Source organism: Pseudomonas sp. NPDC087185 (assembly GCF_044744955.1).
Classification (GTDB): Bacteria; Pseudomonadota; Gammaproteobacteria; order Pseudomonadales; family Pseudomonadaceae; genus Aquipseudomonas.
In genome coordinates this window covers 227,984-285,654 of record NZ_JBIUZK010000001.1, presented here as the reverse complement: position 1 = coordinate 285,654, position 57,671 = coordinate 227,984, and the positions used below count along the sequence as shown (strand labels likewise).

Here is a 57,671-nt window from a genome sequence, read left to right as displayed (position 1 = left end):
CCAGGCCGCCGAGGGTTTCGATCAGCAAGGCCTGGCGCACCGCGCCGAGGCTGAGGCTTTTTTGCACGGTGTCGCGCAGGCGTGCCTGGATGATCAGCGCAAAACCCACCGCCAGCGGGAAGGCGATCAGCGGGATCAGTACCAGCCAGCCACCGAGCAGGCCGATCACCAGCAGCATCAGGGCAACGAAGGGCAGGTCGATGATGCTGGTCAGGGTGACGGCGGTGAGAAATTCGCGCAGGCCCTGAAAGTCATGGATGCTTTGGGCGAAGCCGCCAATGCTGGCGGGCTTGGCCTTCATGGCCATGCCGGTGATGCGTTCGAACAAGGTGGCGGAGAGGATCAGGTCGGTCTTCTTGCCAGCCTGGTCCAACAGGTGCGCGCGGACCATGCGCAGCACCAGCTCGAAGGCGGTGCCGATGAACAGGCCGGCGACCAGCACCCACAAGGTCGACAGCGCCTGGTTGGGCACCACGCGGTCGTAGGTCTGCATGACGAACAGCGGCACCATCAGCCCCAGCAGGTTGATCAGCAGGCTGGCCAGCAGCGCGTCGCCGTACAACCAGCGGGAATGGCGCAGGGTGTCGCGGAACCAGGCTTCTACCCGTGGCAGCAGCGGTGAACGCACTTCTTCCAGGGTGTGCCGCGGCCGGGCGAACAGGGCGTGGCCGCTGTAGGCCTGTTGCAGCGCCTCGCGCTCGACCCACTGTTCGCCGCCTTGCGCTTCGCAGGGCAGGATCAGCGCTTGGCCATCGTCGCCCCAGCGCTGCAGCACGGCACTGCGCCCGTCATTGAGCAACAGCAGCACCGGCAGATTCAGGGGTGAAATGGCGTCCAGCTCACGCTGCAGTACGCGCCCCTGCAAACCGGCGCGCGCCGCGGCCCGTGGCAGCAGGTCCGGTCCCAGGCGCTGTTGCAGCAAGGGCAGGCCGCTGCTCAGGCTGGCACGGCTGGCCGGCCGGCCATGCAGGCGACAGAGGATCAGCAGGCCATCGAGCAGCGGGTCATCGACATCGGGGCGCGGTTGCGCGCTTTGCATACTGGTCACGATGGACTACTCCCGCCTCGGTGGATGGGGGTGATGCTTGGCGATCCGTGCCTGCTGCGGCTTTGAGCTAGCGCATGTCGGGCAGCTTCGCCTGGTTACGGACCTCACTTTGTGCAATGGCTTCCGGTGGCAGCGAGATGCGCTGCTTGCTCAGCAGCTCACCCATGGTCGCCAGCACCCGGTACATCGAGAACTCCTCGGTGTAGCGCACTTCGGTGTAGCGCCGGTTGGCGTTGTACAGCTCGTTTTCGCTGTCGAGCACGTCGAGCAGGGTGCGCTGGCCGAGGCCGAACTGGTCCTGGTAGGCGGCGCGCACGCGCTGGGTGGTTTCGGCGTATTCGCGGGCGGTCGGGGTTTGCTTGCGCGCGTTGTTCATGGCGTTCCAGGCCAGGCTGAGGTTCTCGGTCAGTTCGCGCAGCGCGTTGTTGCGGATGTCCATGGCCTGGTTGATCTTGTGCGCGTCGGACTGCAGGCGGGCCTTGTCGCTGCCGCCGCGGAACAGGTTGTAGCTGAGCTCGACGCCGGCCTGCCAGTCGTTGTTGCTGTGGCCTTTCTCGCCGCCGAGGTTGTTGTTGGCGCCGGTGGCCAGCACCGCGTCCAGGCGCGGGTAGAAGGGCGACTTGGCCACTTCGTACTGCTGCTCGGCGGCATTGACGTCGGCCTGGGCCGATTTCAGGTAAGGGTTGTTTTCCAGCATGCCCTGGCGCGCCAGGTCGAGGCCGGTGGGCACTTCGCCCTTGATCGTGACCGGGGTGTCGAGCTCGTCGGGCATGCGCCCGACCACGCTGTAGAAGTTGGCCTCGGCATCGGCCAGGTCGACCTCGGCAGTGTCCAGGTTGTTTTCCGCCAGCGCGCGACGGGCGCGGGACTGGTCGAGGTCGGCGGTGCTGCCCACGCCTCGCTCACTGCGCAGGCCGATCTGGTCGTTAACCCGCAGGTGGGCCTGCAGGTTGTTCTTGGCCAGCGATACCAGCTCACGGCGCTTGAGCACTTCGAGGTACACCTCGATGGCGCGCAGGGCCACGGTTTCGGCGGTGGCCTGGGTGTAGTAGGCGCGCGAATTGGCCACGGCCTGGGTACGGCCGACTTCGTTGGGGGTGTTGAAGCCGTCGAACAGCATCTGCCGCAGGCGCAGCTCCGACTGGGTGTAGTTGAGGGTTTCCTTGTTGTGGTTGGTGCTGCCGTCGGCATTCAGGCCACGGGTGTTGAGGTTGTCCGAGCGCTGGCGGCCGTAGCCGGCCACCAGGTCGACCGTCGGGTAGTACCCACCGCGCGCGAACTTCACATCCTCGTCGGCCGACAGCCGGCTGTTACGGCTGGCGCTGATCTCCGGATGTTGGTCCACGGCGTTCTGGACAGCCTCGTTGAGCGACATCGCCTGAACGTTGGCGCACGCCATGGCCAACAGAATTGCACTGGTGATGGGGTTGAAAACGCGCATGGGGTACTTCTCCCTGGTCTCAAAATGGTCTTGCTATTCGCCAATAAAATGACGATTTTTATAGTAGAAATCGTTTCATGTTTGTAACAACAGAGCTAAGAACATTTAACGCGCGAGCTAAGAAGATTTTTTCATAAGCCCTATGCGAAAAAAAACTTATGCGGTCTATCGAAAGCAAGACATTGTTTCATTCAGGCGATTTCGGAAGCCGCTTGAGCCTGCGAGTTTCCGGCGTCGTGAAGAGTTCCAGATTTTTTCCAGCTAAGGACGCAAGACGGTTAGGTGAAAGCGGAATTTGGCGACAAAAATTTGGCATCTTAGGATGGCAAACTTACATTACGACTATCGCCAAAGTAGTGATCCGAGAGAGCGATTCTCACCGTTGAGACACTCGAACTCGAAGCCGTTGACCCCACCCGCCATGTCGTTGGCTGAGTAGCCAATCGGTAAGGGGAGGCGTGCGCTCATGGCTAAATTGGTCGGTGTAGTCAGCAAGGTAGTGGGTCAGGTCTTCGCTGTTGGCAGCGACGGTAGCCGGCGCCCCTTGATCGAAGGCGACCGCCTGTATGCAGGCGAACAGTTGGAAACCGGCGCCGCGGGCGCCGTGGCCGTACACCTGCAAAATGGCGCACAGCTGACACTGGGGCGCGACAGCAGCCTGGCGATGACCACGGACCTGCTGGCCAACCTGGCCCCCCACGTGCAGGCGCACGACACCGCGCCGAGCGATGCACAGCTGAGCGATGTCGAGCGCATCCAACAGGCGATTGCCGCCGGTGACGACCCCAGCACCAGCACCGAAGCACCTGCCGCCGGTCCCAACAGCAGTGGTGCCCCAGGGGCATTGGGCGGCGGCCACAGTTTTGTCCTGCTGAGCGAAGTGGCCGACCGGGTCGACCCGCAGATAGGCTTCCCGACGGCAGGCTTCAATGGCATCCCTGAACTGGCCAACCGTTACGTGGGTGACCTGGACAACGGTCGTGGACGCGATGCCCTGGGAGCTGGCAACGGTGGCAATGGCGGCGGCGCAGAAGGTGGCAGCAATGGTGGCAGCAACGGTGGCTTGCCGCCCGGCCAGCCCAACCCACCCGAGCAGCCCAATCCGCCGCTCACGCCCATCGACGAAGACCACCCGGTCGAATTGCGTGGGCTGGATGTGACACCGGGCGAACTCATCCTCGACGAAGCCAACCTGCCCCTGGGCTCGGTCAACAACCCGCCCGCGTTGACCCAGCACGGCAGTTTCACCGTGGTGGCGCCGGACGGTGTGTTCAACCTCAGCGTGGGTGGCATCAATGTGGTCACCGCCGGTGTGGTGACCGGGGTCGGCCAGGCGATCACCACGGGCCTGGGCAACACGCTGACCATCACCGGCTACAACCCGCAAACGGGCGTGGTCAGCTACAGCTACACCCTGACCGGCGCCGAGCAGCATGCAAACGGCGCGGGCACTAATTCGCTGGGCGAGCATTTGCCGGTACTGGTCAGTGACAGCGACGGCGATGTCGCTCAAGGGTCGCTGGATGTGATCATCCGCGACGACGTGCCCAAGGCCGTGGACGACGGCAATGCGCTCACCGCCACCGAGCAGCACACCGAATTGACCGGCAATGTGCTGAGCAACGACGTGCAAGGCGCCGACCGCGTGCCGGGTGGCCCGGTAATCGCCGGTACCTTCACCGGCACCTACGGCACGCTGGTGCTGGCTGCAGACGGTTCCTACACCTACACACTCGACACCAGCGACCCGGACTTCAAGAACCTGGGCGGTGGCGGCCATGGTATGGAAACCTTCACCTACACGATCAAGGACGCCGACGGCGACACCAGCAGCGCGACGCTGACCCTGAACGTGACCAACCTCGATGACCCGGTGCAGCTCGACGGCCTCGCAGCGCAGGGCGGCGAGCTGACGGTCTACGAGAAAAACCTGCACGACGGCAGTGCGCCCGATGCAGGCGCCCTGACCCAGCAAGGCACCTTCAAAGTCAGCGCGCTGGATGGCCTGCAAAGCCTGACCGTGGGTGGCATCAGCGTGGTCAGTGGCGGTGTGGCGGCAGCCTTCCCGCAGTCGATCGTCACGCCCGAAGGCAACACCCTGACGATCATCGGCTACAACCCCGCTACCGGCGTGGTGAGTTACAGCTACACCCTGCTGGACAATGAGAGCCACCCCAGCGGCGACGGCAGCAACAGCCTCAGCGAACATTTCCAGGTGGTGGCCAAGGATGTCGACGGCAGTACCGCCACCGGCAGCCTGGACGTGAACATCGTCGACGATGTACCACAGGCGCATGAGGACTCCACCAGCGTGGCCAAGGGCGACGTGGTGCGTGGCAACGTAATGTACAACGACGTGGTGGGCGCCGACACCCGCGGCGACGGCCAATACGTGGTGGGCGTGCGCGCAGGCAGCGACACGTCCAGCTCGGCCATCGGCCAACTGAATACCCAGGTGCATGGCCAGTACGGTTACCTGATCATCGATGCGCAGGGGAATGCCGAGTATCACTCCGATCCGACCATCGCTTCGCCCAGGGATGCCCTGGAAACCTTCGTCTACACCCTCCGCGATGCCGATGGCGACGAGAGCACCACGACCCTTACCATCAACGTGCATAACGGCTTGATGGCCTGTGCTGACACTGACGTTACGGTTTACGAAAAAGCCCTGGATGTGCACAAGGATGGCAATGACTTGGCGCCCGGTACTGTCACCGGCAGTGACCCGGGGTCGACGCAGGAAACGGCTTCCGGCACGTTAGCCGGCGCTGCCAGCGGTGGTGTCGGGACGTTGACCTACACGCTGGTCGGCAACGCGGTAGGCCAATACGGCCAGATCCAGCTGAACGCGGACGGTACCTACACCTACACCCTGACCTCGCCGGCCAATTCGCCGACCCACGCCAACGACGGCCCGAACACGGTGACCGAAACCTTCACCTATCAGGTGCAGGATTCGCTGGGCAATTCGACCACCAGCACCCTCGTCATCACGATCGTCGATGACGTACCCACGGCCAACAGTGATTTCGTCAGTGTCTTCAAGGGCGACGTGGTGCGCGGCAATGTGATGTACAACGATGTGGTCGGAGCCGACACCCGTGGCGACGGCCAGTATGTGGTAGGCGTGCGCGCGGGCAGCGATACGTCCGGCTCGGCCATCGGGCAGCTGAACACCCAGGTCAACGGCCAGTATGGCTACTTGACCCTCGATGCCTATGGTAACGCCGAGTACCACGCCAACCCGAACATCGCCTCGCCACGCGATGCCATCGACACCTTCGTCTACACCCTTCGCGATGCTGATGGCGACGAAAGCACCACGACCATCACCATCAATGTGCACAACGGCTTGATCGTGTGCGCGGACCGTGACGTCACGGTCTATGAAAACGCGCTGGACCTGCACAAGGACGGTAACGACCTGGCGGCAGGTACGGTGACCGGCAGCAACCCAGGTTCCACGCACGAGACGGCCTCCGGCCTGCTGGTGGTCAGCGGCGTAGGGGCAGTGACCTTCACCTTGGTCGGCAGTGCTGTAGGCCAGTACGGCCAGATCCAGCTGAACGCAGATGGTTCCTACACCTACACCCTGACTTCGCCTGCTAATTCGCCCACTCATGCCAACGATGGTGCGAACACCGTGACCGAAACCTTCACCTACCAGGTGCAGGATTCGCTGGGCAATTCGGCGACCAATACCATCGTCATCACCATCGTTGACGATGTGCCAACCGCCAACAGCGATTTCGTCAGCGTGGCCAAAGGGGATGTGGTGAGCGGCAACGTGATGTACAACGACGTGGTCGGTGCCGATACTCGCGGCGACGGCCAGTATGTAGTCGGTGTGCGCGCTGGCAGCGATACGTCTACCTCGGCCATCGGTCAGCTCAACACCCAGGTCAACGGCCAATATGGTTACCTGACCCTCGATGCCTACGGCAACGCCGAGTACCACTCTAACCCGAACATCGCCTCGCCACGGGATGCCGTCGACACGTTCGTCTACACCCTTCGCGATGCCGACGGCGACGAAAGCACCACGACCCTCACCATCAACGTGCACAGTGCGTTGATGACATGTGAGGACCGTGACGTCACGGTCTACGAGAAGGGCCTGGACCTGCACAAGGATGGCAACGACCTGGCACCTGGCGCCGTGACCGGCAGCGACCCGGGCTCGACCCAGGAAACGGCCTCCGGCACGCTGGCCGGCTCCACCAGCGGTGGCGTAGGCGCACTGACCTATACCCTGGTCGGCAATGCTGTAGGCCAGTACGGCCAGATCCACCTGAACGCCGATGGCTCCTACACCTACACCCTGACATCTGCGGCCAACTCGCCGACCCACGCCAACGATGGTGCCAACAGCGTGACCGAAACCTTCACCTACCAGGTGCAGGACTCGGAAGGCCATTCGACCACCAGCACCATCGTCATCACCATCGTCGACGATGTACCGACCGCCAACAGCGACTTCGTCAGTGTCTACAAAGGCGACGTGGTGAGCGGCAACGTGATGCACAACGACGTGGTCGGTGCCGATACCCGCAGTGACGGGCAGTACGTGGTCGGTGTTCGGGCCGGCAGCGACACCTCAAGCTCCGCGGTGGGCCAGCTCGACAGCCACGTCTACGGCCAGTACGGCTACTTGACCCTCGACGCCCAGGGCAATGCCCAGTACCACTCCAACCCCGATGCGGTAGCGCCGCGCGATGCGCTGGACACCTTCGTCTACACCCTTCGCGATGCTGACGGTGACGAGAGCACCACGACCCTCACCATCAATGTGCACAACCCTGCGCTGCAGCCGTGTGGCGACGGTGGCGTCTGGGTCTACGAGCGCGCGCTGGACCTGCACAAGGACGGCAACGACCTGGCAGCCGGCACTGTCACCGGCAGTGACCCGACCTCGCCCCGCGAGACTGCGTCCGGCAGCCTGGTCGGGCAGGTCGCCGGTGGCGTGGGGGCGCTGACCTACACCCTGGTCGGCAATGCCGTCGGCCAGTTCGGCCAGTTGCACCTGAACGCTGACGGCTCGTATACCTACACCCTGATCTCGCCGGCGAATTCGCCGACCCATGCCAACGATGGCGCCAACACGGTTACCGAATCGTTCACCTACCGGGTGGAGGACACGGTGGGCAACTGGACCACCAGCACCGTCAAGATCACCGTCGTCGATGACGTCCCGCAGGCGCAGTGCGACTTCGTCAGCGTGGCCAAGGGTGACATCGTACGCGGCAACGTGATGTACAACGACGTGGTCGGCGCCGACACGCTGGGCGATGGTGCCTACGTGGTCGGCGTACGCGCCGGTCATGACACGTCCAGCTCGGCGGTTGGCCAGCTCGGCAGTAACGTCTACGGCCAGTACGGCTACCTGACCCTCGACGCCCAAGGCAACGCGGCGTATCACGCCAATCCCAACGCCGTGGCGCCGCGGGATGCGATCGACACGTTCGTCTACACCCTTCGCGATGGCGATGGTGACGAAAGCACCGCCACCGTGACCATCAACGTGCACGACCAGTCGCTGCACCCTTGTGGTGATGGCGGCGTCACAGTGTTCGAGAAAGCACTGGACCTGAACAAGGACGGCCACGACCTGGCGGCTGGCAGCGTCAACGGCAGTGCCCCTTGCTCGACCGCGGAAACCGCGTCCGGCAGCCTGGTCGGACAGGTTGGCGGTGGGGTCGGGGCATTGACCTACACCTTGATCGGCAACGCCGTTGGCCAGTACGGGCAGATCCACCTGAATGCAGACGGTTCCTACACCTATACGCTGACCTCGCCAGCGAATTCGCAACCACACGCCAACGACGGTGCCAATACCGTCAGCGAGGCCTTCACCTACAAGGTCGAGGACACCGTAGGCAACTGGACCACCAGCACTGTCCACATCACCATCGTCGATGACGTACCGCAAGCACACTGCGATTTTGTGAGTGTCAGCAAAGGTGACGAGGTGCGCGGCAACGTACTGTACAACGATGTGATCGGCGCCGATCTGCCAGCCGACTGTGGCTATGTGGTCGGCGTGCGCGCCGGCCATGACACCTCCACCTCGGCCATCGGCCAGCTCGGCAACCCTGTGGCGGGCCAGTTCGGTTACCTCACCCTGGATGCCCAAGGCAACGCCGTGTATCACTCCGACCCGAATGTGGCGGCGCCGCGCGATGCCACCGACACCTTCGTCTACACCATTCGCGATGGCGATGGCGATGAAAGCACAGCCGTCATCACCATCAACGTGCACGACAACACCATGTCCGAATGTGGTGACGGCTACGGCAGGGTGCAAGAGCAGCGGGTAGTCGACCGTGGCGCGTTCACCCTCGATGCCAGCAGTATGACCGCCGCGCTGGTGGTGCTCGGCTACCTGGGCGCCACCGGCACTGCGGCGGCCCAGGGCTCTGCCGACGAGGTGATCAACGTCAGCCTGCGCAAGGGTGAAACCCTGCAACTGAACCACGACACTCACGATGGCAACCTGGCGCTGCAATGGAAAGACGCCAGCGGCAGCTACCACGCCATTGCCGCAGGCGACAGCTTCACGGCCAGCCATGATGGGGTGTACAGCATCCATGTGAGTGACCCGACGGGTGCCGGCAAAAGCGGCGAAAGCTACAAGCTGAGCCTGGTGCTCGACTACGCCAACGCGCAGGCCCCGGCCCCGTACACGGGGGGAGGCAGCGACCATGCCACGGCCGGTCTTTCCAGCCCGATCGACATCGCCTCGTTGGAAGCGCATGCCTCCACCGGCGATGAGCACAACGGCCACACGGCCAACTATGCCTTGGCCAAAGAGGCGGTCACGATCGACCTGAGCCATGAAGGGCTGCAGGACACCGGTGGTGCAGGGGTGGAGACCCTGAGCGGCATCCACAACCTGGTGGGCTCTGACTATGGCGACACGCTGATCGGCAGCAGCGCCGACAATGTGCTCAATGGCGGCGCGGGCAACGATGTGCTCAAGGGCGGGGGCGGCAACGACATCCTGATTGGCGGGGCGGGCAACGACACGATGACCGGCGGCAACGGCAACGACACCTTCGTCTGGCAGAAGGGCGACACCGGCCACGACACCGTCACCGACTTCACCCCGGGCAGCGACAAGCTCGACCTGTCGCAACTGCTGCAGGGCGAGCATGCCACTGCAGCGTCACTGGATGACTACCTGCACTTCAAGGTCAGTGGCACCGGGGAAAACGTGGTTTCGACCATCGAGGTCAGCAGCGTGGCGGGGGCCGCGCCCATCCAGACCATCGACCTGACCGGCGTCGACCTGGCCCAGCATTACGGGGTGACGGCGGGGGCGGGTGGGGTGATATCGGCGGGGCATGACACGGCGACCATCATCAACGGGATGCTCGATGATCAGTCGTTGAAGGTGGATACGGTGTGAGGTGATCGGCCTGGCTTTTTCGGTGAAGCTGGTGGCCCTATCGCCAGCAAGCCGGCTCCCACAGGTTCATCCCCCCAGCTTGGGCATGGTGGTGTACCTGCAGGAGCCGGCTTGTCGGCGATGAGGTCAGTGCTGGCAACGACTAACTTCAAGTCTGATCATTCAAGCAGCCAGTCATCATCGCCCTCGATCAACACACCACCGTGATCAGTTTGATCGCCTTTGCGTGCGACCTTTTTGCTCTGGATCTGATAGCTCGCCGAGCCATTGGTGATCAGCGCACCACAACTGATCCGGTCGCCCACGCGGGCTACGGCCTTACCATTGAAGGTGTAGTCGGCGCTACCCGTCTCCACCACGCCAATACCGTGTAACGGGCAATCGTGGTGGTGACCTACAAGTACGACGGGTTTCATGGTTGGTCTCCCGGCGCGGGTGCGGTGCGGGATTCGAGGTCCATATCGGCTGGCCATTGGACTTTGGGCGCTAGACGAACGAAGGGGTTGAAGCAGTAGTTACTGTTCCGCTCAGTAGTCTCCGTCATAAGTTCGGGAAGTGCTTCGGGCCCTTTTTGCATGTAAAGTCTAGCTATTGCCCAGTGGTTTTTACCCTCTTCAATGTTGTCAGAAAGCAATAGACGGTCGATTACTTCGTCAGTGCCAGGTCTGCGCACTGCGAGTACTACTTTTTCAACGAGACCTCCGAACCCCATCGGAGCGTAAATGCTGTAGACCTCTGCGGTTAGGTCACGCCATTCATAGGCGACAGGTTTTATGCCCCAGTTTTTTCGACCCAATGGGTGGAGGCGGTCGTATCGATATTGATAAAAATAGACTTTTCGACGATGTCTATTAAATCGTATCGGTTCGTCGCAGGGGTGGCTGAAATCCATGCGGATATACGGTATGAAGATGAAATATAAAAAACAAAAAGAGGCTAGGATTACCAGTGTTGGCTTTATGCTCGGGGGGGAGGATCCGAATAGGGAACTGATTATATAAGCCGCAAGGAGAGTGGAGATTAATAATATTGCGCCGCCACCAATGATCCAGCCGCCTCTGAATTTTAAAGTGGATCGGGAGAGCTCGATGTGGTGGGTGCCTACTTGAAGTGAGGGGGCGTCTAAGCTATCTCTTGAAACGTCTGAGTTGGAAGGGGTGTCTGGCGCGGGAAGGTCATACTTCCATCCGAATTCGCGGTGAGGCAAGATCATGAGTTGGTCTCCTCAACTAAAATTTCGGCATACGAATCTGGTAAGCTGCGATCAGGCCAATAAGTGAGTGACAGCGAGGCGGCGACAATATTGCGCTGCCCTATGTCAGAGGTCAGTTCAATGCTGCCGGTAAAATCCTCAAAATAAACTAGGCGCTCACTGCGGCTTCGAATTTTGCGCGTATTTCTTGAAGTTTGCAGGCTGTTTGGCAGGTAGTCGGGAAGTCTAGGTCGTGTGGAGTGCGCCAATGTGGTTTGGGTAACGCTTCTGGTTGTCACGCTGGGTGCGAAGAATACTTCATTCATTACGACCTCACCGCCAGTGTAATTGGTTGCGCTTCCATCTCCCTGGCGATGGATGGCAAGTGTCCAATGATAGCTGGAGGATAACTCAGTGAAGCCGGGGAGGCTAAACTGAAAGCGTATCCTTCTTCTTGGTTCTAAACTTACAAGGCCACCAATTTTGGGGGCGATGCGCCCTATCATCAGTAAAAAACTCAAAGGAAAGCGTGCCGGACAAGCCCAATGTAGCGGCATTCAATTCTGCAAAGGCGATATCGGAAAATTCGGGGGTATTCCAATGGGTTTTAGGAGTTTCGTTGGCCTTGCCAAAATGGCAGCGTTTGATCCACCTTTCTAGAGGCGTTGATTCACTTTCTTCGGCGTACTTGCTTGAGTAATAAGCTATGAGTGTTAGTGAAATGGCTATTCCAATAGGTCCGAATAATAAAGGGTTGAATGCGCCCAAAATTGCTGCGACAGTGGCACCACCCGAGAGTGCGGCAGCGGTGTAGTAGAAATTTCGTGAGTCGATATCGCCTGATGTACCTGAGCGTTTGGCGGATATTATTGCCTGGAAAGTGTCAAACAGTCCGGCGGAAGCACCTAAGATGGCTCCGCTGCGAACTATTTTTGCGCCTAAATTCACTCGGTTTTGGCTTGCATTTTTTATAGTAAGCCCCAGAATCTCCACGCCTCCGCCCAAAATTCCCATGCTAGAACTCAATAATCCCAGTAAAGCCTCGGTCGACGTTGAAGTTATCTCTTTTTCCGCTATTTCCGCTTTTTTCAGGTTTTTGCCAAGACTGTCACTCAGTAAATACAACCCACCTAAAGCAAGAAGCAACTCCCAGCTTCCCGCCGCCCCTTTCAGACCGGAGAAACTGCTGCGCACCATCTGCGAAGCCTGCTTCGAGCTGATTCGTATCCCCTCAAGCATCTTCCGCGCACTGGGCTCCAATGTGCCCGCCGCCACTCTAATGTCCACCAGGCTCATCTGCGCCGCATGACAGAGCTGGTTTACATTCAGGCTGACTTCCTTGAGCAGGGCATCGAGCTTGCGCACGCGCATCACCATGCTGAACAAGGGCATCGCGGCGTCGACCATGGGGTTCTTGAAACCGCCGCGCATCTGGAATTGCGGGTCGGCGAGGTAAGCGGAACATTCGGATTGCCGAGCAGGACTCTTTCAGCAGGCCATTGGCCCTGTTCTCGGTTACGTCATATGCTGCGTTTGTTGTGCTTGTCGTTCCACTGTGCTGCCTCATTCTATCCGGCATTGGAAATCCTCGTGCACTTCAACTGGTCGGCATGTCATGCGAGCCAGTGGGTGGTTCTAGCGGACAGGTATTTTTAAGTTTGAGTCCTGAACAGTAACGGGGAATCAATTCGCAGTGGAGTTTCTGATGTCCTAAAAACTTGTAGGAAAATTCTTTGTTATATATTTCGCGTGTTTATTGAATTAATTAGAAGTGATGGTGAAACATAGCCTGACAAATACAGGGCGTCAGCCATTGAAAGATGCGATGGCAGTGCGCATTGACTTAGAGGTGGGATGGAGGGTGAGGGCCAGCAGCTCAACCCGGCTTGCGCAACGTCTTCTGCTTGAGAATGTACAGGCTCACCAGCACCGCACTGGTCAGCATGAAAGCCCGTGCCCAGAACAACGGCACCAGGTAGCAGGACAGGCTGATGCTCGCCCACATCAGGCCGATGGCGTACACCTTGCCCTTCAATGGAATACCTTCACCGCTCAGGTAGTCACGGATCCACGGCCCAAGCTTGGGGTGGTTGACCAGCCAGTGGTGAAAGCGCGGCGAGCTGCGCGCGAAGCAGGCAGCTGCCAGCAGCAGGAACGGGGTGGTGGGCAACACCGGGAGGAAGATCCCCAACACCCCCAACGCGACGCTGAGCCAGCCGATGGCCAGCAGCAGGTAGCGCACGGCCGACTCAGTGGTGGCGTGGCTTGAGCAGCGCCGGCTTCTCTTCAGGTGCGTGCAGCAGCAGGAACAGTGCGCTCAGCGCTTCCGGGATCTGCACGATCATGTCGTCCTGCAGGTTGGCGTTGCTGGCGATGTCGGCGAACTCAGGTTGTTCGTCGAACAGGCCGGAACCGACCATGATCGGCAGCAGCATCTCGCTGACTTCTTCTTCGGCGTTTTCGAACCAGGCTTCTTCGCGCAGGAACACGCCTTCCATGAAGCCGATGCACCAGCCGCGCAGGTCGGAATCGTCCGGTTCGTCGGTCAGGTCCAGCTCGCATGGCAGGTCGAATTCTTCGTCGCTGGCCAGTTGGCGGGCGATGTGGCCCTTGAGTGCCACCAAGGTCGCTTCGATTTCGGTGCGCTGGGCATCGCTGGCGTAATGGGGCTCTTCGGCGAACAACGCGTCGATCCATTCACGCTCGGGAACGTCTTCGGAGCAGATCGACAGCGCGGTCAGGTAGCCGTGGGCGGCGACGTAGTCCAGCGCTTCTTCGTGCAGCTCATCGGCGTCGAGGAAGGCTTGCAGGCGGGTCAGTTGCTCGGCGAAGGACATTACAGGGCTACCTTGGGGGAATAAACGATAGTGAATTCTAGCACCTTGCGCCGCTGGCGGGGCAAAGGGAACGTCTGTCAGCACGGCATCCTGCACAGGTCGGCACTGGGGTATACTTCGCGATTTTTCACCCAGAGGCGGGTTTCCCGGCCATCTGGCAAAAGCCGCTTACGCATTTGGCGTGTGCGGAGCGGGTTTTTCGTCCAGCCTGTGTCCAGGATGGTACGGCGATTTACGGAGTTGCACATGCTCGAACAGGCTCAGCGCGTTCTCAAGGACATCTTCGGTTACGACAGTTTCCGTGGGCGCCAGGCAGCGATCATCGAATGCGTGGCCAATGGCGGCGACGCCCTGGTGCTGATGCCCACCGGCGGCGGCAAGTCGCTGTGCTTCCAGGTGCCGGGGTTGCTGCGCCCGGGCCTGACCGTGGTGGTGTCGCCGCTGATCGCGCTGATGGACGACCAGGTCGCCACCCTCGATGAGCTCGGCGTCGCGGCCGCTGCGCTGAACTCTACTCTCAGTGCGGAGCAGCAGCGCGACCTCGCCGGGCGCCTGCGCCGCGGTGAAGTGAAGATGCTGTACCTGGCGCCGGAGCGCCTGGTGCAGCCGCGCATGCTGGACTTCCTGCGCGGGCTGGATGTGTCGCTGTTCGCCATCGACGAGGCGCACTGCGTCTCGCAATGGGGCCATGACTTCCGCCCGGAGTACCTGCAGCTGGGCCAGCTGGCCGAACTGTTCCCGCATGTGCCGCGCATCGCCCTGACCGCCACCGCCGACATGCGCACCCGCGAGGAGATCGTCCAGCGCCTGCACCTGCAGGGCGCCGAGCGCTTCCTGTCGAGCTTCGACCGGCCGAACATCTTCTACCGCATCGTGCCCAAGGAGTCGCCGCGCAAGCAGCTGATGGCGTTCCTTGGCGAGCGCCGTGGCAACGCCGGCATCGTCTATTGCCTGTCGCGCAAGAAGGTCGACGAGACCGCCGCCTACCTGTGCGAACAAGGCTTCCCGGCGCTCCCGTACCACGCCGGCCTGGCGGCGGAAACCCGTTCGGCCAACCAGCACCGCTTCCTCAACGAGGAAGGCCTGATCATGGTCGCCACCATCGCCTTCGGCATGGGCATCGACAAGCCCAACGTGCGCTTCGTCGCCCACCTCGACCTGCCCAAGTCGCTCGAGGCCTATTACCAGGAAACCGGCCGTGCCGGCCGTGATGGGCTGCCGTCCGATGCCTGGATGGCCTACGGCCTGCAGGACATGGTGATGCTCAAGCAGATGCTGCAAAACTCCGAAGGGGACGAGCGCCACAAGCGCGTCGAGCAGCACAAACTCGACGCCATGCTGGCGTTGTGCGAGGAAACACGCTGCCGTCGCCAGTCGCTGCTGGCCTACTTCGACGAAGTGCTCGAGCAGCCGTGCGGGCATTGCGACAACTGCGTCGACCAGGTGCAGACCTGGGATGCCACCGAGCCTGCGCGCCAAGCCCTCTCGGCGGTATTCCGTACCGGCCAGCGCTACGGTGTCGGCCACCTGATCGACGTGCTGCTGGGCAAGGACAACGAGAAGGTGCGCAATTTTGGCCATGAAAAGCTCGCGGTGTTCGGGGTGGGCAAGGCGATTGCCGAGGTTGAATGGCGCTCGCTGTTCCGTCAGCTGGTGGCGCGCGGCCTGGTGGACATCGACCTGGAGGGTTATGGCGGCCTGCGCCTGTCCGACAGCTGCCGGCCGTTGCTGCGTGGCGAGGTGACCTTGCAGTTGCGCCGCGACCTCAAGCCGCAGACCGTGGCCAAGTCTTCTTCCAGCGGCGGCAGCCCGGCCAGCCAGCTGGTACGTGCCGAGGAGCGCGAGCTGTGGGACGCGCTGCGAACGCTGCGGCGCAAGCTGGCCGAGGAGCACAGCGTGCCGCCTTACGTGATCTTCCCCGACTCCACGCTGCTGGAGATGCTGCGCAGCCAGCCGACCAGCCTCAGCGACATGGCCCAGGTCAGCGGCGTGGGTGCGCGCAAGCTGGAGCGCTACGGCCAGGCCTTCCTCGAAGTGCTCAATGGCGCCGGTGGCACCGAGGAGGCGCCCAAGGTGGTGCTCGACCTGCGCCATGAACTGGTCAGCCTGGCCCGTGCCGGCATGACCCCGGCGCAAATCGCCGGCCAGCTCAATTGCAGCGAAAAGAACGTCTACAGCCTGCTGGCCGAAGCCATTGGCCGCCAGGAACTGAGCCTGGACCAGGCGCTCGACCTGCCCGAAGACCTGATGATGGAGGTCCAGGACGCCTTCCTCGACGGCGAAGGGGAGCTGCCGCCGGTTTCAGCGATTGCGCCCTTGTTCGGCGCGCGGGTTCCCGAAGGCGTGCTCTACTGCATACGCGCAGCCCTGGCGGCGGAGTTCGAGCTCTGATCGGGGACATTTCGGACATCCGCTGATCGATGTCATCCTTTTTGACGATTATCGGACATTTCCGCGCCAAGCAGCCTTGCCTGATGTCCCGGGGCATGGTTAGCTGACTAATAATTAGTTCTAGTCAATGAGTTGTTTATGCCCCTGACCGACAATCAACACCGCTTCGGCATGCAGCTGGCGCAGATGTCCCGCGGCTGGCGTGCCGAGCTGGATCGCCGCCTGGCCGGGCTCAACCTGTCCCAGGCGCGCTGGTTGGTGTTGCTGCACCTTGCGCGTTTCGAAGAGGCGCCGACCCAGCGCGAACTGGCCCAGAGTGTCGGTGTTGAAGGCCCGACGCTTGCGCGCCTGCTCGACAGCCTGGAAGCCCAAGGGCTAGTGCGGCGCCAGGCGGTGCTGGAGGATCGGCGGGCGAAGAAAATCCAGTTGTGCCCACCGGCCAAGCCCTTGATCGAGCAGATCGAGACCATCGCCAATGCCTTGCGCCTGGAGCTGTTCACCGGCGTGGACGAGGCAGACCTTGAGGTGTGCATGCGGGTGCATGCAAAGATTCTGGCCAACCTCGAAAAGTCCTGAATATCTTGGGGCTGCCTTGCAGCCCAATCGCCGGCTTGCCGGCGATGACGATTTAGAAGGTATGCCCCAGGTTCAGGTACACCGCCTGCTCATGCGCACTGTTGGCCCCATACGTCAGGTTCAGCGGCCCCAACGGTGTATCCAGCCCCAGGAAAACGCTCGCTGCATTGATGTACCCACTGTCGAACTCATTGTCGTTGTTCCACGCCCGCCCACGCTCCAGCGAGCCACCGATGTACAGCGGGAAGTCCAGCGGCAGGTAGCTGCGCGGCGTCAGGCGGCGGTAATAGACGATGCGCAGCAGGCTCACGTTTTGCCCTGACACCGAGTCCTGGCGCAAGCCCGACAATTCGCGCGCACCGCCCATCACGAAGCTCGACGTCACCACTTCGGTGTTGTCCAGTGTGCGGCCGTAGCGCCCGCCGAACACCCAGGTGTTCGGCCCGCTGCTGATCGCCTTGTCCAGGTTGAGCAGCCACTGCCGGTAGTCCTGGTCCGAGTCGAGCGACTTGTCGTATTTGCGCAGGGTCAAGCCAAGGTCTTCACCGCTGTGCGGGAAGTACACGTTGTCGAGGGTGTCGAACGAGTACTTCAGTTCATAGAAGCCTTCGTTGAAGCTGACCTTGGGCAGGTCCTGGTCACCAATGCGGACTTCTGCTTCGCCCCAGGCTTTGCCAGCACCCAAGCGAACTTCGCCGTAGGTGCCGATCTGACGGCCGAAGTTGAGGCCGAAGCCGTAGCGTTCGAGGCGGTACTCGGCCACCGGGTCGTCGTCCAGGGTCGCCTCGATGTTTTGCGAACCGAAGTCCAGGTAAGGCGCGATGAAGTAGCGCGAACCCACGTCCAATGGCTGGTAGAACTCGCTGTAGAGCTCTTGCTGGTCACCAATCTGAGCGCGCGTCAGCCATTCTGCGCCCAGCTCGTTGATGCCGTTGACGCGGTAGCTGGCCCCCAGGTTGAAAGCACTGTCACCGCGCAGGTCGTCCGACAGGTTCAAGCCCAGGCGCAGGTAATCGGTACCGCCGCGCTTGCCACGGGCGTTGATCACCAGGGTGTTGTCGTCGCCCTTGTGTACCACGCGGTATTGCACGCGGTCGAAGTAGTCCAGGCCGTACAAGGTGCCCATGTCGGTCTGCAGCCGGTCGAGCTCCAGCGGCTCGCCGATCGGCTGGCGGATGTAGTAGCGGATCACGTCGTCGCTGACTTTGGAGTCGTTCTCTACCCTGATCGCGGTGATCACCGGGGTGCGTTGGCGCGGCGAGCGCGCCACGGCCAGCTCAGCGTCGCCTTCGGGCTGGCGCAGCGCAGCCAGGCGCGGGTCGAGCAGGCGGGTGGCCCGGTAGCCGGCTTCGATCATGTCGCGGGCACGGCCGAAATCGGTGACGCCGAAGGCGGCCAACTGCGGCTGGATGAGGATGTCATCGCGGTGCAGGCTGGCCAGTTGTTCTTCGGAGTTGCGCCGGGTCATCAGGGTGATCGACTGGTTCAGCACATCGACCACCGTGGCCAGCTGCTTGCGGTCGCGCAGCGGGGTGCCGATGTCGACCACAATGGCCAGGTCAACGCCCATCTCGCGGGCCACGTCCACGGGGATGTTGTCGACCATGCCGCCATCCACCAGCAGGCGCCCGTCCAGCTCGACCGGTGCGAACACCGCCGGGATCGACATGCTGGCGCGGATCACCTGGGGCAGGTGGCCGCGGCTGAACACCACCTTCTCGCCACTGGCGATATCGGTGGCCACGGCGCGGAACGGGATCGGCAGTTTGTCAAAGTCGCGGGTGTCGGCGGTGTGGGCCAGTTTGCTTTCCAGCAGCAGTGCCAGGTTCTGGCCCTGGATCACGCCCAGCGGCAGGCCCAGGCTGCCGTCGTCGCGAAAGCTCAGCTTCTGCTTGACCAGGAAGTCGCGGTCATCCTGCTTGCGCCTGAAGGGCACGTCCTTGCGAGGCGGAGCGTCGGACAACGCCTGCTGCCAGTCCAAGGTGGTAGCGAGTGTTTCCAGCTCCTCGACGCTGTAGCCGGACGCATACAAGCCACCCACCACGGCGCCCATGCTGGTGCCGGCGATGGCGTCGATGCGCACGCCCTGTTCTTCCAGGGCCTTGAGCACGCCGATGTGGGCCAGGCCACGGGCGGCGCCACCGGAGAGCACCAGGCCGACCTTGGGCCGGGCTTGCTCGGCAGCGAGCAGGGGGAAGGAGGTGAGCGTCAGCAAAAGGCAGAACAGCAGGCGGCGCATCGTGAGTCTCAAACCGAGGGCTAAAGACCGCTAGTATAAGCGGCCCCCTACCTGGAGAACGCTTACCATGCCTGATAACAAGCCGGAAATCGTCATTACCTATTGCACCCAGTGCCAATGGCTGCTGCGCGCTGCCTGGCTGGCCCAGGAGCTGCTCAGCACCTTCTCTGACGACCTGGCCCGGGTGGCGCTGGAGCCAGGTACCGGCGGCATCTTCCGCATCACCTGCGACGGTGTGCAGATCTGGGAGCGCAAGGCCGACGGTGGCTTCCCTGAAGCCAAGGTGCTCAAGCAGCGCGTGCGTGACCAGATCGACCCGCAGCGCGACCTGGGCCATAACGATCGCTGATCAGGCGCCTTCGGCCACTGCAGGTTGCTTGGGCGGATGCTCGGCCGCCAGGCGGCTGGACAGCACGATGGCGAAGATGATCAGCGCACCGCCCAGCAGCATGCGCAGGGTCGGCGTTTCGGCGAACACCACCCAGGCCACGGCAATGCCGTAGACCGGTTCCATGCCGAAGACTACCGCCGCGGTGCGCGCCTTGATTACCGAAAGGCTGGCGACAAACAGGCTGTGCGCGACGCCAGTGCAGAAAATACCGAGCAGGGCTATCCATAGCCAGTCCATCGAGGCCACGGCGCCCAGGCCGGGGGCTGCGAACGGCAGCAGGCACAGGCCCACCACCAGGTTTTGCCACAGCGCGGCCTGCACGGCGGGCAAGCGCCCGGACCCGGCGCGATTGGTCAGCGACAGTAGCGAGAACAGCAGGCCAGAGAGCAGTGCCCAGAGCAGGCCTGCGGTGGCTTCGGTGGCGAGGTCGAAGGAAGGTGCCACCAGCACCAGCCCAATGCTCACAAGCAGCACCAGGACGGCTTCGTTGCGGCGGATACGCTCGCGGAACAGCACCCCTTCGAGAATCACGGTAAACGCCGGGAAGCTGGCAAAGCCCAGCGTGGCGATGGCGACGCCGCCGACCTTCACGGCAATGAAGAAGCTGACCCAATGGCCGGCCAGCAGCACGCCGCCGAGCAGCAGGCGCCGCACATCCTGGCCGCTGAGGCGCTGCCAACCCGGGCCGGCCAGGCTGGCGAACAGCGCCAGGGCGAGCACGGCAAAGGCGGCGCGGCCGAAAACGATGATGGCTGGGCTGGCACTGGCGGCCAGCTTGCCGAAAACGCCAGTCAGGCCGAAGAACAGCGCGCCGATGTGCAGGGCGCCTAGGGCGGTGCGGTGGTTCATGGTGGTCCTTGAACAATGAGTTTGTCAGTACCGGCCCTTTCGCAGGCGTGTCCTGCGAAAGGGCCGGTACTGACACAGTGTAAAGCCCCATCCAGACAAGGTCTGTCGTCCACCTAGCGGTGTTTATCGGCAGGCTCTCGCCGCAGCGCCCCTGGCGTACACCCGAACGCCCGCAGCATCGCCGCCGAAAACGCACTCTGCGATCCATACCCCACCTGTGCGGCAATCTCGCCCATCGGCAGCAATGTCTGGGTCACCAACCGCCGCGCCATGAGCAGGCGCCGCTGGCGAACGTAGTCCATTGGCGTCATCCCGCATTCAGCCGTAAACCGTGCATGCAGCCGGGCACTGGACAACCCGGCGATCCGCGCCAGGTCTGCAACCTGCAGCGGGTAGGCCGCATGCTGCTCGATATGCCTGTCGAACGCCGCATAGGGCAGGCGATGGCTGGGCTTGATGATGGCCGAAGCCGTTGCGTTAAGGCTTGCCAGCAGGAGCACTGCACCCTGCCGGGCAATCAGCGGGTCGTCCATCGGGCTTGCGGCCAGCCAGTCCACCAACTGCTGCTGGCGGTTGTCCAGGCCCACGGCGGCGCTATGATCGAGCAGACGCCGACTGGCGTCGGCATGCTCGCCCAGTTGTTCATGCAGCCAGCGCTCACCCGGTACATCAAGCACCAGGCAGTGGCTGCCAGCGTCGCTGGCGCAGGTGTGATGGGCGCCGGCCGGCACCACCATGAGGCCTTGGCGGTCGATCCGGGCGCCATGCCCCTGCACCTCGAAATCCAGCCGCCCGTGCAGGCCGAACACCAGTTGAGGGTGCTCGTGGCTGTGGGCGATCAGGCCATCGCGGTATTGGCGCAGGGAGAGTATCGGGCCAGCGGTCATGGTGCCTCCTCGCAGGGCAAGGCACCATTGTGCCGCATTGTCGGCAGGCCATCACCGGTCACATCGCTGCCACCAACCTGTCATCTGCGCCTGCCAGTCTCCAGCAAACAGCGCCGGAGCCCGCCCATGAGCCATGCCGAACTCTCTCGCCCGTCGCGCAAGCAACGCGTGCGCACCCTGTGGATTTCCGACGTGCATCTGGGCACCCGGGACTGCCAGGCCGAGCACCTGTCGCAGTTTCTCAAGGGCTACCAGGCCGACCGCATCTACCTGGTCGGCGATATCATCGATGGCTGGAAGCTGCGCAGCGGCATCTATTGGCCGCAAGCCCACACCAACGTGATCCGCCGCCTGCTGACCCTGAGCAAGCGCGGCACCCAGGTGATCTACGTCACCGGCAACCACGACGAGTTCCTGCGGCGCTACTCTAGGCTGATGCTGGGCAATATCCAGCTGGTGGACGAGGCCGAGCACCTGACCGCCGATGGCCGTCGTTTGCTGGTGATCCATGGCGACCAGTTCGATGTGATTACCCGTTACCACCGCTGGCTGGCCTTCCTCGGCGACCGCGCCTACGCGTTCACTCTGGTGCTCAACCGCTGGCTTAACCACTGGCGTGCCCGCTACGGCTATGGTTACTGGTCGTTGTCGGCCTACCTCAAGCATAAGGTCAAAGGCGCGGTGAGTTTCATCAGCGACTTCGAGGACGCCATTGCCCATGAGTGCACCCGGCGCGGGTTTCATGGGGTGGTGTGCGGCCACATTCACCATGCCGAAATCCGCAAGGTCGGCGAGGTGGATTACCTCAACTGTGGCGACTGGGTGGAGTCGTGCACGGCGCTGATCGAGCATTGGGACGGCAACATCGAACTGTACCGGCTGGCCGATGCGCAGGCGCGGCAGGCTGAAGCGGATGCAGCGCTGCGTGAGCCCGCCTAAGGCAGCCCTAAAGGCTGATCTTGCCCAGCAGGATGTCGCGGAACATGGCGAAATCGCCGATCAGGCTGTACAGCGGGTGCTTGAAGGTTGCCGGCCGGTTCTTCTCGAAAAAGAAGTGCCCGACCCAGGCAAAGCCGTAACCGAACAGCGGCACGGCTAGCAGCAACAACCACTTGCCACTGCCAATCGTGTACGCCAGCAGGGCGATCACCAGGCTGGTGCCGACAAAGTGCAGGCGCCGGCAGGTAGGGTTGTTGTGCTCCCCCAGGTAGTAGGGGTAGAACTCGGCAAAACTGCGAAACTGCGCTGTGCTGTTCATGAGCAGTGCTCCAGGATTAACACTTTTTGACAGGATACACGGCGTGGAGCCTGAATCGAGTCTAGAGTCATTGTCGGGGCTGGCCAGTGACAATAGGCGCCATTTGAGTATCCTTGGAGTTCACCGCATGAAGCGGTCATAAGAAGCCTGTCATGAGTGAGAGAACCACGTCAGCCAGCTGGGCATCAGGGATTGTGAAGGCGCTCGAGCTGGAAGGGCTCGATTGCCGGGCCATGTTCAAGCAACTTGGCCTGGATTTCGCCGCCCTTGACGACCCGGACGCGCGCTTCCCTCAGGACGCCATGACCCGCCTGTGGCAGCTGGCTGTCGAGTTGTCGGGCAACGAAGCCATTGGCCTGAACATGGCGCGCGTGGTGCGGCCGGCTTCGTTCCATGTGGTTGGCTACGCGTTGATGTCCAGCCGCACGCTGGCCGAAGGCTTCGAGCGCCTAGTGCGTTACCAGCGCATCATTGCCGAAAGCTCCGACCTGAGTTTCCGCCTGGGGCCTGAAGGCTATTCGCTGATTCTCACCGTGCACGGCGACCACCTGCCACCCACCCGGCACAGCGCCGAGGCGTCGCTGGCCTGTGCGCTGGCCTTGTGCAAATGGCTCAGCGGGCGGGCGATCCAGCCTCGTCGGGTGCTGGTCCAGGGCCCGCAACCGAAGAATATCGAACCCTACAAAGTGGCGTTCCATTCCCCGCTGGTATTCGGTGCGCCGCACGACGCCCTGGTGTTCGAGCGCGCCGACATGGAAGCCCCGCTGCCGACGGCCAACGAGGCCATGGCCATCCTGCATGACCGCTTTGCCGGGGAATACCTGGCACGCTTCTCGGAAAGCCGGGTGACCCACCGGGTGCGCCAGGTACTGTGCCGCATCCTGCCGCAGGGCGAACCCAAGCGGGAAACCCTGGCCCAGGCGCTACACCTGTCCCAGCGCACCTTGCAGCGCCGCCTGCAGGAAGAGGGCACCAGTTTCCAGGGGCTGCTGGACGACACCCGCCGCGAGCTGGCCGAGCAATACCTCGCGCAGCCCGGCATGACCTTGCTGGAAACCGCCTACCTGCTGGGGTTCGCCGACCCGAGCAACTTCTACCGGGCCTTCCGCCGCTGGTTCGACGTGACCCCCAGCGAGTACCGCGCCCGCTTGGGCGCGGAAATCGAAGCGTCAGTGGCGCCAGAAGGCCGGCATGCACAGCACCAGCACGGTGATGATCTCCAGGCGGCCGAGCAGCATGCCGCCAGCGAGAATCCATTTGGCGGCGTCCGGTAACGTAGCGTAGTTGCCAGACGGGCCAATCACTTCGCCCAGGCCCGGGCCGACGCCCGAGACGGTACCGGCGGCGCCTGTCAATGCGGTCATCCAGTCCACGCCCAGCAGCGACAGCAGCAGGGCCATCACGCAGATGGTAATGGCGAAGAAGAACGAGAAGGTCAGGATCGAGCGCACGATCTCTTCGTCGAGGCGGTGGCCGTTGTACTTCTGCTTGATCACCGCGCGTGGGTGGATCAGCTGGTTGAGGCTGGCCTTGAGCAGTATGTAGGCCACCTGGAAGCGGAAGATCTTGATACCGCCAGCGGTCGAGCCGGAGCAGCCGCCGACGAAGCCCAGGTAGAAGAACAGCATCAGCGAGAAATTGCCCCACAGGCTGTAGTCGCCCAGTGCAAAGCCGGTGGTGGTGACCACCGAGGTCACGTTCAGCGCCACGTGGCGCAGGGCGTCGAGCCAGTGCAGGTTGGTGGTGGCCCAGTACCAGGTGCCCAGCACCAGCCAGGTGACCACCAGCATGCCGAGCAGCCCCTGCACCTGCTGGTCGCGGATCAGCGCCTTGCGGTTGCCGCGCAGGGTGGCCACGTACAGCGTGAACGGCATGCTGCCCAGGATCATCACCACCACCGCGACCCAGTGCACGGCAGGAATGTCCCATTTCGCCAGCGACTGGTCGGAGGTCGAGAAACCACCGGTAGAAATCGCCGACATGGCGTGGTTGATGGCGTCGAACGGGCTCATGCCGGCCCACCAGAAAGCCAGCGCCCCGAGCACCGAGAAACCCACATACACCCCGACGATCGATTTGGCGACCATGTGCGAACGCGGCATGACCTTTTCCGAACGGTCGGACGATTCGGTCTGGAACAGGCGCATGCCGCCGATACGCAGCAGCGGCAAGATCGCCACCGCCATGGCGATGAAGCCGATGCCGCCGAGCCAGTGCAGCATCGAGCGCCACATCAGGATGCCCGGCGACATGTTGTCGAGCCCGCTGAGCACCGTGGCGCCGGTGGCGGTGATGCCGGACATGCTTTCGAAGAAGGCGTCGGTGTAGCTGATGTGCTGGGTCAGCAAGAAGGGCAGGGCGGCAAACACGCACACGATCAGCCAGCTGCTGACGGTCAGCAGGTACATGTCGCGTGGGCGCAGGTGCACATGTTCCGGGCGGCCCTGGACGACCATCAGCAGGCCGGCGACGAAGGTGATCACGCTGGACCAGAGGAACGACGGCATGTCGGCGGTGCGGTCGAAGATCACCAGGGTCGCCATGGGTACGACCATGCTGACCGCCAGGGTGATCAGGAAGATGCCGATGATGAAACCAATGATCCTTAAGGTCGGCAACGCCATGTGATCTGCTCTGACTCTGAACGGAAGGGCGCCATTCTACCTATGGGTCTGGTGATGTAAACGCTAGAATGGCCGCACATTCACCTGCCAGGAGGGTAGCCGATGGAGGCTCTCGACGCATTGCTCAACCGTGTTTCCGTGCCACGCCTGACTGAACCTGCGCCTAATGACGCCCAGCGCGAGGCGCTGTTCCAGGCGGCGTTGCGTGCGCCGGATCACGGCCAGCTGCGGCCATGGCGCTTCCTGACCATCGAGGGTCAGGGCCGTGAGAAACTCGGTGAATTGTTTGCCGAAGCGCTGCAGCACAAAGGCGATGCCAGCCAGGCTGCGCTGGACAAGGCCCGTGCCATGCCGCTGCGCGCGCCGCTGCTGATCGTGGTGATCGCCAAGCTGCAGGACCATTACAAGGTGCCCAAGTCGGAGCAGCGCCTGGCGGCGGGTTGCGCCGCGCATGGCATCTTGATCGCCGCGCATGCCCAGGGGATCGGTGCGGTGTGGCGGACCGGCGACATGGCCTTCGATGCGCATGTGCACAAGGGGCTGGGGCTGGCTGAGAATGAAGAGTTGATCGGTTACCTGTACCTTGGCACGCCGATGGCCGAACCGCGTACGGCGCCGATTCTGGAAACTGCCGAGTACGTCAGCGCCTGGGGCGAGTAACTCACGCGCCTCTTCGCGGGGCAAGCCCGCTCCTGCAGGTTCTCCACTGGGCCTGAAGGCGGCAGGGTATCTGTAGAAGCGCTCTAGCCCCGCGAAGAGGCCGGACAGTCCGGCCTCAATTCAACTGCCAATCTCCACTACCAGCGGAAACTCCAGCCGGGCCACAAAACCACCCTGCGGGTGGTTCTCCAGCATCAGGTTCCCGCCATGGCGCTCCGCCGCCTTGCGCGCAATTGCCAGGCCCAGGCCATGCCCAGCAGCATCTTGCCCAGGCGCCCGGAAAAACGGCTCACCCAGCTGCGCCAAGTGCTCTGCCGACACCCCCGGCCCGTGGTCACGCACGCTCACGACAATACGATCCTGCTCGCGCCCGGCGCGCACCTCGATCGGCTGCCCTGCCGGGTTGAATCGCAGAGCATTGCGCAGCAGGTTATCCACGGCACGCTCGATCAGCGTCGGCCAGCCTTGCAATGTCAAACCAGGCTGTGCCTCCAGGCGCACCTCCTGCTCTGGCGCACTGAGCTGGGCATCTTTACGCACGCTACCGAGCAACGCATTGAGGTCGACAGGTTCCGCATGAGATTGCTCGGCATCGACCCGTGCCAGAGTGAGGATCTCGCTGATCAGGTCTTCCAGGCGGTCGCACTCGCGGGTCAGGCGCGGCCACAGCGCCTGGCGCTGTTCGGCTTCGGCGCGTTCGGCCAGGGCCAGGGCGATGCGCAGGCGCGCCAGCGGTGAGCGCAGCTCGTGGGACACGTCGCGCAGCAACTGGCGCTGGCTGCCTATCAGGCTCTGCAGGCGTGCGCCCATCTTGTTGAAGTCCTTGGCCAGCACGCCGAACTCGTCTCGCCGCGCGGCCAGGCGGGCCAGGCTGTTCTGCTGGTAGCTGGCCTGGCCGAGGTCATGCACGGCACCGCGCAGGCGGCTCAGCGGGCGAGTGATGGACAGGGTTACCAACAGGCTGAACAGGGTCAGAACCACCAGGGCGATGCCCAAGGCGCTCAACGGCCAGAGCAGGCTCTCGCGGTGCCAGGCGTCCAGCTCGGGGTGCGGAATGCGATAAATCAGCAGGTAGGTTTCGCCGGTGTCGGGGCTGGTGTATTCCTCGGTCAGGCGGCGCCACGGCAGGCGGCGCTCGTCATTGTGCTGACGCGCCTCGAAGGCGGCGGCGCGGCGCGGGAAGGTGCCGGGCACCACGGCATCGCCACTGTCGTCGAGGACCTGCACGTCGATCTTGAAGCGCTGCTTGCGCCGTTCCAGGAAGTGTTGCGCCGACTCCAGGCCTTCCTGTTCATAGTGCTTGGTCCAATGGCTGGCCAGGGTATTGAGGCCCGGGTGACGGCTGAGGATCCAGGCGTCCTGGTTGAGCATGTGGCCCAGCAGGATCGACAGGCCTGCAACCAGGGTGATGGCCAGCCAGAAGCTGGCCAGAATGCGCCAGAACAGAGAACGCAAGAGCACCTCCTGTAAACGGGAAAAGCCCGGCCCGCGTTTAGGCGGGCCGGGCAGTGGGGGAGAGCTTACTGAGCCTTGCCGGCTTTTTCAGCTTTCCAGGCCTGGAATTCCTTCCATTCAGCCTTGCGTGCTTCACGCGCTTTTTGCAATTCGTCGAACTTCTTCTGCTGCTCAGGCTTGAGCAGTGCGCGCACCTGGCTGTCGGTCTTGTCGTGGCTGGCCTTGAGTTCGTCTTTCATGGCCTTCTGGTCGGCGGCTGGCAGTTTGGCCAGGTAGCGCTCGGTGATGTCGCGGCGGTTTTTCATCTGGTCGCCCATCAGCTTGCCGATTTGCTGGCGCTGGTCGCGGCTCAGGTCCAGTTGGGCGAAAGGCGCGTCACCGCGGTGATGCGGGCCGTCGTGACGCGGGCCGCCTTCAGGCATGGCCATGGCCACGGTCGGCAGGGCGGCGGCGAACATCAGGGCGATTAGGGTCTTGCGCATGGTGTCTCTCCTGTCATGGGCCGGTGGTTACCGGATGAGCTCAGTCTAGAGAGATCAAGGTCAAGCGCAGTCAGCGCAGGGTAAAGGCTCGGTAAAGATGGTCGGGGCCGCAGCTCGGCCCCGGGGCGATCACAGGCTGTAGTAATAGCCGCGGCTACGCAGCGCGACGATGCGCGGGCGGCCGTCAGGGTGTGGGCCAACCTTCTTGCGCAGGTTGCTGACGTGCATGTCCAGGCTGCGGTCGTAAAGGGTCAGTTTACGGCCCAGGCCGATCTGCGCCAGTTCCTGTTTGTCCAGCGGTTCGCCCGGTTGGCGCAACAGCGCTTCGAGGATGCGGCTCTCGGACAGGGTCAGGCTCATCTCGCGGCCATCGATGCTGACCACCCCGCGCACCGGGCTGAAGGCCAGGTCGCCAAGTTCGACCTGGGTGGTGGTGGCCGTCGGGTGGCTGCGGCGCAGCACGGCGCGCAAGCGCGCCGTGAGCTCGCGCGGGTCGCAGGGCTTGGCCAGGTAATCGTCGGCGCCCAGCTCAAGGCCGAGGATACGGTCCAGCGGCTCGCCGCGGGCCGACAGCATCAATACCGGCAGTTCGGCATGGTCGCTGCGCAGTTGCTTGAGCAGTTCCAGGCCACTGCCATCGGGCAGCATCACGTCCAGCACCACCGCCGCTGGCGCGTGCTCGGCCAGGGCCTGGCGCGCGCTCTGGCCATCGTGGCAGGCGCGGACAACAAAACCTTCCTGGGTCAGCCAGCTGCCGAGCAGCTCGCAGAGTTCCTGGTCATCATCAATCAGTAACAGCTCGCTCATGACTCACTCAATTCAAATCGACGGCGTCTGACGCGCTCGCCAGTGGCAAAGATACCGCAGACACCGCCAATTTTATCGATCAGGGCAAGACTTGTTTGAAAGGCTTGACGATGACGTTGTCGTACACGCCTGCGGCAATGTACGGATCAGCATCGGCCCAGGCCTGCGCAGCGCTCAGCGAATCGAACTCGGCGACGATCAGGCTGCCGCTGAAACCGGCTTCACCCGGGTCGTTGCTGTCGATGGCCGGGTGCGGGCCGGCCAGCACCACGCGGCCTTCGGCCTTGAGCTGCTGCAGGCGCTCGATGTGCGCCGGGCGTGCGGCCAGGCGTTTTTCCAGGGAATTTGCGACGTCGCTGGCAATGATGGCGTAAAGCATGTCAATCCTTGGTCTTGGAGGTGGAAGGGTCGTCGTGCAGGTGACGCGACAGGTAGACACCCTGCGCCACCAGGAAAATCACGGTCATGCCCAGGCTGCCGAACACTTTGAAGTCGACCCAGAACGCCTGGAAAGTGAATGCGACGAACAGGTTGGCCGCGCCACAGAACAGGAAGAACGCGATCCAGGCCACGTTCAGGCGGCCCCAGATGGCATCGGGCAGTGTCAGCGCGTGGCCCATGATGCGCTTGATCAGCACCCGGTCACCGATGAAGTGGCTGCCGGCGAAGCCCAGGGCGAACAGCCAGTTGACCACCGGCGCTTTCCACTTGAGGAAGGTTTCGCTGTGGAAGGTCAGGGTCAGGCCACCGAACACCAGGCAGGCGACCAAGGTCAGCCACTGGCCTTTCTCCAGCTTGCGCTGACGCAGGAACAGCGCGCCGTATACCACCAGCGAGCTGATGATGAGCATTGCCGTGGCGCTGTAGATACCGCCGAATTCGAAGCTGTGGCCTGCGACCTCCATGGGGCGCGGGTCGAGCTTATAGACGATGAAAAACAGTAGCAGCGGGATGAAATCGATGAATTGTTTCACAATGGCAGCCAGAATCGGGATGTGACGGCATAATAACAAACATCGATTCCAGCGGTAGCGCTCCTCCATGAATGTTGATCTGCACTGTCACAGCACGGCCTCCGACGGCGCCCTGTCGCCTACGGTCCTGGTCGCCCGGGCCCATGAGCATGGGGTGCAGACCTTGGCACTGACCGACCATGACACCCTCGAAGGCCTGGCCGAGGCCCGCCAGGCCTGCGCTGAGCGCGGTATGCGCTGGGTCAGCGGGGTGGAGCTGTCGTGCACCTGGGGCGGCGCGACCATCCACGTGCTGGGCTATGATTTCCCGCTGGATGCGCCGCCGCTGCTCGAAGCGATCGAATCGCTGCACCGGGGCCGCTGGCTGCGCGCCGAGGAAATCGACAAACGGCTGGCGGCCAAAGGCATGCCCGGCACCCTCGACGGTGCCCGCGCCGTGCAGCAGGAACTTGGCGACAGCGGCAACGCCCCGGCGCGCCCTCACTTTGCCGAATACCTGGTGCGTGCCGGGCACGTCAAAGACCGCGGTGAAGCCTTTCGCAAGTGGCTGGGCGCCGGCAAGCTGGGCGACGTCAAACTGCACTGGCCGACCCTGGAGGAAACCGTTGCCACCTTGCGCCAGTCCAACGCCTGGGTGAGCCTGGCGCATCCGATGCATTACGATCTGACCCGCAGCAAGCGCAGACGGCTGATTGCCAACTATATTGAGGCAGGCGGGCAGGCACTTGAAGTGGTCAATGGGATGATGCCGGCAGAGCAGGTGGGCACTATGTCCATCCTCACCCGTGAGTTCGGCCTGCTGGCAAGCGCTGGCAGCGATTTCCACGGCCCCGGCACCTGGGGCGAGATCGGTGCCTACCGGCCATTGCCTGAGGATCTGCCACCTCTGTGGCGTCGATTCAGCCATGAACAGCCTATGGCGATATGAACAGGACGATTTCGTGAGCCAATTTTTCCAGATTCATGCGGAAAACCCGCAAGCGCGCCTGATCAAACAGGCCGTAGAAATCATTCGCAAGGGCGGTGTGGTGGTGTACCCCACTGACTCGGCCTACGCGTTGGGTTGCCAGATTGGTGACAAGAACGCCATTGAACGGGTGCGCCGTCTGCGCCAGCTGGACAAACAACACAATTTCACCCTGCTGTGCTGCGACTTGTCGCAGATGGGGCTGTTCGCCAAGATCGATACCTCTACCTTCCGCCTGCTCAAGGCGCACATTCCCGGGCCCTATACCTTCATCCTCAACGCCACCCGTGAGGTGCCGCGGTTGCTGATGCACGAGAAACGCCGCACCATCGGCCTGCGCGTGCCGTCCAACCCGATCGTGCTGGCCTTGCTCGAAGAGCTGGGCGAGCCGTTGATGAGCGTGAGCCTTATCCTGCCTGGTGATGAAGAGCCCATGACGGACCCGTACGAGATCCGTCAACGCCTGGAGCACCATGTCGACCTGATCATCGATGGCGGCTTCGGTGACCTCAAGGCCTCCACCATCATCGACCTGACCGGCGATGAGCCTGCCTTGATCCGAGAGGGCTGCGGCGACCCTTCGCCGTTTCTGGCCAACGCGTGAGCCAGGTAGAAACCCCTGAAGTACCGGTTGTCGATGCCGAGTCGCCTCAGCAATTGCAGTTGGCCCTGGTTTACGGCGAAGCCCTGACCGAGATGCCGGTGGACCTTTACATTCCGCCGGACGCCCTGGAAGTCATTCTGGAAGCCTTCGAAGGCCCGCTCGACCTGCTGCTGTACCTGATCCGCAAGCAGAACATCGATATCCTCGACATTCCCGTGGCGGAAATCACCCGCCAGTACATGGGTTACGTCGAGTTGATGAAGAGCGTGCGCCTGGAGTTGGCCGCCGAATACCTGGTCATGGCCGCCATGCTTGCCGAGATCAAGTCACGCATGCTGTTGCCGCGCTCGGCCGACATCGAGGAAGAGGAAGGCGACCCGCGTGCCGAGCTGATCCGCCGGTTGCAGGAGTACGAGCGCTTCAAGGCCGCCGCCGAGGGCATCGAGGCTCTACCGCGGGTGGGTCGTGATGTCGTCGTGCCGCGCCTGGAGGCGCCGCAGGCCAAGGTGCGCAAGCTGTTGCCCCAGGTCAGCCTGGAAGAACTGCTGGTGTCCATGGCCGAAGTGATGCGCCGCAACGACTTGTTCGAAAGCCACCAGATCACCCGCGAGACTCTGTCCACCCGCGAGCGCATGAGCGACGTGCTGGAGCGCCTCAAGGGCGGCGGCTTCGTGCCCTTCGTCGAACTGTTCACGGCCGAGGAGGGCAAGCTGGGCGTGGTGGTGACTTTCATGGCGATTCTGGAGCTTGTGAAGGAGTCGCTGATCGAACTGGTGCAGAATGAGCCTTTCGCCGCGATCCATGTCCGGGTGCGAGCCGAGCCTGTCGAAGAATTTGATGAATCTGAATGAACCCCGCGACCTGGCGTCGCTGATCGAGGCGTTTTTGCTCGCTTCGGGTAAACCGCAAACCCTCGAACGCCTGTACGAGCTGTTCGAGGAGGCCGAGCGCCCCGAGCCGAAAGTCTTCAAGAAGGCCCTGGAAGTGCTCGGCAAGTCCTGCGCTGGCCGTGCCTTCGAGTTGAAGGAGGTGGCCAGCGGCTACCGCCTGCAGATACGCGAGAATTTCGCCCCTTGGGTGGGCCGCCTGTGGGAAGAGCGCCCGCAGCGCTATTCCCGTGCGCTGCTCGAAACCATGGCCTTGATTGCCTACCGTCAGCCGATCACCCGAGGCGAGATCGAGGATGTACGCGGTGTGGCGGTCAACAGCAACATCATCAAGACCCTGATGGAGCGCGAGTGGATTCGCGTGGTCGGCCACCGCGAGGTGCCCGGGCGGCCCGCGATGTTCGCCACCACCAAGGCGTTTCTCGACCATTTCAACCTGAAGAGCCTGGACGAGCTGCCGGCATTGGCCGAGCTGCGTGAAATGGAACCGGAGCCGCTGCTGGACCCGGACGATGCCCCGGTGCCGGCGCATTTGCAGGCGTTGGCCGATGCCAGCCTGGGTGAAGGGGAGGAGGCCGCCGAACCCAAGGAGGAGACCAGTTTCCGCAGCCTGCTGGTCGAGTTGGACCAAATGGAAGAGGGGTTGAAGACCGACTTTGAAGACCTTCGCGAGGAAGAACCGGAGGCGTCGGTGGAGGAAGAGGGTAAGCTGCAGCCCTGATTGCTCTGTTGCCTGTGCCGGCCAGCGCTGGCGACTCAAGCACCACCTGGCAGAAAACCCTCCCCATCCCCACAAAACCCTCTACGCTGCAGTGCGTTCATTCCCTGAACCGCGTATGATGCGCGGCCTTTTGGCGCGTTCGTCGCCAGAAACCTGTTTTTCATTCCTACACCGGGAGGTGCCCAGATGAGTGAGCAAGACCTGCAAAGTACCGAAATTACCCCGCCAGCCGGCGAAAAGCTGCAGAAAGTGCTGGCACGTATCGGCGTGGGTTCGCGCCGTGACGTCGAAGCCTGGATCAGCCAGGGCCGCATCAAGGTCAACGGCGTCGCCGCGACCCTCGGCCTGCGCGTCGACCTGCACGATGCCATCACCGTCGATGGCAAGCTGATCAAGCGTGAAGAGGCTGCTGAAGCCACGCGCCGGGTGATCATGTACAACAAGCCCGACGGCGAGATCTGCACCCGTGACGACCCGGAAGGCCGCCCGACCGTGTTCGACCGCCTGCCGCGTCCGAAGGAAGGCCGCTGGATCAACATCGGCCGCCTGGACATCAACACCACCGGCCTGCTGCTGTTCACCACCGACGGTGAGTTGGCCAACCGCCTGATGCACCCCTCCTACGAGATGGACCGCGAATACGCGGTGCGCGTGCGTGGCGAAGTCGACGACGAGATGATCGACCGCCTCAAGGCCGGTGTGATGCTCGAAGACGGCCCGGCCAAGTTCACCGACATCCAGAAGGCGCCGGGTGGCGAAGGCTTCAACCACTGGTACCACTGCGTGGTGATGGAAGGCCGCAACCGTGAGGTGCGTCGCCTGTGGGAATCCCAGGGCATGGTGGTCAGCCGCCTCAAGCGCGTGCGCTTCGGCCCGGTGTTCCTCAACTCCGACCTGCCGATGGGCCGCTGGCGCGAAATGACCCAGGGCGAAATCGACATCCTGGCCGCTGAAGTGGGCCTGCAGCCGGTAGCGCTGCCCGCCATGAACCTCAAGACCAAGGACAAGATGGAGCGCCTGCAGCGCAAGTCGACCCGTCCGATGGGGCGCAGCGAGCGTGTACGCAGCCTGCGCCCGGCGCAAGACGGTGTTGCAGCCGAGCGCCCGGCGCGCCAGCCGCGCGAAGAAGCGCCGCGCAAGGGTAGCCGTGGCAGCGCGGTGGCCGAGCGCCCGAGCGAGATGCGCAAGCGCCCGACCAAAGCTGACGGTGACAAGCCGGCAGGCCGTGGCCGCGGCAAGCCGCGTGGCTGATCTGCGGTTGCAGTGATGAAAAACCAGCCTTCGGGCTGGTTTTTTTCCGTCTGAGGTTTGGAGGGTGTGGGCTGAAGGGTTTACGCCGTGTTTTTTCTTGCGCCTTTGAGACTGAGCGCCGCGCCCGGCGCTCGATTTGCACTCCACCGCAAAACGCAAGGCAGGCGACTGGACCACACCCAGCGGACTTGTAACCCAACACCTTGAAGAAAAAGAATTTTTCGGACGACTGGCAAGTTTTCAAACCGGCCTGTAAAGAAATTTATACGAAATAACTCGGCGTCCCTGGCCAGGCTGATTTTACGTAAACAAATCTTGCCAAACCACCCCCAGCATCACCCCGGTCAACCCCGTCCCCCTATTGCCCAAACCCCCGTGCCACGCGGATATTGCGGCCATTGCAGTGTGCAAGAAGCCCGTCCACAGAGCCGGGCAAACAGAACAACAAATGGAGGCGCCATGTACGCCGATCACGCCGCCTTACCAGGCTCCTACCACAGGATCGCTGCGTTTTTCCTCAAGGGAATGACGCAACGCGTTGACGCCTGCGCGCTTGCAGGGGTATACAGTGCGCCGCGTTTTACCTGTGACCCTCTTGCGTACCGCGCACTCTTGCTCACTCCCGGCTAAGCCGCCCTGGCGGCGCCTGTGTCAAGAAACCCAAGGTAACCACCTTGCCCATTCCGCTGCGCCACGAGCGCGGTGGGTCCGATCCCGTCACAGATAAAAACAATGCAGGTGACTTCGTTCATGAGTGAACACAACATGCATTCAGGCGAGCTCAAGCGGGGCCTGAAGAACCGCCATATCCAGTTGATCGCCCTCGGCGGCGCGATTGGTACCGGCCTGTTCCTCGGCTCGGCGGGCGTGATGAAATACGCCGGCCCGTCAATGATCCTTGGCTACGCCATCTGCGGCTTCATCGCCTTCATGATCATGCGCCAGCTCGGCGAGATGATCGTCGAAGAGCCGGTGGCCGGCTCGTTCAGCCACTTTGCCCACAAGTATTGGGGTGGTTTCGCCGGCTTCATGTCGGGCTGGAATTGCTGGGTGCTGTACATCCTGGTGGGCATGTCGGAGCTCACTGCGGTCGGTAAGTACATTCACTACTGGTGGCCGGAGATCCCGACCTGGGTAACGGCTGCAGGCTTCTTCCTGCTGATCAACTTCATCAACCTGATGAACGTCAAAGTGTTCGGCGAGGCCGAGTTCTGGTTCGCCATCATCAAGGTCGCGGCCATCGTTGGCATGATCGGCCTGGGTGCCTACCTGCTGACCAGCGGCAGCGGCGGCCCGGATGCCTCGGTGACCAACCTGTGGACGCATGGCGGCTTCTTCCCGCACGGCGTCAGCGGCCTGGTGATGGCCCTGGCGTTCATCATGTTCTCCTTCGGTGGCCTGGAAATGCTCGGTTTCACCGCCGCCGAGGCCGACAAGCCGAAAACCGTGATCCCCAAGGCGATCAATCAGGTCATCTACCGCATCCTGATCTTCTACATCGGTGCGCTGGTGGTGCTGTTGTCGCTGACCCCGTGGGACAACCTGGTCGCCAGCATCGACGCCTCCGGCGGCAGCTACGGCAGCAGCCCGTTCGTGCAGGTGTTCTCCCTGCTGGGCAGCGATGTGGCCGCCCACCTGCTGAACTTCGTGGTGTTGACTGCGGCGCTGTCGGTGTACAACAGCGGCACCTACTGCAACGCCCGCATGCTGCTAGGCATGGCCGAGCAAGGTGATGCTCCGGCGGCCCTGGCCAAGGTCGACAAGCGCGGTGTACCGGTGCGTTCGATCCTGGTGTCGGCGGCCGTAACCGTGATTGCGGTGCTGCTCAACTACTTCATGCCGCACGATGCACTGGAGTTGCTGATGTCGCTGGTAGTGGCGACCCTGGTGATCAACTGGGCGATGATCAGCTACTCGCACCTGAAGTTCCGCCAGCACCTCGACCGCACGGGCCAGAAGCCGCTGTTCAAGGCGCTGTGGTACCCCTATGGCAACTACATCTGCCTGGCATTCGTGGTGCTGATTCTGGGCATCATGCTGCAGATCGACGGCATCAAGGTATCGGTGTATGCGATGCCGATCTGGGTGCTGGCGATGTTCGTCTTCTACCTGATCAAGCCCAAGCGCCGGGCGCAGGCCAACAGCACTGCTGCCGGCACTGTGGCCAAGTAACCGCTGCAGGTGGCATGTGAAACCCGATGTCAGGTGACTGGCATCGGGTTTTTTGTTGCCTGGCCGGGCCCTTTCGCGGGTAAGCCCGCGAACAGGGGGGCATTGGCAACGCTGGGTTCAGATCTGTTCCAGCAACCAGCTGCGAAACGCCCGTAACGAAGGCAGCGCCTCGTTTCTCGGCGGATAGATCAGGTAATAACTGCGCTGGCTGGCAAACGCCGCCCCCGGGCTGAACAGTTCACCCTTGGCCAGCTCTTCCTCCACCAATATCCGCGGCACCAGGCCGATGCCGATGCCGGCACGCACCGCCTGGATCAGGTGCGAGGTCAATTCGAAGCTCGGCCCCAGGCGCATCGACCGGTGCGGCAGGCCATGGTGCGAGAACCATTCACCCCACGCGTGCGGGTTGTTGGCGACATTGAGCAACACCTCGGCGCTGATCCGTGCCGGGTCCCAGCCCTGTGCATCGCCACCGGCTTCTGGCGGGAGAATGACCACCAACTCCTCGGCATGCAGCCGATGGCATATCAACCCCTGCAGGTCATGGCTGGCGACACCGATGGCGGCATCGATCTCGCTGGTGTCGAAGTTGATTGCTTCGATCCGCGAATGAATGTGCACCAACATTCCCGGGTGGGCGCTGTAGAAGGCGTGCAGGCGCGGCAGCAGCCACTTCGAGCCAAAGGTTGGCAAGGTCGCCAGGCGCAAGGTGCCGACGCCGGACTGATAGGCCAGGGCCTGCAAGGTGGCACTGCGGATGCGCCCCAGGGCCTCACTGAGCTCGCGCTGGTACAGCCGGCCGACATCGGTAAGCTGCACCTGGCGGCCTTCGCGGCGGAACAGGGTCAGGCCCAATTGCTGTTCCAGCGCCTGCACCTGGCGGCTGATCGCACTTTGCGTCAGCGACAGCTCGGCGGCGGCGCGGGTGTAGCTTTCATGCCGGGCGGCGGCCTCGAAAGCCAGCAGCAGCGACATGGACGGTGTCAGGTGGCGGTAATTCATTCATAAAAGTCATTGATAGCGGCAGGATTATCCGTTTGCCCCTGAAGCGAAACTACAGGAACATTGGCCCATGCGTCATCCCTGCATGCCTCGACCCATGCCGAGATGGCAGGATTTCCGTGAATTAGCCCCCAATCAAGAGGCCATCCTTCGATGATCGCCCAGCTGCCGACCCTTGCGCCGACCGCCAACTACCCCGAATTCCTCGAAGCCCTGCGCAACAGCGGCTTCCGTGGCCAGATCAGTGCCGATTACGGCACTCGTACGGTGCTGGCCACCGATAACTCGATCTACCAGCGCCTGCCCCAGGCGGCGGTGTTCCCGATGGATGCCGACGACGTGGCGCGGGTCGCCAAGCTGATGGGCGAGGTGCGCTTCGAGCAGGTCAAGTTGACCCCGCGCGGCGGCGGCACCGGCACCAACGGGCAGTCGCTGACCGATGGCGTCGTCGTCGACCTGTCGCGGCACATGAATACCATCCTCGAAATCAATGTCGAGGAACGTTGGGTGCGAGTGCAGGCCGGTGTGGTCAAGGACCAGCTCAATGCGGCGCTCAAGCCCCACGGCCTGTTCTTCGCCCCCGAGCTGTCCACCTCCAACCGCGCCACCGTCGGCGGCATGATCAACACCGACGCCAGCGGCCAGGGCAGTTGCACCTATGGCAAGACCCGCGACCATGTGCTGGAGCTGCACAGCGTGCTGCTCGGTGGCGAGCGCCTGCACAGTCTGCCGATCGACGACGCGGCGCTGGCGCAGGCGTGTGCCGCGCCGGGCCGGGTGGGGGAGGTGTACCGCACGGCGCGCGAGATCCAGGAAACCCAGGCTGAGCTGATCGAGGCCACCTTTCCCAAGCTCAACCGTTGCCTGACCGGCTACGACCTGGCGCACTTGCGCGACGCGCAGGGCCGCTTCAACCTCAACAGCGTGCTGTGTGGCGCCGAGGGCTCGCTGGGCTATGTGGTCGAGGCCAAGCTCAACGTGCTGCCCATTCCGAAGTACGCGGTGCTGGTCAACGTGCGCTACACCAGCTTCATGGATGCGCTTCGCGATGCCAATGCATTGATGGCGCACAAGCCACTGTCGATCGAGACGGTGGACTCCAAGGTGCTGATGCTGGCGATGAAGGACATCGTCTGGCACAGCGTCGCCGAATACTTCCCAGCCGACCCCGAGCGCCCGACCCTGGGCATCAACCTGGTGGAGTTCTGCGGCGATGAGCCGGCCGAGGTCAATGCCCGGGTGCAGGCCTTTGTCCAGCACTTGCAAGCGGACACCAGTGTCGAACGCCTGGGCCATACCCTGGCCGAAGGTGCCGAGGCAGTGACCCGTGTCTACGTCATGCGCAAGCGCTCGGTGGGCTTGCTGGGTAACGTCGAGGGCGAAGTGCGCCCACAGCCGTTCGTGGAAGACACTGCAGTGCCGCCGGAGCAACTGGCCGACTACATTGCCGACTTCCGCGCGCTGCTCGACGGCTATGGCCTGGCCTACGGCATGTTCGGCCACGTCGATGCCGGCGTGCTGCACGTGCGCCCGGCCCTGGACATGAAAGACCCGGCCCAGGCCGCGCTGGTCAAGCCGATTTCCGACGCGGTGGCGGCGTTGACCAAGCGCTACGGCGGCCTGCTGTGGGGCGAGCATGGCAAGGGCCTGCGCTCGGAATACGTGCCGGAGTACTTCGGAGCACTTTACCCGGCGCTGCAGCGCCTCAAAGGCGCCTTCGACCCGCGCAACCAGCTCAACCCCGGCAAGATCTGCACCCCGCCAGACAGCGTAGAAGGCCTGACCCAGGTCGATGGCGTGACCCTGCGCGGCGACCTCGACCGCACCATCGATGAACGCGTGTGGCAGGACTTCGGCAGTGCGGTGCACTGCAACGGCAACGGCGCCTGCTACAACTACGACCCCAACGACGCCATGTGCCCGTCGTGGAAGGCCACCCGCGAGCGTCAGCATTCGCCCAAGGGCCGCGCTTCGCTGATGCGCGAATGGCTGCGCCTGCAGGGTGAGGCCAACATCGACGTGCTGGCGGCGGCGCGCAACAAGGTGTCCTGGCTCAAAGGCCTGCCGGCGCGGTTGCGCAACAACCGTGCACGCAGCCAGGGCCAGGAGGACTTTTCCCATGAGGTCTATGACGCCATGGCCGGCTGTCTGGCGTGCAAGTCCTGCGCGGGCCAGTGCCCGATCAAGGTCAACGTGCCGGACTTCCGCTCGCGCTTCCTCGAGTTGTACCACGGCCGCTACCAGCGCCCGATGCGTGATTACCTGATTGGCTCGCTGGAATTCACCATCCCGTACCTGGCCCACGCGCCGGGGCTGTACAACGCGGTGATGGGCTCGAAATGGGTGAGCAAGCTTTTGGCGGACCAAGTCGGTATGGTCGACAGCCCGCTGCTCAGCCGCTTCAACTTCCAGTCCACCTTGACCCGCTGCCGGGTGGGTGTGGCCAGCGTGCCGGCGTTGCGTGAGCTGACCCCGGCCCAGCGCGAGCGCAGCATCGTGCTGGTGCAGGATGCTTTCACCCGTTACTTCGAGACGCCGCTGTTGGCCGCGTTCATCGAGCTGGCGCATCGCCTCGGCCACCGCGTGTTCCTGGCGCCTTACAGCGCCAACGGCAAGCCATTGCATGTGCAGGGCTTCCTCGGTGCTTTCGCCAAGGCTGCGATTCGCAACGCGACCCAGCTCAAGGCCTTGGCTGACTGCGGTGTGCCGTTGGTGGGGCTGGACCCGGCGATGACCCTGGTGTACCGCCAGGAGTATCAGAAGGTGCCAGGCCTGGAGGATTGCCCGAAGGTACTGCTGCCGCAGGAATGGCTGATGGACGTGCTGCCTGAGCAGGCGCCGACCGCGCCCGGCAACTTCCGCCTGATGGCGCACTGCACCGAAAAGACCAACGTGCCGGCCAGTACCCGCCAGTGGGAGCAGGTGTTTGCGCGCTTGGGCCTGAAACTGGTGACCGAAGCCACAGGCTGCTGTGGCATGTCGGGTACCTACGGGCATGAGGCGCGCAACCAGGACACGTCGCGGACCATCTTCGAGCAATCGTGGGCGACCAAGCTGGACAAGGAAGGCGAGGCGTTGGCGACCGGGTATTCGTGCCGTAGCCAGGTCAAACGCATGACCGAGCGGCAGTTGCGCCACCCGCTGGAGGTGGTGCTACAGCACGCGCACCGGTAAAGCTGTGCGGGCCTCTTCGCGGGTAGACCCGCGAAGAGGCCCGTTCAGGCGCTGGATGATCAGGCCTCCTGCACCTGCTTTCGGCCATGTCGCGCCTGCCGGTAAAGGTACAGGCTCAGCACCAGCCCGCAGCACGAAGCCGCCGCGGCAAACAGAAACATCGAAGCAAACCCGAACCCCGATGCCACCGCACCCACCAGCGGCCCGGTTATCCCCAGCGACAGGTCGATGAACAGCGAATACGCACCCACCGCCGCCCCACGGTTGGCCGCCGAAACCTGGTTCACCGCTTCCACTCCCAGCGCTGGGAACACCAGCGAGAAGCCGAAGCCACTCAGTGCCGCCCCAGCCAACGCCAGCTCGGCGCTGGGCGCCAGCCACAGCATCAGCAGGCCAAGGGTTTCGACCAACAGGCAGGCAATTGCCACGCGAAACCCGCCAATCCGGTTGATCAGGTTGCCGAACAGCAGTCGCGCACTGATGAAGCTCGCGCCGAACAGGCTCAGCGTAAGCGCCGCATTGGGCCAGTCACGGCTGGCGTAGTAGAGGGTGATGAAGGTGGCGATGGTGCCAAAACCGATCGACCCCAACGCCAGCCCCGACCCATGTGGGAACACTTTGCCTAGCACTCGCATGAACGGCAGGCGCACACCACTGACAATCGGCGCGGCGCGTTTCGGCCAGGCCAGCAGCAGGCCGAGCACGCACAGCAGCAGGATACTCACGCCCATGCTCCACAGCCCCAGTTGCTTGACCATCAGCACGCCCAGCGGCGCACCGATAGCCAGTGCGCCGTAGCTGGCAATGCCGTTCCAGGAGATGACCTTGGCCGTATTCTCGGCGCCGACCCGGCCGATCCCCCAGCCGATCGAACCGGAGCCCACCAGGCTCTCGGCGCTGCCCAGCACCAGGCGGCCGACCAGCAGGCAGGCCAGGCTCAGCCATGGCAGGTGGGTGAGGAACGCGCAGGCGAGCATGAACACACCGCTCAGGCCGCAGCCGGCGAGGCCGTACATGACCGCTTTCTTGCTGCCCAGGTTATCGATGATGCGGCTGGCCGTGGGGCGGCTGAGCAGGGTCGCCAGGTACTGCACGCTGATCACCAAGCCGGCGATGACGGTGCTGAAGCCCAGGTCGTTGTGCACATAGCCAGGCAGCACGGCCAGAGGGATGCCGATGTTCAGGTAGCCGATGAAGGTGAACAGGACGATGGAGACGACTTGCGCGGTAATCGCATGGGAAGAGGTGGGCTGTTGTGGCATTCGGGGAATCCCTGGAAGCGATGATGCTGAATCGATAAGCGGCCCATCTTAACCACACCTGCCCGCCCTGTGTATGAAGCCTTGCGTAGAGCGGCCGTGGATGGCGAGTGCCGTCTGCATCTGGCATGGCGCTGCCACTCCTGGGCAAAAATGCCAGTCTGTGCGCAGAGGTTGGAGGCGAGTCTTGGCGGGGGAGTACCGGAATGCGGCAGGAATCAGACTAAACGGTGTGAAAACGTGATGAAGGCGGTAGTCCGCAGGTCAGCCGTTTTCACACAGTCGCAGGGGTGCGCGGTTATTCCTGGTCAGCGCTGGATTGATCGTCGCCATCCTCGACGGCAGGCGTCGGTTCGGAGTGGGCAGCAACGGTTTGCTCTTCTGGGTTCAGGCTTGGGAAGGGAAGATTCGGGATTTCGTGCATCTCGTCGTCCTCGCAAGTGTGAGTGAAAAGACTGCGCCAGGCGCGTTCGGAGCTTCGCAAAGCTGGGGCAGGATACACAAGTCTGGATGACAGTTTGGTTTTTTTCCCGGTCGCTTGTCGGTTTTGCGGGCGGATACCGGACATTTTTCGTAGAAAAAACAGGGCCGCCGTGCGCCATCGGGTGGTGCACAGCGGCCCTGTTAGCCGGCTTACTTACGCCCTTCGGCTGTCTCGGCCACCTTGTCGGTGCGCGCGCACATGATGAAGTCGTTGCGGTGCAGGCCTTTGATCGAGTGGCTCCACCAGGTCACGGTGACTTTGCCCCATTCGGTCAGCAGGCCTGGGTGATGGCCTTCGGCTTCAGCGATTTCGCCCACAGCGTTGGTGAAGGCCAGGGCGTGCTTGAAGTTCTTGAACAGGAAGACGCGCTCCAGCTCCATGTGGCCGTCGCGTACTTCGATGTTCCAGTCCGGGATCTCGCGGATCAGTTCGGCCAGCTCGTCGTCGGTAACTTTCGGCGCATCGGCGCGGCAGGCTTCGCAATGGGCTTGGTTCAAGGCATTCATGGGTTGTTTTCCGCTTCGAGTTGTTGTCGCAAGGCCGCTCAGGCGGCGACCTTGGGTGGAAATTTCGGTGCATGCAGCCCCAGCTGCATGGCGTGCTGGACCATGCCCATGATGTCTTCGTGGGCAAGGTCGAACAGGCGCTTGAGGTTCGGCAGCACGAAATAGAGCGGCTGCAGAATGTCGATGCGGTAGGGGGTGCGCATGGCCTCGACCGGGTCGAAGGCCTGGTGCTCCGGCTCGCTCGACAGACTGTAGACGGTCTCCTTCGGCGACGAGAGGATGCCACCGCCATAGATCTTGCAGCCTTGCGGGGTCTCCATCAGGCCGAACTCGATGGTCATCCAGTACAGCCGCGCCAGGTACACGCGCTGTTCCTTGGTCGCGGCCAGGCCCAGCTTGCCGTACGTGTGGGTGAATTCGGCGAACCAAGGGTTGGTCAGCAGCGGGCAGTGGCCGAAGATTTCGTGGAAAATGTCCGGTTCCTGCAGGTAATCCAGTTCTTCCGGCGTACGGATGAACGTGGCGACCGGGAAGCGCTTGCTGGCCAGCAGCTCGAAGAAGGTCTGGAAGGGGATCAGCGCCGGTACGCGGGCAACTTGCCAGCCGGTGGTGGCGCCCAGCACCTTGTTGACCTCACCCAGTTGCGGGATGCGATCGTGGGGCAGCTTGAGCTGCTGGATGCCGTCGAGGTATTCCTGGCACGCACGGCCTTCAATCACTTTCAGCTGGCGGGTAATCAGCGTGTTCCACACCGCATGCTCTTGCTGCGGGTAGTCGATAAAACCGTGCGCATCGGGCTCGCGTGCCACGTACTGCGTCTGTTTCATGTGGCTCTCCTGGTGAGGGCTTTCTTGTTATGTCCACGACATACCTAAGGAATATCCCTTCGTCAGCCGAATTGCACGGGCTGCTTTGCGTCTTCAACCGGCTTTGTGAAGTGTTTTTGTAACGATAATTTTACAAATTGCCGTGCATCGCGGAAAATTCGCCGTAGCAGGCTGGCGCTCAGAAGATTTTCGTCAGCTTTTCTTTACGACTTTTCCGGGCTGAGTTGCAAAACTTCGCCGCTTCGAGAGCTTCCATGCGTATCAAAGTGCATTGCCAAAACCGCATCGGCATTCTTCGCGACATCCTCAACCTGCTGGTGGAGTACGGTATCAACGTACTGCGTGGCGAGGTGGGTGGCGACCATGGCAATGCCATCTACCTGCATTGCCCGAACCTGATCAATTTGCAGTTCCAGGCGTTACGCCCCAAGTTCGAGTCGATCGCCGGTGTGTTCGGGGTCAAGCGCGTTGGCCTGATGCCCAGCGAACGGCGGCACATGGAGCTGAACGCGCTGTTGGGTGCGTTGGATTTCCCGGTGCTGTCGGTCGACATGGGCGGCAGCATCGTTGCCGCCAACCGTACTGCGGCGCAGTTGCTCGGCGTGCGCGTCGACGAGGTGCCGGGCATGCCGTTGGCGCGTTATGTCGAGGACTTCGACCTGCCGGAATTGGTGCGCTCGAACAAATCGCGAATCAATGGCCTGCGCGTCAAGGTCAAAGGTGATGTGTTCCTTGCCGATATCGCGCCGTTGCAGTCCGAGCACGATGACAGCGAGGCGTTGGCTGGCGCCGTACTGACCCTGCACCGCGCCGACCGAATCGGCGAGCGCATCTACAACGTGCGCAAGCAGGAGCTGCGCGGTTTCGACAGCATTTTCCAGAGCTCGCGGGTCATGGCGGCGGTGGTGAGGGAGGCGCGGCGCATGGCGCCACTGGATGCGCCGTTGCTGATCGAAGGCGAGACCGGTACCGGCAAGGAGTTGCTGGCCCGTGCCTGCCACCTGGCCAGCCCGCGCGGCCAGGCGCCCCTGATGGCGCTCAACTGTGCCGGCCTGCCGGAATCCATGGCTGAAACCGAGCTGTTCGGTTACGGCCCGGGCGCATTCGAGGGCGCACGCGCCGAGGGCAAGCTGGGGCTGTTGGAGCTGACTGCCGGCGGCACGCTGTTCCTTGACGGGGTAGGGGAGATGAGCCCGCGCCTGCAGGTGAAACTGTTGCGCTTTTTGCAGGATGGTTGCTTCCGCCGTGTAGGCAGCGATGAAGAGGTATACCTCGATGTGCGGGTGATCTGCGCGACCCAGGTGGACCTTTCCGAACTCTGCGCACGTGGCGAGTTTCGCCAGGACCTGTACCACCGCCTCAATGTGCTGTCGTTGCACATTCCGCCGTTGCGCGAATGCATGGATGGCCTGGACGGGCTGGTGCAGCACTTCCTCGACCAGGCCAGCCGGCAGATTGGGTGTGCCTTGCCACGCCTGGCGCCGGCGGCGATGGAAAAACTGGCGCACTATCATTGGCCGGGCAATGTACGGCAACTGGAAAACGTGCTGTTCCAGGCCGTTTCACTGTGTGAAGGCGGGGTAGTGAAGAGCGAACATGTCCGCTTGCCGGATTATGGCGTGCGGCAACCGCTGGGGGAGTTTTCGCTGGACGGGGATCTTTCAGAGATTGTCGGACGATTTGAAAAGGCGGTCTTGGAAAGTTTGATGGCTGAATACCCCAGTAGTCGAGCATTGGGTAAACGCCTGGGCGTATCACATACAACTATTGCCAACAAATTAAGAGATTATTCGCTTGGGAAGTCGGCGGAATAGTTGTATCGCGAAAGGGCCCCGCAGGGGCCCTGTTCCGTCGAAAAAACTTCAGCCGTTGGAGCAGCCGTTACCCATCACACGGTATTCGAGAATGTGCTTCTGGCCCTTGGAGTCCTCGTAGGTCATGCGGGCGGGCACTACTTCGCAGACGTTGGGTACTTCGCTCATGGAGATGACGCGGGCGATGTCCAGGTGCTGCGAGTAACTGTACTGTTCAACCGGAATCTGCTCGACATCGTTTGCCTCGCCGGCCATCGCCGCGCTGCAAAGACCGCCAAGTACCAATACCAGTAAAGCTTTCATTTTCTATTTACCTGTCTAAGGTCGTGAGGGGGCGCGCGGCGCTTGTGGCGCCGCGAAGATAGCCAAGTTTTCAACTATCGGATTAGCGTGCGATTAACAGGTTGCCTTCGTGGGGGCTGTTACTAATGCCAGTGGTTAATCGCATTGCCGTTGCTGGCGAGGTGAATCTTATGCCTCGGTAATTAAGGGAAACAGATGGCGTTTTGATAAAGTTTTTTCGCCTTTTGACAGAATCTGTAACAATCCACCGGCAAGATCCCTCGTTTTTTCCCCTTGCCGGGCTGCCGGCTGCGGCCTAGAGCCTTCCCCGTAGATCACGGCTGGCGCACCCTGTCGCGTTACTACCATCGTCGTATGGCTTTTGCCGCTCTGGTACAGTTACAAACGGTTCCATACAAAAACAACTATTACACCGAGGTAACACAGATGAGTGCGGCTCCACTGTATCCCGTTCGTCCCGAGGTTGCGGCCACTACCCTGACCGACGAGGCCACCTACAAGGCCATGTACCAGCAATCGGTGATCAACCCGGACGGCTTCTGGCGCGAGCAGGCCCAGCGGCTTGACTGGATCAAGCCTTTCACCAAGGTCAAGCAGACTTCCTTCGACGACCATCATGTCGATATCAAGTGGTTTGCCGACGGCACTCTGAACGTTTCTTCCAACTGCCTGGACCGCCACCTTGAGCAGCGCGGCGACCAGCTGGCAATCATCTGGGAGGGCGACGACCCTTCCGAACACCGCAACATCACCTACCGCGAGCTGCACGAGCAGGTCTGCAAGTTCGCCAACGCCTTGCGCGGCCAGGACGTGCACCGGGGTGATGTGGTGACTATCTATATGCCGATGATCCCGGAAGCCGTGGTAGCCATGCTGGCCTGTGCCCGCATCGGTGCCATTCACTCGGTGGTATTCGGTGGTTTCTCGCCGGAAGCGCTGGCCGGGCGCATCATCGACTGCAAGTCCAAGGTGGTGATCACCGCCGACGAAGGCGTGCGCGGCGGCCGTCGCACGCCGCTCAAGGCCAACGTCGACCTGGCGCTGACCAACCCGGAAACCAACAGCGTGCAGAAGATCATCGTGTGCAAGCGCACCGGTGGCGACATCGCCTGGCACCAGCACCGCGACATTTGGTACGAAGACCTGATGAAGGTCGCGTCCAGCCATTGTGCGCCCAAGGAAATGGGCGCTGAGGAAGCGCTGTTCATCCTTTATACCTCCGGCTCCACTGGCAAGCCCAAGGGCGTGTTGCACACCACCGGCGGCTACCTGGTGTACGCCGCGCTCACCCACGAGCGCGTGTTCGACTACCGCCCTGGCGAAGTCTACTGGTGCACCGCCGACGTCGGCTGGGTCACTGGCCACAGCTACATCGTCTACGGCCCGCTGGCCAATGGCGCGACCACCCTGCTGTTCGAGGGCGTGCCGAACTACCCGGACATCACCCGGGTGTCGAAGATCGTCGACAAGCACAAGGTCAACATCCTCTACACCGCGCCAACCGCCATCCGCGCGATGATGGCCGAAGGCGAAGCCGCAGTGGCCGGCGCCGACGGTTCCAGCCTGCGTTTGCTTGGTTCGGTGGGTGAGCCGATCAACCCGGAAGCCTGGAACTGGTACTACAAGACCGTGGGCAAGGAGCGTTGCCCGATCGTCGACACCTGGTGGCAGACCGAGACCGGCGGCATCCTGATCAGTCCGCTGCCGGGGGCCACCGGCCTCAAGCCGGGTTCGGCGACCCGCCCGTTCTTCGGGGTGGTGCCGGCGCTGGTGGATAACCTGGGCAACCTGATCGATGGCGCTGCCGAGGGCAACCTGGTGATCCTCGACTCCTGGCCGGGCCAGTCGCGTTCGCTGTATGGTGACCACGACCGCTTCGTCGATACCTACTTCAAGACCTTCCGTGGCATGTACTTCACCGGTGACGGCGCGCGCCGCGACGAGGATGGCTACTACTGGATCACCGGCCGGGTGGATGACGTGCTCAACGTGTCCGGCCACCGCATGGGCACCGCCGAGATCGAAAGCGCGATGGTTGCCCACGCCAAGGTGGCCGAGGCTGCGGTGGTGGGTGTGCCGCATGACCTGAAGGGGCAGGGCATCTATGTCTATGTCACCCTCAATGCTGGCGTGGAGTCCAGCGAGCAGCTGCGCCTGGAGCTGAAGAACTGGGTGCGCAAGGAGATTGGCCCGATCGCCTCGCCGGATGTGATCCAGTGGGCGCCGGGCCTGCCAAAGACCCGCTCGGGCAAGATCATGCGGCGCATCCTGCGCAAGATCGCCACCGGCGAGTACGATGCGCTGGGTGATATCTCCACCCTGGCCGACCCGGGCGTGGTGCAGCACCTGATCGATACCCACAAGGCGATGAACCTGGCAACGGCTTGATGGCGCCGGGGCTGGCAAGCAGCCCCTGTTGCGAAACCCCGCTTGGGCAACCGGCGGGGTTTTTGCTTTACTGTTACTCGACATTCATCGGTAACTCTTCTGTCACCGTTCTTGCCCAGGAACGGGGCGCAGGGAAACAGCCCGGTCTCATTTCGGTGCGGATTTGCGCGCATTTGTTGCGGGGCCTCACGCTACACTTGCCGTCGTACAAGGCTTTGCCAATAATAGGCCCAGTAATTGCTTTGCTTATAGGTTATTTTTCTTGAGCTCTTGCATGTTTTGCAAAAGCTGTCAACATCGCCCGCCGCGATTTCAAGCGCTTCTATAAGTAGTTGTCGCTTTGAAGAAATATCGACTACCGGGCTGTCGTTAAAATGCCACTCACTCGCTCGTGGTCTGCGACCTTGGTCGAACCCTGCGCGGCTCGCGCTGTACCCATTCGCATAGCGGGCAGTTGTTACCCTGCCTCGTATTGCCCCGTACCGATGGAGTTACCTGATGAAGAAGCTCGCACTGCTTGGCGCCCTGGCGCTGTCCGTGTTTTCCCTGGTGTCGCAGGCCGACGAAAAACCGCTGAAAATCGGTATCGAAGCCGCTTACCCACCCTTCGCCTTCAAGCAGCCTGATGGCAGCATCGCTGGTTTCGACTACGACATCGGCAACGCCCTGTGCGAAGAGATGAAAGCCAAGTGCACCTGGGTCGAGCAAGAGTTCGATGGCCTGATCCCGGCGCTGAAAGTGCGCAAGATCGACGCCATCCTCTCGTCCATGTCGATCACCGACGACCGCAAGAAATCGGTCGACTTCACCAAGCGTTACTACCTGACCCCAGCTCGCCTGGTCATGAAGGAAGGCACCGCGGTGAGCGACAGCCTGGCTGAACTCAAAGGCAAGAAGATCGGTGTGCAGCGCGGCTCGATCCACGACCGCTTCGCCAAGGAAGTGCTGGCCCCGCAAGGCGCTACCGTCGTGCCATACGGTACCCAGAACGAAATCTACCTGGACGTCTCTGCTGGCCGTCTGGACGGCACCGTGGCCGACGCTACCCTGCTCGAAGACGGTTTCCTGAAAACCGACGCCGGCAAGGGCTTCGCCTTCGTTGGCCCTTCGTTCACCGACGTGAAGTACTTCGGTGACGGCGTCGGCATCGCCGTGCGCAAGGGCGACAAGGCCAACGCCGACCGTATCAACGCCGCCATCGACGCCATCCGCGCCAACGGCAAGTACAAGCAAATTGAAGCGAAGTACTTCAACTTTGACATCTACGGTCCAGACTCGAAGTAAGACGTCGAGTTTCACCTGTGCAATGGTGCAAACAGCAGAGGCTCTGAGGTTTGCACCATTTTTCATTCTCTAGGTCGAGGACCTCATCATGTTGAAAGGCTACGGGGCAGTCATCCTCGACGGGGCGTGGCTGACGCTGCAGCTCGCCTTGTCGTCGATGGCCCTGGCCATCGTGCTCGGCCTGATTGGCGTGGCGCTGCGCTTGTCGCCGGTGCGCTGGCTGGCCTGGTTGGGTGACATGTATTCCACCGTGATCCGTGGGATTCCGGATCTGGTGCTGATCCTGCTGATTTTCTATGGCGGCCAGGACATCATCAACCGAGTGGCGCCGCTGCTCGGCTACGACGACTACATCGACTTGAACCCGCTGGTTGCCGGTATCGGCACGCTGGGCTTCATCTTTGGCGCGTATCTGTCGGAGACATTCCGCGGCGCCTTTCTGGGGATTCCCAAGGGCCAGGCCGAAGCCGGCGTGGCCTATGGCATGAGCAACCGTCAGGTGTTCTTCCGCATCCAGGTGCCGCAGATGATCCGCCTGGCGATCCCGGGCTTCACCAACAACTGGTTGGTGCTGACCAAAGCCACCGCGCTGATCTCGGTGGTCGGCCTGCAGGACATGATGTTCAAGGCCAAGCAGGCGGCAGATGCCACTCGCGAACCCTTTACCTTCTTCCTGGCGGTGGCGGCGTTGTACCTGGTGTTGACCAGTGTCTCGCTGCTGGCCCTGAAGTATCTCGAGAAGCGCTACTCGGTGGGCGTCAAGGTGGCTGAACTATGATCTTCGACTACAACGTCGTCTGGGAGGCCATGCCGCTGTACCTCGGCGGCCTGCTGACCACCCTCAAGCTGCTGGCGATATCGCTGTTCTTCGGCCTGTTGGCGGCTGTTCCGCTGGGCCTGATGCGCGTGTCCAAGCAGCCGGTGGTCAACCTCACGGCCTGGCTCTACACCTATGTGATCCGCGGCACGCCGATGCTGGTGCAGCTGTTCCTGATCTACTACGGCCTCGCGCAGTTCGAGGCCGTGCGCGAGAGTATCTTCTGGCCGTTGCTGTCCAGCGCCACCTTTTGTGCCTGCCTGGCGTTCGGCGTCAACACCAGTGCCTACACCGCCGAAATCATCGCCGGCAGCCTCAAGGCCACGCCCCATGGCGAGATTGAGGCGGCCAAGGCCATGGGCATGTCGCGCATGAAGATGTACCGCCGCATCCTGCTGCCGTCGGCCCTGCGCCGGGCGCTGCCGCAATACAGCAACGAAGTGATCATGATGCTGCAGACCACCAGCCTGGCGTCGATCGTGACCCTGATCGACATCACCGGTGCCGCACGCACGGTCAATGCCCAGTACTACCTGCCTTTCGAGGCCTACATCACGGCGGGCGTGTTCTATCTGTGCCTGACCTTCATCCTGGTGCGCCTGTTCAAGATGGCCGAACGCCGCTGGCTCGGCTACCTGGCGCCGCGCAAGCACTGAACGCTCTGTGAGAACCGACAGCATGTACAAACTCGAAGTCCAAGACCTGCACAAGCGCTACGGCAGCCATGAAGTGCTCAAGGGTGTGTCCCTGGCGGCCAAGGCAGGCGATGTGATCAGCATCATCGGCTCCAGCGGCTCGGGCAAGTCGACCTTCCTGCGCTGCATCAACCTGCTGGAGCAGCCGCACGCCGGCAAGATCCTGCTCAACAATGAAGAGCTCAAGCTGGTCGCCGGCAAGGACGGCGCGCTCAAGGCCGCCGACCCGCGCCAGCTGCAGCGCATGCGCTCGCGCCTGTCGATGGTCTTCCAGCACTTCAACCTGTGGTCGCACATGACCGCGCTGGAGAACATCATCGAGGCGCCGGTGCACGTACTGGGCGTCAGCAAGAAGGAAGCCCTGGAAAAGGCCGAGCACTACCTGGCCAAGGTGGGTGTGGCGCACCGCAAGGACGCCTTCCCCGGGCACATGTCCGGTGGTGAGCAACAACGTGTGGCAATTGCCCGGGCGCTGGCCATGGAGCCTGAGGTTATGCTGTTCGACGAACCGACCTCGGCGCTCGACCCTGAGCTGGTCGGTGATGTGCTCAAGGTGATGCAGGCCCTGGCCCAGGAAGGCCGGACCATGGTGGTGGTGACGCACGAGATGGGCTTTGCCCGCGAGGTGTCCAACCAGCTGGTGTTCCTGCACAAGGGCTTGGTCGAAGAAACCGGCTGCCCGCGCGAGGTGCTGGCCAGCCCGCAATCGGAACGGCTCAAGCAGTTTCTCTCCGGCAGCCTGAAGTAAAGGCTGCACCTTTGCACCAGAATAGGGCATGCTGCGCAGCGAGCGCAGCCTGACCCGGCGCCACAGACTCGAACGACCTCAGGTTTCGGACCTCTCCCTATGACCACCCAGCGAATCGGTTTTCTCATCTGGCCAAGCACCAAGCCGCTTACCCTGGCGCTGGCGGAAGACGTATTGCAGGTGGCGCAGCGGGTGCATCCTGATGTGTCCTACGAGCTGACTTTCCTGCAGGCCGAACCTGCCGAGGAGGGCGCCTGGCGTTTGCCGGGCGAGCCTTGGAACGGTCGGCTCGAGGGTTACCACAAGCTGTTTTTGCTGGCGGACGAACTGCCACAGGCGGTGGGGTCTTCCCTGTCGACGGCACTCAAGCAGCTGGCGCGCAGCGGTTGCATGATCGGCGGGTTGTCCGCCGGCGTGTACCCACTGGCCATGCTCGGCCTGCTCGACGGCTACCGCGCCGCAGTGCATTGGCGCTGGCAGGACGATTTTGCCGAGCGCTTCCCCAAGGTCATCGCCACCAGTCACCTGTTCGACTGGGACCGTGATCGCCTGACCGCCTGTGGCGGCATGGCCGTGACCGACCTGTTGCTGGCGGTGCTGGCGCGCGATCATGGTGCTGAACTTGCCGGTGCGGTGTCCGAGGAGTTGGTGGTCGAGCGCATTCGCGAAGGGGGGGAGCGTCAGCGCATTCCCTTGCAGAATCGCCTGGGTTCCAGCCATCCGAAGCTGACCCAGGCAGTGCTGCTGATGGAAGCCAACATCGAAGAGCCGCTGACCACCGACGAAATCGCTCAGCATGTGTGTGTGTCGCGCCGGCAGTTGGAGCGCATTTTCAAGCAGTACCTCAATCGGGTGCCGAGCCAGTACTACCTCGAGTTGCGACTGAACAAGGCGCGGCAGATGCTGATGCAGACCAGCAAGTCGATCATCCAGATCGGGTTGTCCTGCGGGTTCTCTTCGGGGCCGCATTTCTCCAGTGCGTACCGCAATTTCTTTGGCGCAACGCCGCGGGAAGACCGCAACCAGCGGCGCAGCAGCAGCCCGTTCGAGTTGAGTTCGGCGCCTGCCGAAAAGGGCTGAATTCTTCGCGGGCTGCTCTGGCCTCATCGCCGGCAAGCCGGCTCCCACAAATGACCGAGCGCCGCAGCTTTTTGTGGCAGCCGGCTTGCCGGCGATGAGGCTGCTGCAGTCGAACTTCTTTCATATGTGAACACCCGTTCACCCAGTCCCTCTCTGCCGTTACACTGCGCGATTGCGACAGTGTTTGTCGCATTGCCGAAAGCCCGGCTGAAACTGGGTTTTGCGCTGTAACAAGTTGTCGCTTGGCCGCAAGGACAGGCGCTGATCAGTCCTTACAATCCCCCCCATCGCTCGCCAATTCCAGGCCAGCGTTCCTCTTCAGGAGACTCAGATGTCCGTTGAGCAAGCCCCGGTGCAACGTGCCGATTTCGACCAGGTCATGGTCCCTAATTATTCTCCGGCGGCCTTCATTCCTGTGCGAGGCGAGGGCTCCCGCGTCTGGGACCAGTCGGGTCGCGAGCTCATCGACTTTGCCGGCGGCATCGCGGTGAACGCGTTGGGCCATTGCCACCCGGCACTGGTCAAGGCCCTGACCGACCAGGCCAACACCCTCTGGCACGTTTCCAACGTCTTCACCAACGAGCCGGCCCTGCGCCTGGCGCACAAGCTGGTCGACGCCACGTTTGCCGAGCGCGCGTTCTTCTGCAACTCCGGCGCCGAGTCCAACGAGGCCGCTTTCAAGCTGGCCCGTCGCGTCGCCCATGACCGCTTCGGCCCCGAAAAGCACGAAATCATCGCCACCGTGAACAGCTTCCACGGTCGCACCCTGTTCACCGTCAGCGTCGGTGGCCAGCCGAAGTACTCCGACGGTTTCGGCCCGAAGATCACCGGCATCAGCCACGTGCCGTACAACGACCTGGAAGCGTTGAAGGCGCACATTTCCGACAAGACCTGCGCCGTGGTGATCGAGCCGATCCAGGGCGAGAGCGGTGTAGTCCCGGCTGACAAGGCGTACCTGGAAGGCGCGCGCAAGCTGTGCGACGAGCACAATGCCCTGCTGATCTTCGACGAAGTGCAAACCGGTGTCGGCCGTACCGGCTCGCTGTATGCCTACCAGCACTACGGCGTGACCCCGGACATCCTGACCAGCGCCAAGAGCCTGGGCGGTGGTTTCCCGATCGGTGCCATGCTCACCACCAGCGAGATCGCCAAGCACCTGGCCGTCGGCACCCACGGCACCACCTACGGCGGCAACCCGCTGGGCTGTGCCGTCGCCTGCGCCGTGCTGGATGTGATCAATACCCCGGAAACCCTGGCTGGCATCAAGGCCAAGCACGAGCGCTTCAAGGCCCGCCTGGAGCAGATCGGTCAGCAGTACAGCCTGTTCACCCAGGTGCGTGGCGTCGGCCTGCTGATCGGTTGCGTGCTGACCGAAGCCTGGCAGGGCAAGGCCAAGGACGTCCTCAACGCCGCCGAGAAGGAAGGCGTGATGGTGCTGCAGGCCGGCCCGGATGTGGTGCGCTTCGCGCCAAGCCTGGTGGTCGAAGATGCCGACATCGATGAAGGCCTGGACCGCTTCGAGCGTGCTGTGGCCAAACTGACCCAGGCCTGATTCGCCTGCGGTCCTTTCGCTGGCCCTGAGCGGGTCGGCGAAAGCTGAATTCCAGTGCGGGCGCGTGCTTGCAGTGTCAATCGCGCGCCCGCCGTTTTTCCGTGCCGTCGTGAACGGCCAGTTTTTCCAAAGGAGTGACACCATGCTGGTGATGCGCCCCGCGCAAATGGCTGATCTTAATGAAGTGCAGCGCATGGCTGCAGACAGCCCCGTTGGTGTCACCTCGCTGCCGGACGATACCGCCCGCCTGGGCGACAAGATTGCCGCCTCGGAAACCTCGTTCGCCGCTGAAGTCAGCTTCAATGGCGAGGAGAGCTACTTTTTCGTGCTCGAAGACAGCAAGACCGGCAAGCTCGCCGGCTGCTCGGCCATCGTCGCTTCGGCCGGCTACTCCGAGCCGTTCTACAGCTTCCGTAACGAGACGTTCGTACACGCCTCGCGCGAGCTGAAGATCCACAACAAGATCCACGTCTTGTCGCTGTGCCACGACCTCACCGGCAACAGCCTGCTGACCAGTTTCTACGTGCTGCCCGAACTGGTCGAGAGTGGCTGGGCCGAGCTCAATTCGCGTGGCCGCCTGCTGTTCATGGCATCCCACCCTGAGCGCTTCGCCGATTCGGTGGTCACCGAGATCGTCGGCTACAGCGACGAACAGGGCGAGTCGCCGTTCTGGGACGCCATCGGGCGTAACTTCTTCGACCTCAACTACGCCCATGCCGAGCGTCTGTGCGGCCTTAAAAGTCGCACCTTCCTTGCCGAACTGATGCCGCACTACCCGATTTACGTGCCACTGCTGCCGGACGCTGCGCAGGAAGCCATGGGCCAGGTGCATCCACGCGCGCAGATCACGTTCGACATCCTCATGCGCGAAGGCTTCGAGACCGAGCATTACATCGACATCTTCGACGGCGGGCCGACCCTGCATGCCCGTACCTCGGGCATTCGCTCCATCGCCCAGAGCCGGGCAGTGCCGGTCAGGTTGGAGGAGGTACCGCACAAAGGTGGCCGCCCGTACCTGGTGTGCAATGGCCAGCTGCAAGATTACCGCGCGGTGCTGCTGGAACTGGACTGGGTGCCGGGCAAACCGGTCAGCCTCAGTGCCGAGGCCGCCGAAGCGCTGGGTGTGGGCGAGGGCGCCAGTGTGCGCCTGGTCGCGGTCTGAAGCCTGGGAACAGAGAGTTTTGCGGTGGCCGCAGCTGCCGCACAAGGAGATAGCATGATCGTTCGTCCTGTACGCAGCAGCGATTTACCTGCGCTGATCGAATTGGCACGCAGCACCGGCACCACCGGGCTGACCACTTTGCCGGCCAACGAGGAGCGCCTCGGCCATCGGGTCGGCTGGGCCGAGAAGAGCTTCCGTGGTGAGGCCGAGCGTGGCGACACCGACTACCTGTTCGTGCTGGAAAACGATGAAGGCCTGGTGGTTGGCATCAGTGCCATCGCCGGGGCCGTCGGCCTGCGCGAGCCCTGGTACAACTACCGGGTCGGCCTGACCGTCAGCGCCTCGCAGGAGTTGGGCATCTACCGCGAGATCCCGACCCTGTTCCTGGCCAACGACTTGACCGGCAATTCGGAGCTGTGCTCGTTGTTTCTGCGCAGCGACTACCGCTCCGGGGTCAATGGCCGCCTGCTGTCGCGGGCACGCATGCTGTTCATCGCCGAGTTTCCCGAGCTGTTCGGCAACAAGATCATCGCCGAGATGCGCGGCATGTCCGATGAGCACGGCCGCTCGCCGTTCTGGGAAAGCCTGGGCCGGCACTTCTTCAAGATGGAGTTCAGCCAGGCCGACTACCTCACCGGCGTAGGCAACAAGTCGTTCATCGCCGAGCTGATGCCCAAGTTCCCGCTGTACACCTGCTTCCTGTCCGAGGCGGCGCGCAGCGTCATAGGCCGTGTGCACACCGATACCGAGCCTGCATTGGCCATGCTCAAGCAGGAAGGCTTCAACTACCAGGGGTATGTCGACATCTTCGACGCAGGCCCGGCCATCGAATGCGAAACCTCGAAGATTCGCGCCGTGCGCGAGAGCCAGACGCTGGTGTTGGCCGTGGGCACACCCGGCGATGACGCCACCCCTTACATCATCCACAACCGCAAGCGTGACGACTGCCGCATTACCGCTGCACCCGCCCGCCTGGCTGCGGGCACCCTGGTGGTCGACCCGCTGACCGCCAAGCGCCTGCGCATGGGCGCCGGCGACAACGTGCGGGCGGTGCCGCTATCGGCAAGCCGGGAGGCCCAGTAAATGACCACGCATTACATCGCCGGCAGTTGGCAGGCCGGCCAGGGTGAAACCCTGCAGTCGCTCAACCCGGTGACCCAGGCTGTCATCTGGCAAGGGCAGGGCGCTGAGGCCAGCCAGGTCGATGCAGCCGTGCAGGCAGCGCGCCAGGCCTTCCCGGCCTGGGCCAAGCTGAGCCTGGAAGCACGTATCGATGTGCTGGAAAAATTTGCCGAGCAGTTGAAGCAGCATTCGGAGGCATTGGCCTACTGCATTGGTGAGGAAACCGGCAAACCGCTGTGGGAATCGGTGACGGAAGTCACCAGTATGGTCAACAAGGTGGCGATTTCCGTGCAGAGCTACCGTGAGCGCACCGGTGAAAAAAGTGGCCCGCTGGCCGATGCCACCGCCGTGCTGCGGCATAAGCCCCACGGCGTGGTCGCCGTGTTCGGCCCGTACAACTTCCCTGGCCACCTGCCAAACGGGCATATCGTCCCGGCGTTGCTGGCGGGCAACTGTGTGGTGTTCAAGCCGAGTGAGCTGACCCCCAAGGTCGCCGAGCTGACGGTCAATTGCTGGATTGCCGCTGGCTTGCCGATCGGTGTGCTCAACCTTGTCCAGGGCGCGCGCGAAACCGGCGTGGCGCTGGCGGCAAACCCGGGCATCGATGGCCTGTTCTTCACCGGCTCCAGCCGCACCGGCAACCTGCTGCACCAGCAGTTCGCCGGCCGTCCGGACAAGATTCTCGCGCTGGAAATGGGCGGCAACAACCCGCTGGTGGTGGATGAGGTCAAGGACCTCGATGCGGCGGTATACACCATCATCCAGTCGGCGTTCATCTCCGCCGGCCAGCGCTGCACCTGTGCGCGTCGCCTGCTGGTGCCGCAGGGCGCTTGGGGTGATGCGCTGCTCGCGCGGCTGGTCGAAGTGTGCAAAACCATCACTGTCGGCGCCTTCGATCAACAGCCTGCGCCCTTCATGGGCTCGGTGATCTCGTTGCAGGCCGCCCAGGCGCTGGTTGCGGCGCAGGCCGACCTGCTCGGCAAGGGGGCCACCGGCCTGCTGCAGATGACCCAGCCGCAGGCCACTGCCGCGTTGCTGACCCCGGGTATCATCGATGTCACCGCAGTGGCTGATCGCCCCGACGAAGAGTTTTTCGGCCCACTGTTGCAGGTGATCCGCTACGCCGACTTCGATGCCGCCATCGAGGAGGCCAACAACACCCAGTACGGTCTGGCCGCCGGCCTGCTGTCGGATTCCAATGCCCGCTACCAGCACTTCTGGTTGCGCAGCCGCGCCGGCATCGTCAACTGGAACAAGCAGCTGACCGGTGCTGCGAGCAGCGCGCCGTTCGGTGGCGTGGGGGCCAGTGGCAACCATCGCGCCAGTGCCT

General features: G+C 62.7%; 49 protein-coding genes (2 of these 49 running past the window's edge). 25 read left to right on the top strand and 24 right to left on the bottom strand.

What is annotated here, in order from left to right; genetic code table 11:
* Together ACIPIJ_RS01250 and ACIPIJ_RS01245 are read right to left on the bottom strand one after the other, a co-directional pair.
* Window positions 1–1,039 carry the 5' portion of a type I secretion system permease/ATPase gene (locus ACIPIJ_RS01250; protein ID WP_401073389.1) on the bottom strand. The gene continues 1,097 nt to the left of window position 1, outside the view, so 1,039 of the gene's 2,136 nt are visible here — the first part of the coding sequence; it begins with the start codon at window positions 1,037–1,039; its stop codon lies off the left edge, out of view.
* 76 nt (window positions 1,040–1,115) lie between these two features.
* Entirely contained in the window at window positions 1,116–2,489 is a 1,374-nt protein-coding gene (locus tag ACIPIJ_RS01245; protein ID WP_401071956.1) for a TolC family outer membrane protein, read from the bottom strand.
* 466 nt (window positions 2,490–2,955) lie between these two features.
* On the opposite strand from ACIPIJ_RS01245, the gene ACIPIJ_RS01240 reads away from it, so the two are divergent.
* Window positions 2,956–9,900, top strand: coding sequence for a retention module-containing protein (locus ACIPIJ_RS01240; protein WP_401071954.1), 6,945 nt, complete (start codon window positions 2,956–2,958; stop codon window positions 9,898–9,900).
* 158 nt (window positions 9,901–10,058) lie between these two features.
* Here ACIPIJ_RS01240 and ACIPIJ_RS01235 read toward each other — a convergent pair whose 3' ends face one another.
* The 6 genes from ACIPIJ_RS01235 to ACIPIJ_RS01210 all read right to left on the bottom strand — a co-directional run bounded on the left by ACIPIJ_RS01235 (window position 10,059) and on the right by ACIPIJ_RS01210 (window position 13,929).
* Complete coding sequence (locus ACIPIJ_RS01235; RefSeq protein WP_401071952.1) at window positions 10,059–10,316, bottom strand: PAAR domain-containing protein; 258 nt, start codon at window positions 10,314–10,316, stop codon at window positions 10,059–10,061.
* Complete coding sequence (locus ACIPIJ_RS01230; RefSeq protein WP_401071950.1) at window positions 10,313–11,113, bottom strand: DUF6708 domain-containing protein; 801 nt, start codon at window positions 11,111–11,113, stop codon at window positions 10,313–10,315. Before ACIPIJ_RS01230 ends, ACIPIJ_RS01235 begins: the two co-directional genes overlap by 4 nt.
* Window positions 11,110–11,418, bottom strand: coding sequence for a hypothetical protein (locus ACIPIJ_RS01225; protein WP_401071948.1), 309 nt, complete (start codon window positions 11,416–11,418; stop codon window positions 11,110–11,112). Before ACIPIJ_RS01225 ends, ACIPIJ_RS01230 begins: the two co-directional genes overlap by 4 nt.
* A gap of 103 nt (window positions 11,419–11,521) precedes the next feature.
* On the bottom strand, window positions 11,522–12,499 hold the full coding sequence (locus ACIPIJ_RS01220; RefSeq protein WP_401071946.1) for a hypothetical protein: 978 nt from the start codon (window positions 12,497–12,499) through the stop codon (window positions 11,522–11,524).
* Window positions 12,500–12,968: 469 nt separating this feature from the next.
* Window positions 12,969–13,334, bottom strand: a complete 366-nt coding sequence (locus tag ACIPIJ_RS01215) for a YbaN family protein (RefSeq protein WP_016391094.1) — start codon at window positions 13,332–13,334, stop codon at window positions 12,969–12,971.
* Between the two features lie 7 nt (window positions 13,335–13,341).
* Entirely contained in the window at window positions 13,342–13,929 is a 588-nt protein-coding gene (locus tag ACIPIJ_RS01210) for a YecA family protein (RefSeq protein ID WP_194787921.1), read from the bottom strand.
* A gap of 246 nt (window positions 13,930–14,175) precedes the next feature.
* On the opposite strand from ACIPIJ_RS01210, the gene recQ reads away from it, so the two are divergent.
* Entirely contained in the window at window positions 14,176–16,320 is a 2,145-nt protein-coding gene (recQ, locus tag ACIPIJ_RS01205) for a DNA helicase RecQ (RefSeq protein ID WP_401071944.1), read from the top strand.
* 138 nt (window positions 16,321–16,458) lie between these two features.
* Entirely contained in the window at window positions 16,459–16,896 is a 438-nt protein-coding gene (locus ACIPIJ_RS01200; RefSeq protein ID WP_346615177.1) for a MarR family transcriptional regulator, read from the top strand.
* 52 nt (window positions 16,897–16,948) lie between these two features.
* Here ACIPIJ_RS01200 and ACIPIJ_RS01195 read toward each other — a convergent pair whose 3' ends face one another.
* Window positions 16,949–19,135 (bottom strand): patatin-like phospholipase family protein, encoded by a 2,187-nt coding sequence (locus tag ACIPIJ_RS01195; protein ID WP_401071942.1) that lies wholly within the window; start codon window positions 19,133–19,135, stop codon window positions 16,949–16,951.
* 67 nt (window positions 19,136–19,202) lie between these two features.
* On the opposite strand from ACIPIJ_RS01195, the gene ACIPIJ_RS01190 reads away from it, so the two are divergent.
* Entirely contained in the window at window positions 19,203–19,484 is a 282-nt protein-coding gene (locus ACIPIJ_RS01190) for a SelT/SelW/SelH family protein (RefSeq protein ID WP_401071940.1), read from the top strand.
* Here ACIPIJ_RS01190 and ACIPIJ_RS01185 read toward each other — a convergent pair whose 3' ends face one another.
* Window positions 19,485–20,375, bottom strand: a complete 891-nt coding sequence (locus ACIPIJ_RS01185) for a DMT family transporter (RefSeq protein WP_401071938.1) — start codon at window positions 20,373–20,375, stop codon at window positions 19,485–19,487.
* A gap of 113 nt (window positions 20,376–20,488) precedes the next feature.
* Window positions 20,489–21,262, bottom strand: coding sequence for an AraC family transcriptional regulator (locus ACIPIJ_RS01180; protein ID WP_401071936.1), 774 nt, complete (start codon window positions 21,260–21,262; stop codon window positions 20,489–20,491).
* Window positions 21,263–21,388: 126 nt separating this feature from the next.
* Here ACIPIJ_RS01180 and ACIPIJ_RS01175 point away from each other — a divergent pair, with 126 nt between their 5' ends.
* Window positions 21,389–22,201, top strand: a complete 813-nt coding sequence (locus tag ACIPIJ_RS01175) for a UDP-2,3-diacylglucosamine diphosphatase (protein WP_401071934.1) — start codon at window positions 21,389–21,391, stop codon at window positions 22,199–22,201.
* A gap of 7 nt (window positions 22,202–22,208) precedes the next feature.
* Here ACIPIJ_RS01175 and ACIPIJ_RS01170 read toward each other — a convergent pair whose 3' ends face one another.
* Window positions 22,209–22,520, bottom strand: coding sequence for an Mpo1-like protein (locus ACIPIJ_RS01170; protein WP_401071932.1), 312 nt, complete (start codon window positions 22,518–22,520; stop codon window positions 22,209–22,211).
* A 152-nt stretch (window positions 22,521–22,672) separates the two neighbouring features.
* Here ACIPIJ_RS01170 and ACIPIJ_RS01165 point away from each other — a divergent pair, with 152 nt between their 5' ends.
* The gene (locus ACIPIJ_RS01165; protein WP_401071930.1) at window positions 22,673–23,794 is read left to right on the top strand and encodes an AraC family transcriptional regulator; all 1,122 of its coding nucleotides are present in this window, start codon (window positions 22,673–22,675) and stop codon (window positions 23,792–23,794) included.
* Here the strand turns inward: ACIPIJ_RS01165 and ACIPIJ_RS01160 are convergent.
* Entirely contained in the window at window positions 23,690–25,144 is a 1,455-nt protein-coding gene (locus ACIPIJ_RS01160; protein WP_401071928.1) for a TrkH family potassium uptake protein, read from the bottom strand. The genes ACIPIJ_RS01165 and ACIPIJ_RS01160 overlap by 105 nt on opposite strands.
* Before the next feature lie 102 nt (window positions 25,145–25,246).
* On the opposite strand from ACIPIJ_RS01160, the gene ACIPIJ_RS01155 reads away from it, so the two are divergent.
* Window positions 25,247–25,804, top strand: a complete 558-nt coding sequence (locus ACIPIJ_RS01155; RefSeq protein WP_401071926.1) for an NAD(P)H nitroreductase — start codon at window positions 25,247–25,249, stop codon at window positions 25,802–25,804.
* A gap of 120 nt (window positions 25,805–25,924) precedes the next feature.
* Here ACIPIJ_RS01155 and ACIPIJ_RS01150 read toward each other — a convergent pair whose 3' ends face one another.
* The 5 genes from ACIPIJ_RS01150 to ACIPIJ_RS01130 form a co-directional block, all read right to left on the bottom strand.
* Window positions 25,925–27,265, bottom strand: coding sequence for an ATP-binding protein (locus ACIPIJ_RS01150; RefSeq protein ID WP_401071924.1), 1,341 nt, complete (start codon window positions 27,263–27,265; stop codon window positions 25,925–25,927).
* A gap of 59 nt (window positions 27,266–27,324) precedes the next feature.
* A complete protein-coding gene (locus ACIPIJ_RS01145) occupies window positions 27,325–27,741 on the bottom strand; it encodes a Spy/CpxP family protein refolding chaperone (protein ID WP_039604113.1) in 417 nt (138 codons plus the stop codon).
* A gap of 129 nt (window positions 27,742–27,870) precedes the next feature.
* Window positions 27,871–28,548: a response regulator transcription factor gene (locus ACIPIJ_RS01140; RefSeq protein ID WP_401071922.1), complete on the bottom strand. Its 678-nt coding sequence runs from the start codon at window positions 28,546–28,548 to the stop codon at window positions 27,871–27,873.
* A 79-nt stretch (window positions 28,549–28,627) separates the two neighbouring features.
* Complete coding sequence (locus tag ACIPIJ_RS01135; protein ID WP_401071920.1) at window positions 28,628–28,927, bottom strand: YciI family protein; 300 nt, start codon at window positions 28,925–28,927, stop codon at window positions 28,628–28,630.
* Window position 28,928: 1 nt separating this feature from the next.
* The gene (locus tag ACIPIJ_RS01130) at window positions 28,929–29,522 is read right to left on the bottom strand and encodes a septation protein A (RefSeq protein WP_401071918.1); all 594 of its coding nucleotides are present in this window, start codon (window positions 29,520–29,522) and stop codon (window positions 28,929–28,931) included.
* A gap of 67 nt (window positions 29,523–29,589) precedes the next feature.
* Between ACIPIJ_RS01130 and ACIPIJ_RS01125 the strand changes: the two genes are divergently transcribed.
* The 6 genes from ACIPIJ_RS01125 to ACIPIJ_RS01100 all read left to right on the top strand — a co-directional run bounded on the left by ACIPIJ_RS01125 (window position 29,590) and on the right by ACIPIJ_RS01100 (window position 36,124).
* Window positions 29,590–30,450, top strand: a complete 861-nt coding sequence (locus ACIPIJ_RS01125; RefSeq protein WP_401071916.1) for a PHP domain-containing protein — start codon at window positions 29,590–29,592, stop codon at window positions 30,448–30,450.
* 13 nt (window positions 30,451–30,463) lie between these two features.
* Entirely contained in the window at window positions 30,464–31,093 is a 630-nt protein-coding gene (locus tag ACIPIJ_RS01120) for an L-threonylcarbamoyladenylate synthase (RefSeq protein WP_401071914.1), read from the top strand.
* A gap of 125 nt (window positions 31,094–31,218) precedes the next feature.
* Window positions 31,219–31,944 (top strand): segregation and condensation protein A, encoded by a 726-nt coding sequence (locus tag ACIPIJ_RS01115; RefSeq protein ID WP_401073386.1) that lies wholly within the window; start codon window positions 31,219–31,221, stop codon window positions 31,942–31,944.
* Window positions 31,931–32,701 (top strand): SMC-Scp complex subunit ScpB, encoded by a 771-nt coding sequence (gene scpB, locus ACIPIJ_RS01110; RefSeq protein ID WP_401071912.1) that lies wholly within the window; start codon window positions 31,931–31,933, stop codon window positions 32,699–32,701. Before ACIPIJ_RS01115 ends, scpB begins: the two co-directional genes overlap by 14 nt.
* A 186-nt stretch (window positions 32,702–32,887) precedes the next feature.
* A complete protein-coding gene (gene rluB, locus ACIPIJ_RS01105; RefSeq protein WP_401071910.1) occupies window positions 32,888–33,952 on the top strand; it encodes a 23S rRNA pseudouridine(2605) synthase RluB in 1,065 nt (354 codons plus the stop codon).
* A gap of 750 nt (window positions 33,953–34,702) precedes the next feature.
* Complete coding sequence (locus tag ACIPIJ_RS01100; RefSeq protein WP_401071908.1) at window positions 34,703–36,124, top strand: amino acid permease; 1,422 nt, start codon at window positions 34,703–34,705, stop codon at window positions 36,122–36,124.
* A 117-nt stretch (window positions 36,125–36,241) separates the two neighbouring features.
* Here the strand turns inward: ACIPIJ_RS01100 and ACIPIJ_RS01095 are convergent, their stop codons facing one another.
* A complete protein-coding gene (locus ACIPIJ_RS01095; RefSeq protein ID WP_401071906.1) occupies window positions 36,242–37,126 on the bottom strand; it encodes a LysR substrate-binding domain-containing protein in 885 nt (294 codons plus the stop codon).
* 153 nt (window positions 37,127–37,279) lie between these two features.
* Between ACIPIJ_RS01095 and ACIPIJ_RS01090 the strand changes: the two genes are divergently transcribed.
* Window positions 37,280–40,300: an FAD-binding and (Fe-S)-binding domain-containing protein gene (locus ACIPIJ_RS01090; protein WP_401071904.1), complete on the top strand. Its 3,021-nt coding sequence runs from the start codon at window positions 37,280–37,282 to the stop codon at window positions 40,298–40,300.
* Window positions 40,301–40,359: 59 nt separating this feature from the next.
* Here ACIPIJ_RS01090 and ACIPIJ_RS01085 read toward each other — a convergent pair whose 3' ends face one another.
* The 4 genes from ACIPIJ_RS01085 to phhA all read right to left on the bottom strand — a co-directional run bounded on the left by ACIPIJ_RS01085 (window position 40,360) and on the right by phhA (window position 43,376).
* The gene (locus ACIPIJ_RS01085) at window positions 40,360–41,562 is read right to left on the bottom strand and encodes an MFS transporter (protein ID WP_401071902.1); all 1,203 of its coding nucleotides are present in this window, start codon (window positions 41,560–41,562) and stop codon (window positions 40,360–40,362) included.
* A gap of 295 nt (window positions 41,563–41,857) precedes the next feature.
* Entirely contained in the window at window positions 41,858–41,983 is a 126-nt protein-coding gene (locus ACIPIJ_RS01080; protein WP_256215917.1) for a hypothetical protein, read from the bottom strand.
* A gap of 209 nt (window positions 41,984–42,192) precedes the next feature.
* Window positions 42,193–42,549: a 4a-hydroxytetrahydrobiopterin dehydratase gene (locus ACIPIJ_RS01075; protein WP_008096719.1), complete on the bottom strand. Its 357-nt coding sequence runs from the start codon at window positions 42,547–42,549 to the stop codon at window positions 42,193–42,195.
* 38 nt (window positions 42,550–42,587) lie between these two features.
* On the bottom strand, window positions 42,588–43,376 hold the full coding sequence (gene phhA, locus ACIPIJ_RS01070; RefSeq protein ID WP_401071900.1) for a phenylalanine 4-monooxygenase: 789 nt from the start codon (window positions 43,374–43,376) through the stop codon (window positions 42,588–42,590).
* A gap of 254 nt (window positions 43,377–43,630) precedes the next feature.
* Between phhA and ACIPIJ_RS01065 the strand changes: the two genes are divergently transcribed.
* A complete protein-coding gene (locus tag ACIPIJ_RS01065) occupies window positions 43,631–45,190 on the top strand; it encodes a sigma-54-dependent transcriptional regulator (protein ID WP_401071898.1) in 1,560 nt (519 codons plus the stop codon).
* 48 nt (window positions 45,191–45,238) lie between these two features.
* On the opposite strand, the gene ACIPIJ_RS01060 is transcribed toward ACIPIJ_RS01065, so the two are convergent.
* A complete protein-coding gene (locus tag ACIPIJ_RS01060; RefSeq protein ID WP_054903343.1) occupies window positions 45,239–45,493 on the bottom strand; it encodes a DUF2790 domain-containing protein in 255 nt (84 codons plus the stop codon).
* A 426-nt stretch (window positions 45,494–45,919) separates the two neighbouring features.
* Here ACIPIJ_RS01060 and acs point away from each other — a divergent pair, with 426 nt between their 5' ends.
* From acs to astD, 10 genes are all read left to right on the top strand, one after another.
* A complete protein-coding gene (gene acs / locus ACIPIJ_RS01055; protein ID WP_401071896.1) occupies window positions 45,920–47,881 on the top strand; it encodes an acetate--CoA ligase in 1,962 nt (653 codons plus the stop codon).
* A gap of 498 nt (window positions 47,882–48,379) precedes the next feature.
* Window positions 48,380–49,165 carry an ABC transporter substrate-binding protein gene (locus ACIPIJ_RS01050; protein WP_401071894.1) on the top strand — a complete coding sequence of 262 codons (786 nt, stop codon included), beginning with the start codon at window positions 48,380–48,382 and terminating at the stop codon, window positions 49,163–49,165.
* Between the two features lie 88 nt (window positions 49,166–49,253).
* A complete protein-coding gene (locus ACIPIJ_RS01045) occupies window positions 49,254–49,943 on the top strand; it encodes an ABC transporter permease (RefSeq protein ID WP_400795245.1) in 690 nt (229 codons plus the stop codon).
* On the top strand, window positions 49,940–50,638 hold the full coding sequence (locus tag ACIPIJ_RS01040; protein ID WP_401071892.1) for an ABC transporter permease: 699 nt from the start codon (window positions 49,940–49,942) through the stop codon (window positions 50,636–50,638). The genes ACIPIJ_RS01045 and ACIPIJ_RS01040 overlap by 4 nt, the downstream gene beginning before the upstream one ends.
* Window positions 50,639–50,660: 22 nt before the next feature.
* Window positions 50,661–51,425, top strand: a complete 765-nt coding sequence (locus tag ACIPIJ_RS01035) for an ABC transporter ATP-binding protein (RefSeq protein WP_401071890.1) — start codon at window positions 50,661–50,663, stop codon at window positions 51,423–51,425.
* A gap of 99 nt (window positions 51,426–51,524) precedes the next feature.
* On the top strand, window positions 51,525–52,505 hold the full coding sequence (gene argR / locus ACIPIJ_RS01030; protein ID WP_401071888.1) for a transcriptional regulator ArgR: 981 nt from the start codon (window positions 51,525–51,527) through the stop codon (window positions 52,503–52,505).
* 331 nt (window positions 52,506–52,836) lie between these two features.
* Window positions 52,837–54,057 carry an aspartate aminotransferase family protein gene (locus ACIPIJ_RS01025; RefSeq protein WP_401071886.1) on the top strand — a complete coding sequence of 407 codons (1,221 nt, stop codon included), beginning with the start codon at window positions 52,837–52,839 and terminating at the stop codon, window positions 54,055–54,057.
* A 142-nt stretch (window positions 54,058–54,199) separates the two neighbouring features.
* On the top strand, window positions 54,200–55,219 hold the full coding sequence (aruF, locus tag ACIPIJ_RS01020) for an arginine/ornithine succinyltransferase subunit alpha (RefSeq protein WP_401071884.1): 1,020 nt from the start codon (window positions 54,200–54,202) through the stop codon (window positions 55,217–55,219).
* Between the two features lie 54 nt (window positions 55,220–55,273).
* Window positions 55,274–56,302, top strand: a complete 1,029-nt coding sequence (astA, locus tag ACIPIJ_RS01015) for an arginine N-succinyltransferase (RefSeq protein ID WP_401071882.1) — start codon at window positions 55,274–55,276, stop codon at window positions 56,300–56,302.
* Window positions 56,303–57,671, top strand: the 5' portion of a protein-coding gene (astD, locus tag ACIPIJ_RS01010; protein ID WP_401071880.1) for a succinylglutamate-semialdehyde dehydrogenase. It continues 95 nt past the right edge of the window; 1,369 of the gene's 1,464 nt are visible here — the first part of the coding sequence; the start codon lies at window positions 56,303–56,305; its stop codon lies off the right edge, out of view.

Coding starts and splice junctions, on each gene's coding strand:
- ACIPIJ_RS01095 (WP_401071906.1), bottom strand. CDS start 37,126: ATGAATTACCGCCACCTGACACCGTCCATGTCGCTGCTGCTGGCTTTC.
- ACIPIJ_RS01035 (WP_401071890.1), top strand. CDS start 50,661: ATGTACAAACTCGAAGTCCAAGACCTGCACAAGCGCTACGGCAGCCAT.
- ACIPIJ_RS01025 (WP_401071886.1), top strand. CDS start 52,837: ATGTCCGTTGAGCAAGCCCCGGTGCAACGTGCCGATTTCGACCAGGTC.
- argR (WP_401071888.1), top strand. CDS start 51,525: ATGACCACCCAGCGAATCGGTTTTCTCATCTGGCCAAGCACCAAGCCG.
- ACIPIJ_RS01085 (WP_401071902.1), bottom strand. CDS start 41,562: ATGCCACAACAGCCCACCTCTTCCCATGCGATTACCGCGCAAGTCGTC.
- ACIPIJ_RS01140 (WP_401071922.1), bottom strand. CDS start 28,548: ATGAGCGAGCTGTTACTGATTGATGATGACCAGGAACTCTGCGAGCTG.
- rluB (WP_401071910.1), top strand. CDS start 32,888: ATGAGTGAGCAAGACCTGCAAAGTACCGAAATTACCCCGCCAGCCGGC.
- ACIPIJ_RS01045 (WP_400795245.1), top strand. CDS start 49,254: ATGTTGAAAGGCTACGGGGCAGTCATCCTCGACGGGGCGTGGCTGACG.
- ACIPIJ_RS01040 (WP_401071892.1), top strand. CDS start 49,940: ATGATCTTCGACTACAACGTCGTCTGGGAGGCCATGCCGCTGTACCTC.
- ACIPIJ_RS01125 (WP_401071916.1), top strand. CDS start 29,590: ATGAATGTTGATCTGCACTGTCACAGCACGGCCTCCGACGGCGCCCTG.
- ACIPIJ_RS01220 (WP_401071946.1), bottom strand. CDS start 12,499: ATGGTCGACGCCGCGATGCCCTTGTTCAGCATGGTGATGCGCGTGCGC.
- phhA (WP_401071900.1), bottom strand. CDS start 43,376: ATGAAACAGACGCAGTACGTGGCACGCGAGCCCGATGCGCACGGTTTT.
- ACIPIJ_RS01200 (WP_346615177.1), top strand. CDS start 16,459: ATGCCCCTGACCGACAATCAACACCGCTTCGGCATGCAGCTGGCGCAG.
- ACIPIJ_RS01075 (WP_008096719.1), bottom strand. CDS start 42,549: ATGAATGCCTTGAACCAAGCCCATTGCGAAGCCTGCCGCGCCGATGCG.
- astA (WP_401071882.1), top strand. CDS start 55,274: ATGATCGTTCGTCCTGTACGCAGCAGCGATTTACCTGCGCTGATCGAA.
- recQ (WP_401071944.1), top strand. CDS start 14,176: ATGCTCGAACAGGCTCAGCGCGTTCTCAAGGACATCTTCGGTTACGAC.
- ACIPIJ_RS01090 (WP_401071904.1), top strand. CDS start 37,280: ATGATCGCCCAGCTGCCGACCCTTGCGCCGACCGCCAACTACCCCGAA.
- ACIPIJ_RS01235 (WP_401071952.1), bottom strand. CDS start 10,316: ATGAAACCCGTCGTACTTGTAGGTCACCACCACGATTGCCCGTTACAC.
- ACIPIJ_RS01160 (WP_401071928.1), bottom strand. CDS start 25,144: ATGGCGTTGCCGACCTTAAGGATCATTGGTTTCATCATCGGCATCTTC.
- ACIPIJ_RS01165 (WP_401071930.1), top strand. CDS start 22,673: ATGAGTGAGAGAACCACGTCAGCCAGCTGGGCATCAGGGATTGTGAAG.
- ACIPIJ_RS01230 (WP_401071950.1), bottom strand. CDS start 11,113: ATGATCTTGCCTCACCGCGAATTCGGATGGAAGTATGACCTTCCCGCG.
- ACIPIJ_RS01135 (WP_401071920.1), bottom strand. CDS start 28,927: ATGCTTTACGCCATCATTGCCAGCGACGTCGCAAATTCCCTGGAAAAA.
- ACIPIJ_RS01210 (WP_194787921.1), bottom strand. CDS start 13,929: ATGTCCTTCGCCGAGCAACTGACCCGCCTGCAAGCCTTCCTCGACGCC.
- ACIPIJ_RS01245 (WP_401071956.1), bottom strand. CDS start 2,489: ATGCGCGTTTTCAACCCCATCACCAGTGCAATTCTGTTGGCCATGGCG.
- ACIPIJ_RS01240 (WP_401071954.1), top strand. CDS start 2,956: ATGGCTAAATTGGTCGGTGTAGTCAGCAAGGTAGTGGGTCAGGTCTTC.
- ACIPIJ_RS01065 (WP_401071898.1), top strand. CDS start 43,631: ATGCGTATCAAAGTGCATTGCCAAAACCGCATCGGCATTCTTCGCGAC.
- ACIPIJ_RS01060 (WP_054903343.1), bottom strand. CDS start 45,493: ATGAAAGCTTTACTGGTATTGGTACTTGGCGGTCTTTGCAGCGCGGCG.
- ACIPIJ_RS01180 (WP_401071936.1), bottom strand. CDS start 21,262: ATGACCGCTGGCCCGATACTCTCCCTGCGCCAATACCGCGATGGCCTG.
- aruF (WP_401071884.1), top strand. CDS start 54,200: ATGCTGGTGATGCGCCCCGCGCAAATGGCTGATCTTAATGAAGTGCAG.
- ACIPIJ_RS01175 (WP_401071934.1), top strand. CDS start 21,389: ATGAGCCATGCCGAACTCTCTCGCCCGTCGCGCAAGCAACGCGTGCGC.
- ACIPIJ_RS01190 (WP_401071940.1), top strand. CDS start 19,203: ATGCCTGATAACAAGCCGGAAATCGTCATTACCTATTGCACCCAGTGC.
- scpB (WP_401071912.1), top strand. CDS start 31,931: ATGAATCTGAATGAACCCCGCGACCTGGCGTCGCTGATCGAGGCGTTT.
- ACIPIJ_RS01100 (WP_401071908.1), top strand. CDS start 34,703: ATGAGTGAACACAACATGCATTCAGGCGAGCTCAAGCGGGGCCTGAAG.
- ACIPIJ_RS01185 (WP_401071938.1), bottom strand. CDS start 20,375: ATGAACCACCGCACCGCCCTAGGCGCCCTGCACATCGGCGCGCTGTTC.
- ACIPIJ_RS01145 (WP_039604113.1), bottom strand. CDS start 27,741: ATGCGCAAGACCCTAATCGCCCTGATGTTCGCCGCCGCCCTGCCGACC.
- ACIPIJ_RS01170 (WP_401071932.1), bottom strand. CDS start 22,520: ATGAACAGCACAGCGCAGTTTCGCAGTTTTGCCGAGTTCTACCCCTAC.
- ACIPIJ_RS01195 (WP_401071942.1), bottom strand. CDS start 19,135: ATGCGCCGCCTGCTGTTCTGCCTTTTGCTGACGCTCACCTCCTTCCCC.
- ACIPIJ_RS01155 (WP_401071926.1), top strand. CDS start 25,247: ATGGAGGCTCTCGACGCATTGCTCAACCGTGTTTCCGTGCCACGCCTG.
- ACIPIJ_RS01050 (WP_401071894.1), top strand. CDS start 48,380: ATGAAGAAGCTCGCACTGCTTGGCGCCCTGGCGCTGTCCGTGTTTTCC.
- ACIPIJ_RS01225 (WP_401071948.1), bottom strand. CDS start 11,418: ATGAATGAAGTATTCTTCGCACCCAGCGTGACAACCAGAAGCGTTACC.
- acs (WP_401071896.1), top strand. CDS start 45,920: ATGAGTGCGGCTCCACTGTATCCCGTTCGTCCCGAGGTTGCGGCCACT.
- ACIPIJ_RS01080 (WP_256215917.1), bottom strand. CDS start 41,983: ATGCACGAAATCCCGAATCTTCCCTTCCCAAGCCTGAACCCAGAAGAG.